The sequence below is a fragment of the Actinomadura sp. NPDC049753 genome (assembly GCF_040674655.1).
GTDB classification, from domain to species: Bacteria; Actinomycetota; Actinomycetes; order Streptosporangiales; family Streptosporangiaceae; genus Spirillospora; species Spirillospora verrucosospora.
Map to the genome: position 1 here is coordinate 1 of NZ_JBFARL010000029.1, position 53,940 is coordinate 53,940.

61 protein-coding genes and 1 tRNA gene (1 of these 62 only partly in view) are annotated in these 53,940 nt (G+C 72.3%); 42 read left to right on the forward strand and 20 right to left on the reverse strand.

All coding sequences use genetic code 11. The features are described 5' to 3' along the window. Positions 1-60 precede the first annotated feature (60 nt). From AB0K37_RS10855 to AB0K37_RS10880, 6 genes are all read right to left on the reverse strand, one after another. The gene (locus AB0K37_RS10855; RefSeq protein WP_363978070.1) at positions 61-888 is read right to left on the reverse strand and encodes an S-methyl-5'-thioadenosine phosphorylase; all 828 of its coding nucleotides are present in this window, start codon (positions 886-888) and stop codon (positions 61-63) included. 119 nt (positions 889-1,007) lie between these two features. After that, positions 1,008-3,134, reverse strand: a complete 2,127-nt coding sequence (locus tag AB0K37_RS10860; RefSeq protein ID WP_363978073.1) for an MMPL family transporter — start codon at positions 3,132-3,134, stop codon at positions 1,008-1,010. Between the two features lie 402 nt (positions 3,135-3,536). Further along, a complete protein-coding gene (locus AB0K37_RS10865; protein WP_363978076.1) occupies positions 3,537-3,899 on the reverse strand; it encodes an FmdB family zinc ribbon protein in 363 nt (120 codons plus the stop codon). Between the two features lie 167 nt (positions 3,900-4,066). Further along, positions 4,067-5,551, reverse strand: coding sequence for a potassium/proton antiporter (locus AB0K37_RS10870; RefSeq protein WP_363978079.1), 1,485 nt, complete (start codon positions 5,549-5,551; stop codon positions 4,067-4,069). A 103-nt stretch (positions 5,552-5,654) separates the two neighbouring features. Continuing rightward, complete coding sequence (locus AB0K37_RS10875; RefSeq protein WP_363978081.1) at positions 5,655-6,644, reverse strand: NAD(P)-dependent oxidoreductase; 990 nt, start codon at positions 6,642-6,644, stop codon at positions 5,655-5,657. 92 nt (positions 6,645-6,736) lie between these two features. Beyond that, entirely contained in the window at positions 6,737-7,318 is a 582-nt protein-coding gene (locus tag AB0K37_RS10880) for a 5-formyltetrahydrofolate cyclo-ligase (protein ID WP_363978084.1), read from the reverse strand. A gap of 34 nt (positions 7,319-7,352) precedes the next feature. Here AB0K37_RS10880 and galU point away from each other — a divergent pair, with 34 nt between their 5' ends. Genes galU through AB0K37_RS10900 form a run of 4 tightly spaced genes read left to right on the forward strand, consistent with a single transcriptional unit; the run spans position 7,353 to position 10,472 of the window. Further along, positions 7,353-8,279: a UTP--glucose-1-phosphate uridylyltransferase GalU gene (gene galU / locus AB0K37_RS10885; RefSeq protein ID WP_363978087.1), complete on the forward strand. Its 927-nt coding sequence runs from the start codon at positions 7,353-7,355 to the stop codon at positions 8,277-8,279. A 26-nt stretch (positions 8,280-8,305) separates the two neighbouring features. Continuing rightward, positions 8,306-9,514, forward strand: a complete 1,209-nt coding sequence (gene glp, locus AB0K37_RS10890) for a gephyrin-like molybdotransferase Glp (RefSeq protein WP_363978241.1) — start codon at positions 8,306-8,308, stop codon at positions 9,512-9,514. A 5-nt stretch (positions 9,515-9,519) separates the two neighbouring features. Next, the gene (moaC, locus tag AB0K37_RS10895; protein WP_363978244.1) at positions 9,520-9,990 is read left to right on the forward strand and encodes a cyclic pyranopterin monophosphate synthase MoaC; all 471 of its coding nucleotides are present in this window, start codon (positions 9,520-9,522) and stop codon (positions 9,988-9,990) included. An 8-nt stretch (positions 9,991-9,998) separates the two neighbouring features. Continuing rightward, positions 9,999-10,472 carry a MogA/MoaB family molybdenum cofactor biosynthesis protein gene (locus AB0K37_RS10900; protein WP_363978246.1) on the forward strand — a complete coding sequence of 158 codons (474 nt, stop codon included), beginning with the start codon at positions 9,999-10,001 and terminating at the stop codon, positions 10,470-10,472. Positions 10,473-10,500: 28 nt separating this feature from the next. Here the strand turns inward: AB0K37_RS10900 and AB0K37_RS10905 are convergent, their stop codons facing one another. Then, the gene (locus AB0K37_RS10905; protein WP_363978090.1) at positions 10,501-11,334 is read right to left on the reverse strand and encodes a DeoR/GlpR family DNA-binding transcription regulator; all 834 of its coding nucleotides are present in this window, start codon (positions 11,332-11,334) and stop codon (positions 10,501-10,503) included. Between the two features lie 94 nt (positions 11,335-11,428). On the opposite strand from AB0K37_RS10905, the gene nagA reads away from it, so the two are divergent. The 6 genes from nagA (at position 11,429) to AB0K37_RS10935 (ending at position 15,588) form a co-directional block, all read left to right on the forward strand. Further along, positions 11,429-12,553, forward strand: coding sequence for an N-acetylglucosamine-6-phosphate deacetylase (nagA, locus tag AB0K37_RS10910; protein WP_363978093.1), 1,125 nt, complete (start codon positions 11,429-11,431; stop codon positions 12,551-12,553). A 91-nt stretch (positions 12,554-12,644) separates the two neighbouring features. Further along, positions 12,645-13,265, forward strand: a complete 621-nt coding sequence (locus AB0K37_RS10915; RefSeq protein ID WP_345173614.1) for a GNAT family protein — start codon at positions 12,645-12,647, stop codon at positions 13,263-13,265. Positions 13,266-13,480: 215 nt separating this feature from the next. Then, entirely contained in the window at positions 13,481-14,041 is a 561-nt protein-coding gene (locus AB0K37_RS10920; protein WP_363978096.1) for a hypothetical protein, read from the forward strand. Between the two features lie 47 nt (positions 14,042-14,088). After that, positions 14,089-14,162 (forward strand) — tRNA-Ala (locus AB0K37_RS10925). Between the two features lie 346 nt (positions 14,163-14,508). After that, on the forward strand, positions 14,509-15,072 hold the full coding sequence (locus AB0K37_RS10930; protein ID WP_363978099.1) for a dihydrofolate reductase family protein: 564 nt from the start codon (positions 14,509-14,511) through the stop codon (positions 15,070-15,072). Between the two features lie 129 nt (positions 15,073-15,201). Then, positions 15,202-15,588, forward strand: a complete 387-nt coding sequence (locus AB0K37_RS10935; protein ID WP_363978102.1) for a VOC family protein — start codon at positions 15,202-15,204, stop codon at positions 15,586-15,588. On the opposite strand, the gene AB0K37_RS10940 is transcribed toward AB0K37_RS10935, so the two are convergent. Further along, the gene (locus AB0K37_RS10940) at positions 15,580-16,362 is read right to left on the reverse strand and encodes a glycosyltransferase (protein WP_363978105.1); all 783 of its coding nucleotides are present in this window, start codon (positions 16,360-16,362) and stop codon (positions 15,580-15,582) included. The genes AB0K37_RS10935 and AB0K37_RS10940 overlap by 9 nt on opposite strands. An 89-nt stretch (positions 16,363-16,451) precedes the next feature. Between AB0K37_RS10940 and AB0K37_RS10945 the strand changes: the two genes are divergently transcribed. Next, positions 16,452-17,108, forward strand: a complete 657-nt coding sequence (locus tag AB0K37_RS10945) for a dihydrofolate reductase family protein (protein WP_363978108.1) — start codon at positions 16,452-16,454, stop codon at positions 17,106-17,108. Here the strand turns inward: AB0K37_RS10945 and folP are convergent. Together folP and AB0K37_RS10955 are read right to left on the reverse strand one after the other, a co-directional pair. Then, positions 17,105-17,911, reverse strand: coding sequence for a dihydropteroate synthase (gene folP, locus AB0K37_RS10950; RefSeq protein WP_363978111.1), 807 nt, complete (start codon positions 17,909-17,911; stop codon positions 17,105-17,107). The two genes, AB0K37_RS10945 and folP, sit on opposite strands and share 4 nt — an antisense overlap. 146 nt (positions 17,912-18,057) lie before the next feature. Further along, positions 18,058-19,215 carry a hypothetical protein gene (locus AB0K37_RS10955; RefSeq protein ID WP_363978114.1) on the reverse strand — a complete coding sequence of 386 codons (1,158 nt, stop codon included), beginning with the start codon at positions 19,213-19,215 and terminating at the stop codon, positions 18,058-18,060. Positions 19,216-19,403: 188 nt separating this feature from the next. Here AB0K37_RS10955 and AB0K37_RS10960 point away from each other — a divergent pair, with 188 nt between their 5' ends. From AB0K37_RS10960 to AB0K37_RS10985, 6 genes are all read left to right on the forward strand, one after another. Further along, the gene (locus tag AB0K37_RS10960) at positions 19,404-19,823 is read left to right on the forward strand and encodes a hypothetical protein (RefSeq protein ID WP_363978117.1); all 420 of its coding nucleotides are present in this window, start codon (positions 19,404-19,406) and stop codon (positions 19,821-19,823) included. 182 nt (positions 19,824-20,005) lie between these two features. Beyond that, positions 20,006-20,836: an SAM-dependent chlorinase/fluorinase gene (locus AB0K37_RS10965; protein WP_363978120.1), complete on the forward strand. Its 831-nt coding sequence runs from the start codon at positions 20,006-20,008 to the stop codon at positions 20,834-20,836. Between the two features lie 52 nt (positions 20,837-20,888). Further along, positions 20,889-21,743, forward strand: a complete 855-nt coding sequence (locus tag AB0K37_RS10970; protein ID WP_363978123.1) for an ABC transporter substrate-binding protein — start codon at positions 20,889-20,891, stop codon at positions 21,741-21,743. Next, positions 21,704-22,612 (forward strand): amino acid ABC transporter permease, encoded by a 909-nt coding sequence (locus tag AB0K37_RS10975; protein ID WP_363978126.1) that lies wholly within the window; start codon positions 21,704-21,706, stop codon positions 22,610-22,612. Before AB0K37_RS10970 ends, AB0K37_RS10975 begins: the two co-directional genes overlap by 40 nt. Beyond that, entirely contained in the window at positions 22,609-23,358 is a 750-nt protein-coding gene (locus AB0K37_RS10980) for an amino acid ABC transporter ATP-binding protein (RefSeq protein ID WP_363978129.1), read from the forward strand. The genes AB0K37_RS10975 and AB0K37_RS10980 overlap by 4 nt, the downstream gene beginning before the upstream one ends. A 307-nt stretch (positions 23,359-23,665) precedes the next feature. Continuing rightward, on the forward strand, positions 23,666-24,658 hold the full coding sequence (locus AB0K37_RS10985) for a hypothetical protein (protein ID WP_363978132.1): 993 nt from the start codon (positions 23,666-23,668) through the stop codon (positions 24,656-24,658). Between the two features lie 180 nt (positions 24,659-24,838). On the opposite strand, the gene AB0K37_RS10990 is transcribed toward AB0K37_RS10985, so the two are convergent. Beyond that, positions 24,839-25,684 carry a helix-turn-helix transcriptional regulator gene (locus AB0K37_RS10990; RefSeq protein ID WP_363978135.1) on the reverse strand — a complete coding sequence of 282 codons (846 nt, stop codon included), beginning with the start codon at positions 25,682-25,684 and terminating at the stop codon, positions 24,839-24,841. Between the two features lie 181 nt (positions 25,685-25,865). Between AB0K37_RS10990 and AB0K37_RS10995 the strand changes: the two genes are divergently transcribed. Beyond that, positions 25,866-26,639 (forward strand): SDR family oxidoreductase, encoded by a 774-nt coding sequence (locus AB0K37_RS10995; RefSeq protein WP_363978138.1) that lies wholly within the window; start codon positions 25,866-25,868, stop codon positions 26,637-26,639. A gap of 144 nt (positions 26,640-26,783) precedes the next feature. Then, entirely contained in the window at positions 26,784-27,803 is a 1,020-nt protein-coding gene (locus AB0K37_RS11000) for an aminotransferase class V-fold PLP-dependent enzyme (protein WP_363978141.1), read from the forward strand. 12 nt (positions 27,804-27,815) lie between these two features. On the opposite strand, the gene AB0K37_RS11005 is transcribed toward AB0K37_RS11000, so the two are convergent. The 3 genes from AB0K37_RS11005 to AB0K37_RS11015 are packed head-to-tail and all read right to left on the reverse strand — an operon-like array spanning position 27,816 to position 29,330. Next, positions 27,816-28,295, reverse strand: coding sequence for a hypothetical protein (locus AB0K37_RS11005; RefSeq protein WP_363978144.1), 480 nt, complete (start codon positions 28,293-28,295; stop codon positions 27,816-27,818). Continuing rightward, the gene (locus AB0K37_RS11010) at positions 28,292-28,795 is read right to left on the reverse strand and encodes a hypothetical protein (protein ID WP_363978147.1); all 504 of its coding nucleotides are present in this window, start codon (positions 28,793-28,795) and stop codon (positions 28,292-28,294) included. The genes AB0K37_RS11005 and AB0K37_RS11010 overlap by 4 nt, the downstream gene beginning before the upstream one ends. After that, positions 28,785-29,330: a hypothetical protein gene (locus tag AB0K37_RS11015; RefSeq protein WP_363978150.1), complete on the reverse strand. Its 546-nt coding sequence runs from the start codon at positions 29,328-29,330 to the stop codon at positions 28,785-28,787. The genes AB0K37_RS11010 and AB0K37_RS11015 overlap by 11 nt, the downstream gene beginning before the upstream one ends. Before the next feature lie 877 nt (positions 29,331-30,207). On the opposite strand from AB0K37_RS11015, the gene AB0K37_RS11020 reads away from it, so the two are divergent. Further along, the gene (locus AB0K37_RS11020) at positions 30,208-30,507 is read left to right on the forward strand and encodes a hypothetical protein (protein ID WP_363978153.1); all 300 of its coding nucleotides are present in this window, start codon (positions 30,208-30,210) and stop codon (positions 30,505-30,507) included. Here the strand turns inward: AB0K37_RS11020 and AB0K37_RS11025 are convergent. Beyond that, positions 30,473-32,080 carry a peptide chain release factor 3 gene (locus AB0K37_RS11025; protein WP_363978156.1) on the reverse strand — a complete coding sequence of 536 codons (1,608 nt, stop codon included), beginning with the start codon at positions 32,078-32,080 and terminating at the stop codon, positions 30,473-30,475. The genes AB0K37_RS11020 and AB0K37_RS11025 overlap by 35 nt on opposite strands. A gap of 105 nt (positions 32,081-32,185) precedes the next feature. Next, on the reverse strand, positions 32,186-32,824 hold the full coding sequence (locus tag AB0K37_RS11030) for a TetR family transcriptional regulator (RefSeq protein ID WP_363978159.1): 639 nt from the start codon (positions 32,822-32,824) through the stop codon (positions 32,186-32,188). Positions 32,825-32,933: 109 nt separating this feature from the next. On the opposite strand from AB0K37_RS11030, the gene AB0K37_RS11035 reads away from it, so the two are divergent. The 6 genes from AB0K37_RS11035 to AB0K37_RS11060 all read left to right on the forward strand — a co-directional run bounded on the left by AB0K37_RS11035 (position 32,934) and on the right by AB0K37_RS11060 (position 39,939). After that, entirely contained in the window at positions 32,934-33,938 is a 1,005-nt protein-coding gene (locus AB0K37_RS11035; RefSeq protein WP_363978162.1) for an oxygenase MpaB family protein, read from the forward strand. 156 nt (positions 33,939-34,094) lie between these two features. Beyond that, positions 34,095-34,922, forward strand: a complete 828-nt coding sequence (locus AB0K37_RS11040) for an SAM-dependent methyltransferase (RefSeq protein WP_363978165.1) — start codon at positions 34,095-34,097, stop codon at positions 34,920-34,922. Beyond that, a complete protein-coding gene (locus tag AB0K37_RS11045) occupies positions 34,919-35,827 on the forward strand; it encodes a DUF5753 domain-containing protein (protein WP_363978168.1) in 909 nt (302 codons plus the stop codon). The genes AB0K37_RS11040 and AB0K37_RS11045 overlap by 4 nt, the downstream gene beginning before the upstream one ends. A 62-nt stretch (positions 35,828-35,889) precedes the next feature. Beyond that, on the forward strand, positions 35,890-36,777 hold the full coding sequence (locus AB0K37_RS11050; protein WP_363978171.1) for a hypothetical protein: 888 nt from the start codon (positions 35,890-35,892) through the stop codon (positions 36,775-36,777). 195 nt (positions 36,778-36,972) lie between these two features. Further along, positions 36,973-37,740 carry a hypothetical protein gene (locus AB0K37_RS11055; RefSeq protein WP_363978174.1) on the forward strand — a complete coding sequence of 256 codons (768 nt, stop codon included), beginning with the start codon at positions 36,973-36,975 and terminating at the stop codon, positions 37,738-37,740. Positions 37,741-37,788: 48 nt separating this feature from the next. Next, on the forward strand, positions 37,789-39,939 hold the full coding sequence (locus AB0K37_RS11060) for an acyl-CoA dehydrogenase (RefSeq protein ID WP_363978177.1): 2,151 nt from the start codon (positions 37,789-37,791) through the stop codon (positions 39,937-39,939). A 50-nt stretch (positions 39,940-39,989) separates the two neighbouring features. Here the strand turns inward: AB0K37_RS11060 and AB0K37_RS11065 are convergent, their stop codons facing one another. The 3 genes from AB0K37_RS11065 to AB0K37_RS11075 are packed head-to-tail and all read right to left on the reverse strand — an operon-like array spanning position 39,990 to position 42,221. Continuing rightward, the gene (locus AB0K37_RS11065; RefSeq protein WP_363978180.1) at positions 39,990-41,027 is read right to left on the reverse strand and encodes an aldo/keto reductase; all 1,038 of its coding nucleotides are present in this window, start codon (positions 41,025-41,027) and stop codon (positions 39,990-39,992) included. A 56-nt stretch (positions 41,028-41,083) separates the two neighbouring features. Next, complete coding sequence (hypB, locus tag AB0K37_RS11070) at positions 41,084-41,890, reverse strand: hydrogenase nickel incorporation protein HypB (RefSeq protein WP_363978183.1); 807 nt, start codon at positions 41,888-41,890, stop codon at positions 41,084-41,086. Further along, positions 41,883-42,221 carry a hydrogenase maturation nickel metallochaperone HypA gene (locus AB0K37_RS11075; protein ID WP_363978185.1) on the reverse strand — a complete coding sequence of 113 codons (339 nt, stop codon included), beginning with the start codon at positions 42,219-42,221 and terminating at the stop codon, positions 41,883-41,885. Before AB0K37_RS11075 ends, hypB begins: the two co-directional genes overlap by 8 nt. A 179-nt stretch (positions 42,222-42,400) precedes the next feature. On the opposite strand from AB0K37_RS11075, the gene AB0K37_RS11080 reads away from it, so the two are divergent. The 16 genes from AB0K37_RS11080 to hypE all read left to right on the forward strand — a co-directional run bounded on the left by AB0K37_RS11080 (position 42,401) and on the right by hypE (position 53,878). Continuing rightward, positions 42,401-43,450 carry a hydrogenase expression protein HypE gene (locus tag AB0K37_RS11080; protein ID WP_363978188.1) on the forward strand — a complete coding sequence of 350 codons (1,050 nt, stop codon included), beginning with the start codon at positions 42,401-42,403 and terminating at the stop codon, positions 43,448-43,450. Positions 43,451-43,583: 133 nt separating this feature from the next. Beyond that, on the forward strand, positions 43,584-45,389 hold the full coding sequence (locus AB0K37_RS11085) for a nickel-dependent hydrogenase large subunit (RefSeq protein WP_363978191.1): 1,806 nt from the start codon (positions 43,584-43,586) through the stop codon (positions 45,387-45,389). After that, positions 45,389-45,874: a hypothetical protein gene (locus tag AB0K37_RS11090; RefSeq protein WP_363978194.1), complete on the forward strand. Its 486-nt coding sequence runs from the start codon at positions 45,389-45,391 to the stop codon at positions 45,872-45,874. Before AB0K37_RS11085 ends, AB0K37_RS11090 begins: the two co-directional genes overlap by 1 nt. Then, positions 45,871-46,551: a DUF5947 family protein gene (locus AB0K37_RS11095; RefSeq protein WP_363978197.1), complete on the forward strand. Its 681-nt coding sequence runs from the start codon at positions 45,871-45,873 to the stop codon at positions 46,549-46,551. Before AB0K37_RS11090 ends, AB0K37_RS11095 begins: the two co-directional genes overlap by 4 nt. Next, positions 46,548-46,751: a hypothetical protein gene (locus tag AB0K37_RS11100; protein WP_363978200.1), complete on the forward strand. Its 204-nt coding sequence runs from the start codon at positions 46,548-46,550 to the stop codon at positions 46,749-46,751. The genes AB0K37_RS11095 and AB0K37_RS11100 overlap by 4 nt, the downstream gene beginning before the upstream one ends. 111 nt (positions 46,752-46,862) lie before the next feature. After that, the gene (locus AB0K37_RS11105; RefSeq protein WP_363978203.1) at positions 46,863-47,534 is read left to right on the forward strand and encodes a DUF6084 family protein; all 672 of its coding nucleotides are present in this window, start codon (positions 46,863-46,865) and stop codon (positions 47,532-47,534) included. Further along, entirely contained in the window at positions 47,522-48,514 is a 993-nt protein-coding gene (locus AB0K37_RS11110; protein WP_363978206.1) for a hypothetical protein, read from the forward strand. Before AB0K37_RS11105 ends, AB0K37_RS11110 begins: the two co-directional genes overlap by 13 nt. Continuing rightward, positions 48,511-49,287 (forward strand): hydrogenase maturation protease, encoded by a 777-nt coding sequence (locus tag AB0K37_RS11115; protein WP_363978209.1) that lies wholly within the window; start codon positions 48,511-48,513, stop codon positions 49,285-49,287. Before AB0K37_RS11110 ends, AB0K37_RS11115 begins: the two co-directional genes overlap by 4 nt. Beyond that, the gene (locus tag AB0K37_RS11120; protein ID WP_363978211.1) at positions 49,284-49,415 is read left to right on the forward strand and encodes a hypothetical protein; all 132 of its coding nucleotides are present in this window, start codon (positions 49,284-49,286) and stop codon (positions 49,413-49,415) included. The genes AB0K37_RS11115 and AB0K37_RS11120 overlap by 4 nt, the downstream gene beginning before the upstream one ends. A 23-nt stretch (positions 49,416-49,438) precedes the next feature. Further along, positions 49,439-49,945: a DUF892 family protein gene (locus tag AB0K37_RS11125; protein WP_363978214.1), complete on the forward strand. Its 507-nt coding sequence runs from the start codon at positions 49,439-49,441 to the stop codon at positions 49,943-49,945. Then, entirely contained in the window at positions 49,942-50,538 is a 597-nt protein-coding gene (locus tag AB0K37_RS11130) for an SIS domain-containing protein (protein ID WP_363978216.1), read from the forward strand. Before AB0K37_RS11125 ends, AB0K37_RS11130 begins: the two co-directional genes overlap by 4 nt. Next, positions 50,535-50,741: a HypC/HybG/HupF family hydrogenase formation chaperone gene (locus tag AB0K37_RS11135; protein ID WP_363978219.1), complete on the forward strand. Its 207-nt coding sequence runs from the start codon at positions 50,535-50,537 to the stop codon at positions 50,739-50,741. Before AB0K37_RS11130 ends, AB0K37_RS11135 begins: the two co-directional genes overlap by 4 nt. Before the next feature lie 5 nt (positions 50,742-50,746). Then, positions 50,747-51,385 carry an SIS domain-containing protein gene (locus AB0K37_RS11140; protein ID WP_363978249.1) on the forward strand — a complete coding sequence of 213 codons (639 nt, stop codon included), beginning with the start codon at positions 50,747-50,749 and terminating at the stop codon, positions 51,383-51,385. Next, positions 51,385-51,654: a HypC/HybG/HupF family hydrogenase formation chaperone gene (locus tag AB0K37_RS11145; RefSeq protein ID WP_185032181.1), complete on the forward strand. Its 270-nt coding sequence runs from the start codon at positions 51,385-51,387 to the stop codon at positions 51,652-51,654. Before AB0K37_RS11140 ends, AB0K37_RS11145 begins: the two co-directional genes overlap by 1 nt. After that, positions 51,654-52,814: a hydrogenase formation protein HypD gene (gene hypD / locus AB0K37_RS11150; RefSeq protein WP_363978222.1), complete on the forward strand. Its 1,161-nt coding sequence runs from the start codon at positions 51,654-51,656 to the stop codon at positions 52,812-52,814. Before AB0K37_RS11145 ends, hypD begins: the two co-directional genes overlap by 1 nt. After that, positions 52,811-53,878: a hydrogenase expression/formation protein HypE gene (gene hypE, locus AB0K37_RS11155; RefSeq protein WP_363978224.1), complete on the forward strand. Its 1,068-nt coding sequence runs from the start codon at positions 52,811-52,813 to the stop codon at positions 53,876-53,878. The genes hypD and hypE overlap by 4 nt, the downstream gene beginning before the upstream one ends. Here hypE and AB0K37_RS11160 read toward each other — a convergent pair. Further along, positions 53,861-53,940, reverse strand: partial view of an MFS transporter gene (locus AB0K37_RS11160; protein ID WP_363978227.1) — the 3' portion only. The gene runs 1,162 nt beyond the window's last position; only the last 80 of its 1,242 coding nucleotides appear in the window; its start codon lies beyond the right edge, outside the window; it ends in the stop codon at positions 53,861-53,863. The genes hypE and AB0K37_RS11160 overlap by 18 nt on opposite strands.

The window sequence follows — 53,940 nt, forward strand, 5'->3', positions numbered from 1 at the left end:
CCGCGGCGGCCGCGGCGAACAGCGCCGCCAGCGGCCGCCGCAGGCGGGATAAGCGGGGGGTCACGGCAGTTCCAGGGGGAGCTTGATGCCGTCGAGGGCGGTGGCGCAGGCGCAGGTGCGCTCGGCGGGCAGCGCCTTGACGACGTCGGCGACGACGCCGCGGAGCCGGTCGATGTTCTCGCCGAAGACGCGCAGGACCTCTTCCATCGTGACGCCCTCGCCCTCCTCGATGCCCGCGTCGAGGTCGGTCACCAGGCAGAGGGAGGTGTAGCAGAGCGCCAACTCGCGGGCGAGGACGGCCTCCGGGTGGCCGGTCATCCCGATCAGCGTCCACCCCTGCGAGGCGAACCACTGGGACTCGGCCCGGGTCGAGAAGCGGGGGCCCTCGATGACGACGAGCGTGCCGCGGTCGACCGGGGCCCACCCCGAGGCCCGCGCGGACTCGACGGCGGCGCGGCGGCCGGTCGGGCAGTACGGGTCGGAGAACGAGACGTGGACGGCGGCGCCGTGGTCGTAGTAGGTCTGGTCGCGCCCCGACGTCCGGTCGGCGAGCTGGTCGGGGACGGCCAGGGTGCCGGGCCCGAGGTCGGGGGTGAGGGAGCCGACCGCGCACGGCGCCAGCACCTGGCGGACGCCGAGGGACCGCAGCGCCCACAGGTTGGCCCGGTAGGGGATCTTGTGCGGGGGGAAGCGGTGGTCGCGGCCGTGCCGGGGGACGAAGGCGACGCGGCGGCCCGCCAGCTCGCCGATCGCGATGGGGTCGCTGGGCGGGCCGTAGGGGGTGTCGACCCGCACCTCCTCGATGTCGTCGAGGAACGAGTAGAAGCCGGAGCCGCCGATGACCCCGATCTCGGCGAGGGGCTGGGACGCGGAAGCCTGAGTGGACATGCCGCCGACCCTAGCCACCCGGCCGCCGTCCCCGGCAGGCCGTCCGCCGATTGTGGATAACTCCGCCGCCGCACGACGAAGGGCCCGGCCGGAGCCGGGCCCTTCCGCGTTCCGGGACGTCAGCCGACCGGGTCCAGGACCTTGGGCTCGGAGGCGGGTGCCTCCTTGGCGAGCCGTCCCGGCGTCCAGATCCGCCGCCCGATGTCGTAGGACAGGGCGGGCAGCAGCAGCGACCGGACGACGAGGGTGTCGAGCAGGACGCCGAACGCGACCGCGAAGCCCATCTCGACCATGAACACCAGCGGCAGCGTGACCATGGACGCGAACGTGGCCGCGAGGACGAGCCCGGCCGAGGTGATCACACCGCCGGTGACGGTGAGGCCCCGCTGGATGCCGCGCCGCGTGCCGAGGGCCTGCGACTCCTCCCGGACGCGGTGCATCAGGAAGATGTTGTAGTCGACCCCGAGCGCGACCAGGAAGATGAAGGCCAGCAGCGGGAAGCCGGAGTCGGTCCCCTCGAACCCGAAGACGTGCTCGAAGATGACCGCGCAGGCGCCGAGCGAGGCGAGGAACGACAGCACCACGGTGCCCATCATCAGCAGCGGCGCGACGACGGCGCGCAGCAGCGCGATGAGGATGAGCAGCACCACGGCCAGCACGATCGGGATGATGACCTTGTTGTCGCGGGTGGAGGCGCGCTTGATGTCCAGGTACGTCGCGGTCGTCCCGCCGACCTTGGCGTCCGCGGACGGGACGGCGTGCACCGAGGTCCGCAGCCGGTCGATGGTCGCGCGGGCGGCCGGGCTGTCGGCGGCGTCCTTCAGCGTCGCCTCGTACCTGACCAGGCCGCCCGTGGTGACGGGGGCGCTGACTTCGGCGACGCCCGGCGTCCCGCGCACGGCCTGGGCGATCTGGCCTGACGCCGGGGCCTTGCCGATCACGAGGGCGGGGGAGCCCGACCCGGCGGCGTAGTGCCGCGCGATGACCTCCGAGCCCTTCACCGAGTCGGGCTTGCCGGTGAACTGGCCGGCGTCCGACAGGCCGTCCGCCTTGAGCGAGCCCAGCCCGAGCGTGAGGACGATGAGGCCGAGCATGGTCACGGCCCAGAGCGCGCGCGGGCGCTTGCCCACGATCCCTGCGACGCGGCTCCAGACGCCGTGCTCGGCCTCGTACGCCTCGGGCGTGAGGTACTTGGCGTCGTAGCGGGGGATCAGCGGCCAGAACAGCCAGCGGCCGCAGATGACCAGGAGGGCGGGCAGGAGGGTCGTCATGGCGGCGAGCGCGGTGAGGACGCCCGCGGCGGCCACGGGGCCCATGCCGGCGGTGGAGTTCATGTCGGCGAGCAGCAGGCACAGCAGTCCGACGGCCACGGTGGCGGCGGAGGCGATGACGGCGGGCGCGGCGCGGTGCAGCGCGTAGGCCATGGCCTCGTGCCGGTCCTCGTGCCGGTGCAGTTCTTCCCTGTAGCGGGCGACGAGCAGCAAGGCGTAGTCGGTGGCGACGCCGAAGACGAGGACGGTGAGGATGCCGGCGCTCTGGCCGTTGACGGTGAGGTCGGCGTACTTGGCGAGCAGGTAGACGGTCGACTGGGCGAGCCCCAGGGCGAAGACGGCGCTCAGCACGGGGACGAACCACAGGACGGGGCTGCGGTAGATGAACAGCAGCAGGACGATGACGACGAGACCGGCGGCCATGAGCAGGAAGCCGTCCAGGCTCTGGAAGACCTCGAACTGGTCGGCGCCGCCGCCGGCGGGGCCGGTGACGTGCGAGGTCAGTCCGGGGGGCCCGCGCTCGGCGAGGTCGCGCGCCTGGTCGACGGCGGCGGTGAGGTCCTCGTCCGTCAGGGGAACGAGGGTCTGCAGGGCCTTGCCGTCCTTGGACGGGAACGGCCCCTGCGCCTTCTGCGCTCCGGGCAGTTTCTGGAACGCGGCGACGTCGGACTCGGCCTTGGCCTTGTCGGCCGCGGTGATTCCGCCGGACCGCTCGTAGACGATGACGGCGAGCATCGTCTCGTCCTTGCGGAACCGGTCCTCCAGCTCCACGACCCGGGTGGACTCGGCCCCGGCGGGCAGCCAGGACGCGGCGTCGTTCTTCTCGACGTCGCCGAGCTTGCCGGCGAGGGGGCCGAGAGCGGCGAGCAGGACGACCCACAGGGCCAGGACGGCCCATTTGGTGCGCCTTCCGGCGATCAGTCCGGCCAGGCGGTGGGTCCGCGGCCTCGGGGGAGCCGGGCTAGGTGCGCTCATGGTTCCTCTCCTGTGTGCACCGGGCGAATCAAGATATGTCGCGTTTGCGCAAGAGTCTCTCGTCGGGCGAGAGATGTCAAGTAATAACGCGAGAGTCGGAAGCATGCGGGGTCGCAAGCCTCTCTCTACAAGAGTCTCTCTAAAATAGAGCTAAGTCAAATCGTGTGACGGGGAGACCTCGCCGGGGCGGGACCGCGGGGTCGCGGGGGCGCTCCCTGTCTTCTCCATGGTCGCGAAAGGCGTGCGGACGCGCCTCCGGCGTCGGTACCGACTTCAGCTACGCCGGCCGACGCAAGAGAAAGCCGCCGCCTACCTCTGAAGGTGTAGGCGACGGCTTCCGGACATGGCGAAGACCGGGGGATCCGGACGGATCCCCCGGTGCGAGCGGAGATGCCTAGGAGGTCAGGCGACCTTTTCGGAGGACGACTTGCCGGTCGACGAGGACGACGACGAGTCGGAGGACGACGAGGACGAGCTCGACTTGGCGGAGTCGCCCGAGGAGCCGCCCGAGTCGCCGGAGGAGCCGTTGGACGACCCGCTGGACGAGCCGTTCGACGAGACCCCCGCGGTGGAGGACGACTTGCCGGAGCCGCGGCTGTCGGTGCGGTAGAAGCCCGAGCCCTTGAAGATGATCCCCGCGGCGGAGAAGACCTTGCGGAGCCTGCCGGTGCACGCCGGGCACTCGGTCAGCGCGTCGTCGCTGAACTTCTGCACGACCTCTAGAGGCTCGCCGCACTCGGTGCAAACGTACTGATACGTCGGCACGGTTCCTCCTCGCTGACTCAGACCGGCGCTGGCCGGACTGGCACTCACTCTAGACGACTGCTAATGGTACCCATGCGTGGAACAGGATTCGCCCCCGGGATGTTCCCCGGCGGCGCGTCGCGTGCCAGGGGCGCGCCGTGGGGCCCCGGCCGCCGCGGGTCCCCAGGTCACTGGCCCTTCTCGCCGAACCAGCCCGCCAGCCTGCCCTTGCGGCTGACCGCGCGGAGCCTGCGCTCGGTGGCCTCGCGCACCTCGGCGGTGGTCACGACCAGCAGGGTGTCGCCCGCCTGGAGGGGCGTGGTGGGCTCGGGCACGAAGCTCGCCCCGTCCCGCACGACGAGGGTGATGGACGCGCCGGGCGGCAGCCGCAGCTCGAAGATCTCCACGCCGCTCATCAGCGAGTCGCCGGGGATCCGCACCTCCAGCAGGTCGGCGTGCAGCTCCTCCAGCGGCGCGGCCTCGACGTCCAGCTCGCGGGTCTGCTCGTCGCTCGTGAGGCGGCACAGCCGCGAGGCCAGCGGCAGCGTCGGCCCCTGGAGCAGGGTGAACACGACGACGATGTTGAACACGATCGCGAAGAGCCGGTCGGCGTGCTCCACTTCCGCGACCATCGGAATGGTGGCCAGGACGATCGGGACGGCGCCCCGCAGCCCCGCCCAGGACGCGAACACCTTCTCGCCCCACGACAGCCGGAACCCGATCGTGGAGAGCACGACCGACAGGGGGCGGGCCACCAGCAGCAGGATGAAGCCGATGACGAGCGCCGGCAGGATCTGGCCCGGGAGGTCGCCGGGATCGGCCAGCAGGCCCAGCATCACGAACAGCCCGATCTGGGCGAGCCAGCCGACGCCCTCGGCGAAGCCCCGCGTGGCGGGACGGTGCGGAAGCCGCGCGTTCCCGAGGACGAGGGCGCTGACGTAGACGGCGAGGAACCCGCTGGCGTGCATCAGGGAGGCGGCCCCGTAGGAGCCGACGGACAGCGACAGCACGGCGATGGGGTAGAGGCCGGACGCGGGGAGCGCGACGCGGCGCAGCGCCTGCGCGCCCAGCCAGCCGATGGCGACGCCGACGATGCCGCCCGCGACCAGCTCGTAGACCATGACGCCGAGCAGTTCGGCCATGTTGGGGACGGCGGTGTGGGCGCTCAGCGTGACCACGATGATCACGACCGGGGCGTCGTTGAAGCCGGACTCGGCCTCCAGCAGGCCGGTCAGCCGGGACGGCAGGGGCAGCCGCCGCAGCACCGAGAACACCGCGGCCGCGTCGGTGGGGGCGAGCACGGCGGCCAGCAGGAACGCCGGGCGCCACTCCAGGCCGACGAGCCACATGGCGGCGAGCGCGACGACGACGATGCTGATCAGGGTGCCGAGGGTGGAGACGCTGAGCGCGGCCGGCACCGAGGGCCGCACGCGCCGCCAGTTCGTGGTGACGCCGCCCTCGGCGAGGATGAGCACGAGGGCCGCGAGGCCGAGCGTCTCGGCCAGTTCCGCGTTGTCGAACCGGATGTGGAGGGGGCCGGACTCGCCGATGAGAAGGCCGAGGCCCATGTACGCCAGCAGCGTGGGAAGGCCCGCCTGGTGCGACAGCCGGACCGCGATGATGGCGCTGAGTACGAGCGTGGCCCCGAGGAGTAGCCAGATGTCGAGGTGCACATCCCACCCTTCGGGGTCGTCAAAGTTGATCGTTTAGCAATCCTACAGATTCGCGGACGAATCGCATATTTACGATTGAGGGATGGCGTGTCCGGGATAGCCGCTATCGCCGGGTGACCTGCGGATTGATCCCGTTCACTACGTTCTGTACGTCTCGTCCCTGAACGGCCGCGGTGACGTTGTCGCGCACCATCCCCAGCAGGTTCAGCTGCGACTGGACGGACGCCCCCGCCGCGTGCGGCGAGAGCAGGACGTCCTCGCGTGAACGCAGCGGATGCCCCTGCGGAAGCGGCTCCTGCTCGAACACGTCCAGGGCCGCCCCGGCCAGACGTCCCGAATCCAGCGCGGCGAGGACGGCGTCGTCCGGCGCGATGCCCCCGCGCGCCACGTTCACCAGCAGCGCCCTGTCCGGCAGCAGGGCGAGACGCTCCGGACCGATCAGCCCCTCGGTCTCCTCGGTCAGCGGCAGGGCGATGACGAGGATGTCGGACATCGCCATGAGCTCGTCCAGCTCCCGGTACGTCGCCGCCGCCTGGGGACGCCGCCGCCTCGTCCAGTACGACACCGTGCAGCCCAGGGCCGCGAACAGCCGCGCGGCCTCGGCGCCGATCGCGCCGAACCCGACGATGCCGACCCGCTGCGTGTGGATCTCGCGCGGGCCGAGCGCCGCCATCTCCATCTGCGGCCATCCGCCCGCGCGGACGGCCCGGTCGCCCCGCACGAGGTTGCGGCACAGCGCGAACGCCGCGCCGACCGCCCACTCGGCGACCCCGCGCGCGTTGAAGCCCGCCGCGTTCGCCACCGGCACGCCCGCGGCCGCCCACGCCGCGACGTCGATGCTGTCGATCCCGACCGCGGGCATCTGGACGAACGACACCCGCGGCGCCGCCGCCACGGCCTCCGCGTCCAGTGCCAGCCGGCCGGTGAAGTCGCCGATCACCAGGTCGGCGCCGGCGAGCGCGGCGAGCAGGCCCGCCCGGTCCCTGGTCTGCGGGAACGTGACCTCGGCGGCGTCTCCCAGCGGCGCGAACAGCCCTCGGACGATCTCGTCCGCGATCGGGGGCAGGGAAAGGATCCGCCACGGCGCCGTCATCTCTTACCTCCCGTCAGGCCGTGCTCGACCGCGTCCCCCGTCCGCGATCTCGGCCCTCTCACTCTACGAGCAGGGCGCCGCCCCCGAGCAGGTCAGCCCAGGCGGACCAGTCCCCGCGCCGGGGTCACCACGGCCCGGACGCGCTGGTCGTGCGGCTCGGCGGGCACGCTTTCCACCAGCTCGCCGTCGTACAGCAGCGCGGCGGTGAGGATCGCCGGGCCCACGCGCGCGAGCGCCCGGTCGTAGGAGCCGCCGCCGCGGCCGAGGCGCACGCCCGACCGGTCGACCGCCACCGCGGGCACCAGCACGACGTCCGCGCTGGCCACGGCGCCGGGGCCGCGCGGCGGCTCGGACGACTCCAGGCAACCCCGCGCCCCCGGGACGAGCGAGTCGGGGCCCTCGTAGGACGCCCAGTCGAGGTCGCCGTCCGGGAGCAGCCGGGGGACCAGCACGTACGTCCCGCGCTTCCACAGCGCGAAGAGCAGGCTCCGCGTGTCCGGCTCGTCGCCTATGGAGACATAGGCCGCGACTGTCCCGGCCATCTCCACCTCCGGGAGCGACAGCAGCGCGTCCCGGATCGGGCGCGCCGCGCCGGAGCGCGTCTCGGGCGGCATCGCCGCACGTCGTGCGAGCAGTTCGGCCCGGAGGCCGGTCTTCGTGGCGGTGGGGTGCACGCTGTGGTCCTCGCGGATGGCTAGGGTCGTGTATATGGCCGACATTGCACCAGTGCTCAAAGCGGTCGTCCCGGCGGCCGGCCTCGGTACCCGATTCTTGCCCGCGACCAAGGCGACTCCCAAGGAAATGCTGCCCATCGTCGACAAACCGGCGATCCAGTACGTCGTCGAGGAGGCGGTCGACGCCGGGCTGTCCGACGTCCTCATGATCACCGGGCGCAGCAAACGGTCCATCGAGGACCACTTCGACCGAGCCTACGAGCTGGAGGAGGCGCTGCGCGCCAAGGGCGACGACGAGCGCCTGGAGGCCGTGCACGAGTCCAGCGATCTGGCGATCATGCACTACGTCCGGCAGGGCGAGCCGCGCGGCCTCGGGCACGCGGTGCACTGCGCCCGCCAGCACGTCGGCCGCGAGCCGTTCGCGGTGCTGCTCGGCGACGACATGATCGACGCCCGCGACAAGCTGCTGCAGCGGATGATCGAGGTGCGCGGCCAGCACGGCGGCAGCGTCATCGCGCTGATGGAGGTCGAGCCCGACCAGGTGTCGGCGTACGGGTGCGCGGCCATCGAGGCGACGGACGAGGACGACGTCGTCCGCATCTCCGACCTCGTGGAGAAGCCCGCCGCCGAGGAGGCCCCCAGCAACTGGATCATCATCGGCCGCTACGTCTGCGACCCCGCGGTGTTCGACGTCCTGGAGAAGACCCCGCCCGGCCGCGGCGGCGAGATCCAGCTGACCGACGCGCTGCGCACCCTCGCCGACATGCCCGCCGACCAGGGCGGCGGCGTCTACGGCGTCAAGTTCCGCGGCCGCCGCTACGACACCGGCAACAAGCTGGAGTACCTGCGGACGGTCGTCCAGTTCGCGGCGGACCGGCCGGATCTGGCGCCGGAGTTCCTGCCGTGGCTGCGGGAATTCGTCCGCACGCAGGACGGCGTGGGCGACACAGCGGATTCGTGACGAGGCGTCAGACTGGGACCGTGGCTATGAGAACGGTCGACGAGCACCTGACCGAGATCCTCGGCAGCGTGGCGCCGCTGCCGCCGCTCGACCTGGCACTGCTGGAGGCGCAGGGCACGGTGCTCGCCGAGGCCGTGGCGGCGCCGGCGCCGCTGCCGCCGTTCGACAACTCCGCGATGGACGGCTACGCCGTGGTCGCGGCCGACATCGCGGCGGCCACCGAGGCGAGCCCCGTCGCGCTGCCCGTCGTCGGCGACATCGTTGCGGGCGACTCCGGCCTGTCGGCGATCCGGCCCGGCCTGACCGCCCGGATCATGACGGGCGCCCCGCTGCCGGCCGGCGCCGACGCCGTCATCCCCGTCGAGTGGACGGACGGCGGCAACGCCACCGTCCGCATCTCGCGCGCCGCGCCGCCGGGCAACTACATTCGCCGGGCGGGGGAGGACGTCCTCGCCGGGCAGGTCGTCGCCGAGGCCGGCACCCGGCTCGCCGCCCCGCAGATCGGCATGCTCGCGGCGGTCGGGCGCTCCCGGGTGACCGTCCGGCCGAGACCGCGCATCGTGGTCGTCTCCACGGGCGACGAACTGCGCGAGCCGGGCACCTCGCTGGCGCCCGGCCAGATCTGGGAGTCCAACAGCTTCATGCTCACCGCCGCCGTGGTCGAGGCGGGCGGAACGGGCTTCCGGCAGGCCACGGTGCAGGACGAGCCCGCCAAGGTCTTGGAGATGCTTCACGACCAGCTCGTCCGGGCCGACGCCATCGTCACCACCGGGGGCGTCTCCATGGGCACCAGGGACGTCGTCAAGGAAGTGCTCGCCGGCACCGGAACCGTGAACTTCCACAAGGTGCGGATGCGTCCCGGCAAGCCGCAGGGGTTCGGCCTCCTGGAGGGCACTCCGGTCTTCACGCTTCCTGGCAACCCCGTGAGCGCGTACGTGTCGTTCCAGGTGTTCGTCCGTCCCGCCCTACGCGTCATGCAGGGGCTGCCCCCCGAACCGCTCCCCACAGTGAGCGCCGTCGTCGCCGAGGACATCAAGTCCCCCGCGGGGCTACGCCACTTCCTGCGGGGCAGACTCTCGTTCACTCGGGGCTTCTACACCGTCACAGCGGCGGGCGTGCAGGGCTCGCACCAACTCGGGTCACTGTCGTCCGCGAACGCGCTCATCGAGATTCCGGAGGACGTCGAAGCCATGCCGGCCGGTTCGCACGTCGAGGTCATGAGGTTGCCGTCATGAGCGCCATGGGGTCCGAGTTCACCCATCTGGACGACGAGGGATCGGCCCGCATGGTCGACGTGTCGTCGAAGGACGTCTCGTCCCGGACGGCCACGGCCACGGGGTTCGTCCGCCTGTCGCCCGAATGCGTCGCCCTCCTGCGCGCCGGCGACATCCCCAAGGGCGACGCCCTGGCCGTCGCCCGCATCGCCGGGATCATGGGGGCCAAGCGCGTGCCCGACCTCGTCCCGCTGTGCCACCCGATCGCGCTGCACGGCGTCACCGTCGACCTCGCCATCGCCGACGACGGCGTCGCGATCACGGCCGTCACCCGCACCGCCGACCGCACCGGCGTGGAGATGGAGGCGCTCACCTCCGTCACCGTCGCCGCGCTCGCGCTGGTCGACATGGTGAAGGCCGTCGACCCCGCCGCCGTGATCACCGACGTCCGGGTCGAGGAGAAGACCGGCGGCAAGACCGGGGTGTGGCGCCGGTGATCCGGGCGATGGCGGTCACCGTCTCCAACCGCGCCGCGGCGGGCGTCTACGAGGACAGGTCCGGCCCGGTGCTGGTCGAGCTGCTGGAGGACATCGGCTGCCAGGTGGACGGCCCCGTCGTCGTCCCCGACGGTGAACCGGTCACCGGCGTCCTGCGCGACGCGGTCGCCGCCGGGTACGACGTCGTCGTCACCTCCGGCGGGACCGGCCTCACCCCCACCGACCAGACCCCCGAGATGACCCGGCCGGTCATCGAACGGGAGGTCCCGGGCATCGCCGAGGCCATCCGGCTGGAGGGACGCGAGAAGGTCCCCGCCGCGATCCTGTCGCGCGGCCTCGCCGGCGTCGCGGGCCGCACCCTCATCGTCAACCTGCCCGGCTCGACCGGCGGCGTCCGCGACGGCATGACCGTCCTGGCCCGCGTCCTGCCCCACGCGGTGGACCAGATCAACGGCGGCGACCACCCCCGCCCGCAGGGCTAGAAGCGCTCCCGCCCCGCGTCGCCGGAGGCTACGCCTGGATGACGCGGACGCCGGCCTCGGTGAACGCGGCGAGTTCGGACTCGGGCGCCGTGGCGTCCGTCACCAGGACGTCGATCTCGTCGGTGCCGCAGATGCGGGCGAACGCCCGGTGGCCGATCTTGGAGCCGTCCGCGACCACGACCACCCGGTCGGCGCGCTCGGCCATCAGCCGGTTCACCACGGCCTCGCCCTCGTTGTGGCAGGTCGCGCCGTGCCGCGCGGTCAACCCGTTCACCCCGATGACCGCCACGTCCAGCGTCACGTGGTCGAAGATGCCGGTGGCGAGCGGCCCGGTCAGCTCGTAGGACTGCGGCCGCGGCACCCCGCCCGTCAGGACGATCTTCACATGCGGGCGGACGGCCAGCTCGTTGCCGATGTTCAGCGCGTTCGTCACGATCGTGATCGCCGGGGTGGGCCCCTCGGCGTGCAGGTCGGCGCGGGTGGCGAGCACCCGGGCGACCTCCGAGGTCGTCGTGCCGCCGTTCAACCCGATGATCGACCCGGGCTCCGCCAGCTCCGCGGTCGCCGCCGCGATCCGCTGCTTCTCCGACGCGTGCCGCGCCGCCTTGTACCGCAGCGGCAGGTCGTAGCTGACGCTCTCCGCGACGGCGCCGCCGCGGGTGCGGGTCAGCATCTGCTGCTGCGCGAGCTGGTCGAAGTCGCGGCGGATCGTCGCGGCCGACACCCCCATGCGCAGGGACGCCTCCTCGACGGTCAGCCGCCCGGCGTCCGCGAGCAGTTCGAGCAGCGCGTTCCAGCGCTCGTGCCGGGTCACGCCGGTCGCCTTTCCTGCCGGTGGACGGGAGTCCGGAAAGGTGGTCATCCGCGGATTCTAGCCTTGCGCGCCCCTGGTCTTACCTGAGCGCAGGGGCCATGGAACAATCAACAACGATCATATGCGTGCATTGGGGGATTCCATGGCGAGGCCGGTCGGCGCCGTTTCCTTGACCAACGCGCGGATCGTCCTTCCGGACGGCGTCCGCGACGGCGCCCTCCACATCGCCGGAGGCACGATCGCGGACGGCCCCGTCCCCGGCGAAGTGATCGACCTCGCCGGCCGGCACGTGGTGCCCGGCTTCGTGGACATGCACGTCCACGGCGGCGCGGGAGCCTCCTACCAGCTCGGGAGCCCGGACGAGGCCCACCGGGCCGCTTCCTTCCACCTCGCCCACGGCACCACCACCACGATGGCCAGCCTCGTCACCGGCGACCCGGACGAACTGGCCGCCGCCGTCGAGGGCCTGGCCGGACTCGCCGCCGACGGCGTGATCGCGGGCGTCCACCTGGAGGGCCCCTACCTGGCCCGCTCGCGCTGCGGCGCGCACGACCCCGCGCTCCTGCGCGACCCGGACCCCGCCGAGTTCCGCCGCCTCGTCCGCCTCGGCCGCGGCCACCTCCGCATGATCACTCTCGCGCCCGAGCTGCCGGGCGCACTCGACCTCGTCCGGGAGGCGGTGGACGCGGGCGTGATCGCGGCGGTCGGCCACACCGACGGCACCGGCGAGGCGGCCCGGGCGGCGTTCGACGCGGGAGCGCGCGTGGCGACGCACCTGTTCAACGCGATGCGCCCCCTGCACCACCGCGAGGGCGGGCCGATCGCTGCCGCCCTCAACGACCCGCGGGTCACCGTGGAACTGATCAACGACGGCGTCCACGTGGAGCCCGCCGTGGCACGCCTCGTGTTCGCCGCCACGCCCCGCGTCGCGCTCATCACCGACGCGATGGCCGCCGCCGGGATGGGCGACGGCGACTACCGCCTCGGCGTGATGGACGTCGAGGTCCGCGACGGCCGCGCCACCCTCGCGGGCGGGACGTCCATCGCGGGCAGCACGATCACCATGGCGGACGCGTTCCGCCGCGCCGTCGCCGACGCCGGCCTGCCGATCGAGCGCGCCGCCGAGGCCGCGTCCCTCACCCCGGCGCGCGCCCTCGGCATCGACGCTCGCGTCGGGTCACTGGAGCCCGGCAAGGACGCCGACCTGGTCGTCCTGGACGACGACCTGCGCGTCGACTGGGTCATGAAACGCGGCCGACGGGTGTGACGACGGTGGCCGAACGTCCCGCGTGCCCGATTTCTCGGGGACAATATGGCGTTCAGACATCCGACCAGGGAATCATGGAACCGTGGAACGTTTGCGGGGATGGCCGGTCACCCTGACCGAGGGCCCTGTAGGGCTGCGCCCGCTGCGGCACCGCGACGCCGCCGTCTGGCGCGAGTTGCGGGTCCGCAACGCCGACTGGCTCCGCCCCTGGGAGCCCACCAACCCCGAGACGCCGCTGTTCCGCAGCGGCCTCGGGCCGTACATCAGCATGGTCCACACCATGCGCCGCGAAGCCCGCCACGGCCTCGCCCTCCCCTGGGTCGTCACCCATGAGGACGATTTCGCCGGGCAGCTCACCATCGGCGCGATCGTCTGGGGTTCGGCGCGGTCAGCGCAGATCGGCTACTGGGTCGACCGGCGCGTCGCCGGCCGCGGCGTCATTCCCACCGCCGTCGCCCTCGCCGTCGACCACTGTTTCTTCACCGTCGGCCTGCACCGGCTCGAAGCCAATATCCGGCCGGAGAACACCGCGAGCCGCCGCGTCGTCGAAAAACTCGGTTTCCGCGAAGAGGGAATTCGCCGCCGCCATCTCCACATCGACGGCGCCTGGCGCGACCACATCTGCTACGCCCTCACCGTCGAGGACGTGCCCGGTGGCCTGCGCGCCCGCTGGCTGGCAGACCGGAAACAGGCATTTCCCCGGCGCTCCTGAGCGGCCCATGACTTTCCCACCGTAAGAATCCTGCGATCGAGAAGTCCCGGCAAACGGAGAGTAACGGCGAGATCGATCTCGCGACACACCGCCCCTTATGCTCGTCAACCTCTGACAGCCCCTCGTACCGTGCGGGGCGTGACCCTGCTCCCATTGCACGTTCGCGCGCCGAAAGTCGGCCCGCCTCACGAGCGTGCCCTGGAACGGTGGGGCCGATGAGCAGCGCCGTCCTTTACCTTGCGATCGTCGCCGTCTGGGCCGTCGTCCTGGTACCCATGTGGCTGCGCCGCGACACCGACACCACGGGAATCTCCCGCCTCCTTCACAAGCGTCCCGACGAGCCCGCCGCCGACGACGACGCCGACGACCAGGAGACGCTCCACGAGGAGGAGACGCTCCGCGAGGAGGGGCTCCCCGCGCCGCGCCGCCCGGTAAGCCGCGCCGCCGTCATCGCCCGGCGCCGCCGCCGCACCAGCGGCCTCGCCGCGCTGCTCCTCACCTCGGTGGCGATCTCCGCCGCCGGACTCACGCCCTGGTGGGTCGTCGCGCCCCCGGTCCTGCTGCTGGCCGGCCACCTGGCGCTCCTGCGCGTCGCCGTGGGCATGGACACCGCCCGCCGCCGTGCCGCCGCCCAGGCCCGCGCCGCGGCCCGCGCCCGCGCCCTGCAGGCCCGCCGCGCCGCCGAGGCCGCCGAACCCGCCGAGGTCATCGAGCTCGTCACCCCCGACGAGGTCTTCGACCAGTACGCCGACGACCGCCGCGCCGTCGGCGAATAACCGGTGCGCGAGCAGTCCCCGATGTTTGCTAACCTTACGGAGTCCTCGGGGCTGTGGCGCAGTCCGGTAGCGCACCTCGTTCGCATCGAGGGGGTCAGGGGTTCAAATCCCCTCAGCTCCACCCAGGTCAAAGGCCGGTTCTCCGAAGAGAAACCGGCCTTTTTGGTGTCCGTATAGCAGCGAAGTACGGCTACGACCCCTCACGCGGGGAGCCGAGGCTCTTGCCCAGCCGCTTGAACGCCTCTCAGCCGTACGCCCGCCTTACGGCAAGCCGTGGTGAAGCTTCGGCCGCCCAGCGGAGCCCGAGCATCTCCCCGCGCCGCAGGCCCTTGCCGAGGAAGAGAATCGGTCGGCCCACCGCAGTCCCGCAGGAGAGCGACTGGAAGGCCTGGGCGTGGCCTGACCGATGATTCTTCATTCCCGTGCTGGTCTGTACGCCGAGAACCGAGTCACAGGAGGCTGACGCCTTGCGGAAACTGACCTTCGCCATGAACCTGTCCCTGGACGGCTACATCGCCGCGCCCGGCGACGACCTCGGCTGGAGCGTACCGAGCGACGAGCTGTTCCAGTGGTGGTCCGACCGGGTGGCGGCGACTGGTCTGGCGCTGTACGGGCGCAGGCTGTGGGAGACGATGAGCTCCCACTGGCCGACCGCCGACCAGCAGCCCGGCGTCACACCGGCGCATGCCGAGTTCGCCCGCCGCTGGCGGGACATGCCGAAGGTGGTGTTCTCCTCCACGATCAGCACGGTCGACTGGAACGCCCGCCTGGTCACCGGCGACGCAGTCACCGAGATCACCCGGCTCAAGGCCGAGGACGGCGAAGCCATGGACATCGGCGGCGCCACACTCGCCGCAGCGGCGATGCGGGCCGGGCTGATCGACGAGTACGTGCTGGTCACCGCACCGGTCCTGGTGGGCGGCGGCACGCCGTTCTTCACGGCGCTGGACAACTGGGTGAACCTGACCCTGGTGGAGACCCGGACGTTCCCCGACGGCGTCCACCTGACCAGGTACGAGACCAGGCGCTGAGTACCCGACCTCGGATCGGCCGTGCTTCGGTGCATGTAAGGGATCGGCTCACGGGGCGACTCCTCCCGCTCCTGGCCGGCTGCACTGGTATGTCCCTGAGCTGTTGAGGTGCTGCCTAGACTCGGGTTCATGCTCAGACTCGGCTTCCCCGTGATCGGTGTGACCGACATTCCCCGGGCCGTATCGTTCTGGACGTCCGCGCTGGACCTGGTGCCCGTATCCGAGTGGGAGAGCCCTGGTTGGCGGACGCTGGAACATGCGGACGGGTCGGGCCGGGCGCTCGGTCTGATGTGCAGCAGTTCGCCCGTCGAAGCGCACCCGCGCATCCACCTCGACCTGTTGACGGACACCGCGGACGAGCAAGAGGCCGAGGTCGAGCGTCTGGTCGAGTTGGGAGCCACCAGAGTCGACTGGGACCTGTATCCCCCAGACCCTGACTTCGTTGTCCTCGCCGACCCGGACGGCAACATCTTCTGCGTCGTGGATCTGAGCCGGGCCCCGTCCGGTTCATCCTGACAATCGCTGTGGACCTCGGCGGGACGAGCACCCCGGACCCGTCCCGGATTGTGAGGGCAGCTTTCCGGCGCGGACGGCGTTCAGGCGGTGGCGGATGAAGCGGTCCTGGTGCTTGCCCCATGTGTCGGGCTTTGTGGGGTGGGTGCTCTGGTCGGGGTGCTTTCGGTAGAGCCAGGTCACTGAGGGTTCCTGGTAGCCGTCGAAGACCTCACTGAGGGCGATGAACAGGGCCACGTCCTGCGCGCGGGGGAGGGCGCCCCAGCCGCCGAAGGCGCGAATCAGGTCGGTGGGGGCGACCAGGCCGGCGCAGGCCGCCTGGCACAGGCCCGTCTGTTCGTACAGGCGGCCGATCGTTCCCGCGGGCACCAGGCCGCAGGGGTAGGCCAGGGGGTAGGGGACGCGGCGTCCGTCGATCAGATCGTCGGCCTGGCCGATCGTCCAGCCGATGCCGGGGTGTTCCTCGAAGGCGGGGATGAGCGTCGCGAGGCCGTCGGGAAGAAGGACGTCGTCATAGTCGAGCACCGCGACCAGTTCGCCGCGGGCCCGGCTCAGCGCGAAGTTCCTGGTCGTTCCGGTGCCGAGCTGGGCGCCGTTCGCCTCATAGAGCGCACCCGGGCACAGATCCCGGGCCGCCGGCGTGTCCCCGTCCTCCTGGACGAGCCATTCCAGGTCCCAGCCAGGGGGGAGGCGTTGAGCCGCGACGCCGGCGGCGGCCTGCCGCAGGTAGTCGGGGATCGGCTTCCGTACGGCGGTGATGATCGAGATCAGCGGCATGGCACTCCTCCTCGTCCGGGCGCACGGCCTTGATCATCACACGGTCCGGGGCGGGGGCGGGGCGCGGCGGCAGCCCTTACAGTGCTGAGATGGACGTGAGCGCGATGCTGGAGCAGTACGCCTATCCGGAGACGACGCCGTGGCTGCGGGCGAACATGATCGCGTCGCTCGACGGGGGGATCCAGTACCAGGGGAGCACCAGCGCACTCGGGTACGCGGGGGACTGGGCCCTCATGCAGCGGCTCAGGACGCTGGCCGACGTTGTGATCATGGGGGCCACGACCGTCCGGGAGTACGGGGCGTATCCGAAGGAGGCGCGGAAGCTGGCGATCGTGTCGCGGAGCCTGCGGTTCGAGTTCGACGGGCCGCTGTTCGCGGGGGCGCCCGCGCCGCCGGTCGTCATCACGTGCGGGGCGGCGCCGGCCGAGCGGCTTCGCGAGGCCGAGAAGCACGCCGAGGTCATGGTGTGCGGGACCGACTCCACGGACATGGGCATGGCGTTGCAGCAGTTGGCCGACAAGGGGTACAAGCGCCAGCTGTGTGAGGGAGGCCCGGTCGTGCTCGCCCAGATCGCCGCCGCGGGATGGCTGCACGAGCTGTGCCTGACGTTGAGTCCGGTCGTCACCGCCGGTGACGCCGCCCGCGTCCTCGACGGCCCGGCCATCGACATGCAGCGCATGGAGCTGTGCCACGCGATCCCGGACGAGAACTACCTCTACCTGCGGTACCGCATGGCCCAGGGCTAGACGACGTTGTGGCGGACGTAGGCGGGCGGACGCCAGCCGAGGATGCTCTCGACCATGTTCACCGCCTGCCTCGCCTCTGCGACGTCGTGGACCCGCACGATGCGTGCGCCGCTCAGGATGGAGACGACGAGGGTGGCGATGGTGCCCTCGACGCGGTCGTGCTGGTCTCGTTCCAGGGTCTCGCCGATGAAGTCCTTGTTGGAGACGGCGACGAGCAGCGGCTGGCCGATCTGCGCGATCTCCGGGAGGCGGCGGGTCAGTTCGAGCGAGTGGTAGGTGTTCTTGTTCAGGTCGTGGCCGGGATCGATGATGATCCGGTCCGCGGGCACGCCGTGCTTCTCGGCCAGGGCCACCCGCTGACGCAGGAACTCGGCGACCTCGGTGACCACGTCGTCGTACTGCGGGCGAGGGTAGGGCGTCCGCGGGTCGGCGAGGCTGTGGGTGATGATGAGGGTCGTGCCGGCCTCCGCGACCACGTCGGCGAGGGCGGGGTCGTGCAGGCCGCTCGTGTTGTTCAGGACGTCGGCGCCGGCGGCGAAGGCGGCGCGGGCGACCTCGGGCCGGTACGTCTCGACGGAGATCACCGCGTCCGTGCGGGAGCGGGCGCCCTCGATGACCGGCACCACGCGGTCGATCTCCTCTTCGACGCTCACCGGGGGCCCCGGAGCGAAGGGGACGCCGCCGATGTCCAGCCAGTCGGCCTCGTGGACGAGCGCGTTCTCTACGGCGACCAATGCCTTGTCCAAGGCGAATGTGCGGCCCCGGTCGTGGAATGAATCGGGAGTGCGGTTGATTATCGCCATCACGGCGACCTGCCGCGAGAAATCGAACGTGCGCCGCCCGATCGTCCGTTCAGGGCAAATAAGATCGGGATAGTAGATAGCGTTCTTTTCGCTCACATTAGCCGCCTAAGTTGAACTTGGCGCCAGCATAGCAAGGCGGCCGGAGGTTACCTCTCCGCTCGCACCCGCCGCCGCCCCACGGTGGTGACGAGCCGCAGGAGGGTGAAGAAGACCAAAGCCCCGCCGACCACCAGGAGCATGGAGAGCGCCCGCTCCTGGAGGCCCTGCGATTTGATCACCACTGCTCCGGACCCGGCGATGAAACCGACGAGGGCGACGAAGAGCCCGAGTATCTCCACCATCTTGAGCAGGCCGGACGAGACCATCTCCTGCGCCGCGTCGACACGCTGGGCGAGTCTCAGCGATGCTTCGTCGAGCCGTTGTTCGAGCTCGGCCGAGGCCGCGGCGATTCTCTCGTCCACCTGGGCGGCGATGGAGTCCGCGATGGCCTGGGTGTTGCGTTCCATCTGGTTCTGCAGATCCTGGGCCAGGATGATCGAGCGCCGCTCCTGCGTGAACTGTTCGTGCACCAGAACGTCGCCGGGGCCGAGGGCGTCTATCGCCCGGTCTATCTCGCGGAGCCCGTCATCGAACCGGCCCAGTTTCCGATACGCCGTCGCGCGCCGGTAGTAGACAATGGCGCCTTCCTGGCCACGCGCCATCATCTCGTCGGAGAGATCCAGCATCATCTGCGGCTGTTCCGGCAAATGGTCGGCGAAATTGATGCCCGTCAGGAGCACCTGGTTGCTCTTGTCGTCCGCGTCGGGGGCGTCGACCGCCCGCCGGAACAAGCCGGGCGCGTTCGAAGCGCGGGCGCCGAGCGCCGAGAAGGCCGCGAAGCTCAGGACGAGGGCGTCGTCCTCGAACTCTGCCAGCCAGTCGATGCAGAGCCGGTGGAGCTGCGCGAACTTGAAGTCGAAGCGCAACCGCTGGCCATGGATGTAGACGAGGCAGAGCCGCGCGGTACGCGTGTTGCTCACTGCCAGGATGCGCGCCCGGTCGGTCTCGTCCAGGTAGCCCTGGCCGTTCTTGCGGGCCAGCCAGGCGAGGTCTGTGGCCGCCCGCCGGATCTGCAGCACGGAGAGCCCGAACTCTTCGACCCGAGCGACGAACTCGTCCGCCCACGCCGACGGAGGACCGGCGGTGGCCGCCGCGAAGTGGTCGACGAGGACGGTCGCCTTCTCCGCGTCTGACGCCGCCCCCATGCGCTCCGCGAGCCGGTCGCTCTCCGGACTCTGCCGTTGAGGCGGGACGCCGTTACCCATGAGACCCCTTGCCGTGAAGCGACCTGATTCGGCCCAGCAGTCTAGGCCGCCGCCGCATGCGGAGGGCTCCGGCGCCGGCGGATGAGCGGGGCCGCCGGCGCCGCGGCTCCGCGTCCGGCGGTCCGGCATGGCCGTCGAGCGGGACGGGGGAGCGCATCATCGGAGGTCAGAGGGGAAGGTAAGCCCGCATGATCGCTGGCAGCAGTCCCGAGCCCGACGAGGCGACCGTGAAAGCCGTGGGCAAGCTGAGCGAAGCCCTGGAGAGCGTCGAGCGCGCCCGAGGCCACCTCTACTCGTGGCATCAGCTCACCGGCAAGGCCGACTTCGAGCTGGGCGATGCGGCCGCGCTGCTCGCCAAGGCCGGGCACCAGGAACTCGCCGACGAGCTGTCGCGCGAAATCGTGGGCCGCAACGTCCTCCCGGACCGTTGGAGCTTCCAGGCGGTCGAAGAGTACGAAGACACCTACTACGAACCGCTCCGACGTTACGAGGCGCGCGTGCGGGAGTCGTTGACCGCTGGTAGACGGCACCTCTACGAGGCTCGACTGAAGGAGGAGCGGCGCACCCACGGACACCCGCACCACACGGCCGCGCCAGGCAAACCGTAGCGACCCCCGGGAAGACGACCGAGGGGGACGGTGGCGAGGGATCTGGATCCGCACGGTGCGGGTCCGCAGGGATCGTGTCTGACCCGTCGGCGCAGCGGGAGGCGACGGAGTTGGCTAATCTATCGACTTGGTAGGATTTTCACTCTCGTACCACCCATCCCTTCCGTTTCATGAGGTCGCCCATGCCGCAAAGTCGTCCGTTCGTCAGCCTGGCGACCGACTTCGGTGCGGCGTACACGGCGATCTGCGCCGGGGTGGTGTACGGGATCGCCCCGGACGCGAACGTGCTGGTGCTCAGCGACGAGATCACGCCGTTCGACGTGCGGGAAGGGGCGATGCTGCTGCGGCAGGCGCTGCCGTACCTGCCGGTGGGCGTGCACGTCGGGATCGTGGACCCCGGGGTGGGCACCTCACGCCGGCCGCTGGCGATCGCGACCGGGCGCGGCGATGTGCTGGTCGGGCCGGACAACGGCCTGCTGGTGCCGGCGGCGGAGGCGCTGGGCGGGATCGTCCGGGCGCACGCGCTGGAGAACCCGGCCTACCGGCTGCCCCGGGTCTCGACCTCGTTCCACGGACGTGACGTCTTCGCCCCAGCCGCCGCCCACGTCGCGGCGGGGGTGGACGCGGCGGATCTCGGCGCGGCCGTCGACCCGCTGCCGCTGGACGTCCCGCCCCCGGTGGCCCGGCCCGGGGAACTGACCGTTCCCGTGCTGTACACCGACCGGTTCGGCAGCCTGGTGCTGGGCGCGCAGCCCGGCGACCTGGCGGCGGCGTTCGGCACGCTGGAGCCGGGCACCCCCCTTGACGTGGGATGGAACGGTGCAGACGGATCGTCTCGGACGGTCCGCGTCCCGTTCCAGCTCACCTTCGGCAGCGTCGCGGTCGGGGAGCCGCTGCTGTGGACCGATTCGTCCGGATGGCTCGCCCTGGGCGTCAACCAGGGACGCGCCGCCGACGCCCTCGGCCTGGCCGGCGCGCAGACCCTCACTCTGCGCGCGGTGCCGCGTCCATGACCCTTACCCCCTCTCACCGCCGGAGGAATCTCCTGTGATCCGCCGTCCCCTCGTGGCAACGCTCGCCGGCGCCGCCGCGCTCGCCCTCGCCGTCAGCGCCTGCGCCCCGCAGGACGAGGACTCAGGCGCCTCGGCGAGCAAGAGTCCCGCCTCCTGCGCCAAGGACAAGCTGCCGCTGAAGTCGCCCGGCAAGCTCACCATCGCGACCGACAAGCCGGCGTTCGAGCCCTGGTTCAAGGACGACGACCCGTCCAACGGGCAGGGCTACGAGGGCGCCGTCGCCTACGCGGTCGCCGGCCGGCTCGGCTTCACCAAGGACCAGGTGGTCTGGAAGACCCAGTCGTTCGAGTCGTCGTACGCGCCGGGGCCCAAGGCCTTCGACTTCGACATCAACCAGATCTCGGTCACCCCCGCGCGCGAGAAGGCGGTCGCGTTCAGCGACGGCTACTACGACGTGCAGCAGGGCGTCGTGACGCTCAAGGGCGGCAAGTTCGAGAACGCCAAGACCATCGCGGAGCTGGGCAAGGCGCGCATCGCGGTCCAGGTCGGGACGACGTCGCTGCAGGCGGTGAAGAACCAGCTCAAGCCCGCCGACGAGCCGAAGATCTTCAACACGCAGATCGACGCGGTGAACGCGCTGAAGAACAAGCAGGTGGACGTGCTGGTGGTGGACCTGCCGACCGCCTTCTACGTCACCGCCGCGCAGATCGACGACTCGAAGATCGTCGGTCAGCTGCCGCAGTCGCAGGGCGGCGCCACCGAGCACTTCGGGCTGCTGATGGAGCGGGGCAGCGGGCTCGCCGGCTGCCTCAACCAGGCGATCGGGCAGCTGAAGTCGTCCGGTGAGCTGGCGAAGATCCAGCAGCAGTGGCTGACCGCGTCGGCCGGCGCACCCGTCCTGAAGTGACCGCGCAGGCGGGCGGGCAGACCGCCTGGGTCAAGAGTGAGCGGCAGCTCGACCGGGAGCGCCGGCGCCGCCGCGCCGACGTCCGGTCCGGGTCGGTGGCCGCGGCCTCGACGGTGCTGTGCGCCGCGGTCGTCGTGGTCGTCGTGGTGGGGTCGCCGGGCTGGCCGCGCGTGCACGAGACGTTCTTCAACTGGGGCGAGTTCACCGGCGCGTTCCCCGACGTGCTGCGCGGCTTCTGGCTGAACGTACGGATCTTCCTGATCGCCGAAGTGGCGATCCTGGTGCTGGGGCTGCTGGTCGCGCTCGCGCGGGGGCTGCGGACCCCGCTGCTGTTCCCGGTGCGGGCGCTGGCCGTCGCCTACACCGACGTGTTCCGCGGCATCCCGACGATCCTGCTGGTGTACCTGGTCGGGTTCGGGCTCCCGGCGCTGCGGCTGCAGGGCGTCCCCGAAAGCCCGGCGGTGCTGGGCGGGTTCGCGCTCGTCCTGTCCTACGGGGCGTATGTCGCGGAGGTCTTCCGGGCAGGCATCGACTCCATCCACCCGAGCCAGCGCGCCGCCGCCCGGTCGCTGGGCCTCAGCAAGGCCCAGAGCCTGCGGTACGTGGTCCTGCCGCAGGCGGTGCGCCGGGTCGTCCCGCCGCTGCTCAACGACTTCGCCTCCCTGCAGAAGGACACCGCGCTCGTCGCGGTGCTCGGTCCGCTGGAGGCGCTGCGGCAGGCGCAGATCCACTCGGCCGACACCTTCAACTACACCCCCTACCTGGCCACGGCGGTGCTGTTCATCGCGCTGACGGTGCCGATGGCCCGGTTCACCGACCATCTCGCGGCGCGCGCCGAACGCCGCCGCGCCCCCGGAGGCGGCCGATGAGCACCCCGCTGCTGCGCATCGAGGGCGTCTGGAAGACCTACCACGCCCACCCGGTGCTGCGCGGCGTCGACCTGGACGTCGCGCCGCACGAGGTCGTCTGCCTCATCGGCGCCTCCGGATCGGGCAAGTCGACGCTGCTGCGCTGCGTGAACGTCCTGGAGACCGTCGACGACGGCGCGATCTTCCTGGAGGACGACGACATCACCGATCCCCGCGCGGACCCCGACAAGGTCCGCAAGCGGATCGGGATGGTGTTCCAGTCCTACAACCTGTTCCCGCACATGTCGGTGCTGGACAACATCACCCTCGCCCCTCTCCGCGTCCACAAGCGTCCGAAGGCGGAGGCCGCCGAACAGGCGCACGAGCTGCTCGAACGGTTCGGGCTGGCCGACAAGGCCGGGGAGTACCCCGACCGGCTGTCGGGCGGCCAGCAGCAGCGCGTCGCGATCATCCGGGCGATGGCCACCCGGCCGAGCCTTCTCCTTCTGGACGAGGTGACCTCCGCGCTCGACCCCGAACTCGTCACCGAGGTCATGGGCATCATCCGGGAGCTCAAGGACTCCGGCATGACGATGATCCTGGCGACGCACGAGATGGGGTTCGCCCGCGACATCGCCGACACCGTCTGCTTCCTCCATGACGGCGTCCTGCTGGAGCGCGGCCCGGCCGAGCAGATCTTCGAAGAGCCCACCGAGCCGCGCACCCGCGAGTTCCTGAGCCGCGTCCTGGAGTCCCGCCGCCTCTGAACCCTCCAGGACGGCCGCGGCCGAATGATGTGCGCCTTGGAAGGCGGCATCCTCGTGTGAACGAGGGTGCCGCCTTTTCGCGTTCGTGACGCCTGCGCCGACCGTGTGATCTGCGTCTTTTCTTCGCCGGCCGCGCTGCGCCGGCCGCCCTCCTCCACACGGTCATCACTGTTCCGGCCTCGCGCCGGGACATGTCCGGGTTCTGCGGAACCCCGGCGTGTCCTGGCGCGGTCTGCCAGAGCACGCCGTGGTTCGCGGACCACAGCCACCTCCGTCCTCGGGGCGGAGTCGTCACAAAGGAAAGACTGTGTACGGCATTGTCGTATTCGGCGAACTATTGATCCAACAGATCGGCTGGGCGTTCAACACCCTGGCCGACCCACTGGCGAGCGGGCTGGTCACGGGTGTGATCGGTGGCCTCGTGATCTGGGGATGGACGGTCTGGAGGACCCGAAGGGCCCTTCCGTTCAAGTCGCTCACCCCCTACGACCGCGTGATCGTCGGTCGCCTCGCGGTCGGCCTCGTAGTGATCAACGTGCTCTACCCCTACGGCTCCCAGCTCGTGGGCATGGGGGCGATCATCACGATGTCCGCCCTGGGGCCGCTCTGCTCCGACGGCAGCGTACTGTGGACGATCTTCCGGCATCCTGAGGAGGCGCCGGTCGGCGTCCTTCGTGACGCCGTCCTGAGCGTCGTGTTCCGCGTGGCCGCGTTCGCGGGCGTCGTGGTCGTCAACAAGCCCTGGGACGGGTTCGAGCACTCGCCCTGGGAGACGGGAATCGGGATCGGCTGCGGCCTTTTCGGCGCCTGGAGCTTCTGGAACTACCTCCACTGCCTGTACGACGAGAAGCACTATCCGAAGGCCGTTGACCGGCTGAGGATCCTGGCGGTGGCGGACGTCGTCGCGATTCCCCTCACCGCTCTCGCGGTGTGGGGGGCGAGCCCGCTCCTCGGCGGAGGGTACTCGGAGCTGTCGGGGAGGGTGGTCCTGCTGGGCACCTGCGCCGGCATCCTGTCCTTCGCGGTGCCGACGATCATCGGTGCCTGGGTGAGCGGCAAGGTCTCGCTGAAGGTGTCGAGCCTGCTCTACCTGCTCGACAGTCCGATGGGGTGCCTGATCGGCTTCCTCGGCGCCCTCTGGGGGGCGCTGCCCGCGGTGCAGGCCCCCGGCCCTCTGGTCTGGATCGGGATGGGCATCGTCTTCCTCGCGGCGTTCGCCGCCGCGAGGCGCCCGATCCCGGAGGTGGAGTGGTCGAAGGACGAGCACCGCTTCATCATGCCGAAGGGCAGTTCCGCCTGACGGTCACACCGGCCGGACGGGCCGCGGCACACGTGCCGCGGCCCGACCGGAGCAGTCACCACGAGTGGGGAGGGGCAGCCGCCCCTCCCCATGCTCGTCCGCGCGGGCGCCATGGGGTGGCGGCCGAAAGGGCCTCCGGTCCTGAGGCTCTTGGCCGCGCGGTCGTTCAGGCACGGTCGTTCAGGCGCGGTCGGGGGCGGTCCAGCTCGACAGCAGGCGCAGTGCGTCGGCGGTGGGGGAGGCGGGTTCGACGTTGTAGACGCACAGGGTCTGGTCGGTGTCGCCGGGGACCTGGAAGGACTCGTAGGCGAATTCGAGGTCGCCGGCGACGGGGTGGTGGTAGCGCTTGGTGCCGTGGGTGCGGCGCAGGACGCGGTGGTCGTTCCACCAGGTGGAGAACTCGGGTGATCTGACGGTGAGCTCGCCGATCAGGTCGGCGAGCTGCCTGTCGTGGGGGTGGCGGCCCGCTTCGAGACGGAGGACGGCGACGGTCTCGGCGGCGATCCGCTCCCAGTCGCCGACCTGTTCGCGGGCGGCGGGATCGAGGAGGTAGTAGCGGGCGAGGTTGCACTGTGTGGCGGGCAGGGCGTCGAAGTCGGTGAGGACCTCGCGGGCGAGCCGGTTGGAGGCCAGCACGTCGGTGCGTCGGCCGAGGATGAAGGCGGGCACGTGCTCCAGGGTGTGGAGCATCAGGTGCAGGCCGGGCCGGACCCGCTGCGGGGGCGCGGGGGTGCGGCGGGCGCGTGCGGGCCGGGCCAGCAGGTCCCGCAGGTGCTCGCATTCGGCGGGATCCATGCGCAGGGCCCGGCACAGGGCCTCGACCACCTCGGTGGAGGGGTTGGCGGCGCGGCCCTGCTCCAGGCGGGTGTAGTACTCGGTGCTGACGCCGGCGAGCCGGGCGACCTCGTCGCGGCGCAGCCCGGGCACCCGCCGGATCCGCCCGTCCGAGGGCAGTCCGGCCTCGTCCGGGGTGATCCGGGCGCGGCGGCTGCGCAGGAAGTCCGCGAGCTCGGTGTTGGCGTCCATGCTTCCAGTGTGGCCCGGGCGGGATGGGCGACGGCGGTCGTGGGTGGTCTTGCCGGTACCAGTGTCGCCGGTACCTGCCGCGACAAGGTCATTTTAGGCGCTCTGGAGTGCTCTTCACGCTGATGTCCTGATGGTGCCGGTCGGTGGCCACCGACCGGGACGTCACCTGAAAGGTTCGATCATGACTCAGACCTCCGCCACCCCGCTGTCGGGCCGCGTCGCGGTGATCAGCGGTGCCTCCAGCGGCATCGGCGAGGCCACGGCCGAGCAGCTCTCCGGCCAGGGCGCGACCGTCGTGCTGCTGGCCCGCAGGGAGGACCGGCTCGCCGGTCTCGCCGCCCGGATCGAGAAGGACGGCGGCACCGCCGTGGCGATCGCCGTGGACGTGACCGACGCCGCCGCGGTCCAGGCCGCCGCCGACCGGGTCGCCGCCGAACTGGGCGGCGCCGACCTGCTGTTCAACAACGCCGGGGTGATGCTTCCGGCGCCGATCGAGGAACTGGCCACCGGGCAGTGGCAGCACCAGATCGACCTGAACGTCACCGGCCTGATGAACACCGTCGGCGCGTTCGTCCCGCAGCTGGTCGAGGCCGGGACCGAGCGCGGAGTCGCCGACCTGGTCAACACGTCGTCGATCGCCGCGCAGAACATCTTCCCCAACTTCGCGGTGTACTCGGCCACCAAGGCCTACGTCACCCACCTGTCGCGGCACCTGCGCGCCGAACTCGGCCCCAAGAACGTGCGCGTGTCGGCGATCGAGCCCGGCATCGTCGGCACCGAGCTGCAGAGCCACGTCACCGACCCCGGCGCCCGGGAGTGGCTGGAGGGCTCCAAGGAGACGATGAAGTGGCTCGCCCCGCAGGACGTCGCCGCCACCATCGGCTTCCTGGCCGCGCTGCCGCCGCACGTCAACCTCCAGCAGGTCACCATCATGCCCACCGGACAGTTGTCCTGAGCCTCCTGCTGGAAGGGCCCGGGGAAACGGTCAGGCGGCGCCCACGGTTCGCGGTGAGCGCCGCCTGCCGGGCCGGCCGGGGAAGGCCGTAGGCGCTACCGCCTCTCTGCGGCCTCCTCGCCACCAGGCCCTAGGCTCACCAGGGTGAAGCTGGACGAAGCGGTACGTATGTGGGACCCAGAGCCGGGATGGCTGAACACCGCGAGCTACGGCATACCGCCGGAGCCGGCGTTCGACGCGCTGCAGGGCGCGCTGGCCGAGTGGCGCCGCGGAGCCAACGGCTGGGACAAGTGGGACCGGTCCACCGGTCGGGCGCGCGACGCGTTCGCGCGCCTGGTCGGCGTCGCGGCCGACGACGTGGCCGTGGGCGCCTCCGCCTCGCAGGTGCTGGCCCCGGTCGCCGCCTCGCTGCCGCCCGGCTCGCGCGTCGTCGTCCCCGACATCGAGCAGACGTCGAACCTGTTCCCCTGGCTCGTGCACGACCTCGACGTGCGCACGGTCCCGCCCGCCGACCTGCCGGGCGCGATCGACGAGCGCACGGACGCGGTCGCCTTCAGCCTGGTCCAGTCCGCGACGGGCGAGGTCGCCGCCGTCGACGAGGTCGTCGCGGCGGCGCGGGCGCACGGCGCGCTCGTCGTCGGCGACGCCACCCAGGCGGTCGGCTGGCTCCCGGTCGACGCGACGCCCTTCGACGTCCTCGCCGTCTCGGCGTACAAGTGGCTGATGTGCCCGCGCGGTACCGCCTTCTGCTACGTGAGCCCGGCCGTGCGCGACCGCGTACGGCCGCTCGCCGCCAACTGGTACGCCGGTGACGGCGACGCATCCTACGGCCCCCCGCTGCGGCTGGCGAAGGACGCCCGCCGGTTCGACATCGCGGCCCCCTGGTTCTCCTACGTCGCGGCCGCCCCCACGCTGGAGCTGCTCCTGGAGGTCGGCATCGGCCCGATCCACGAGCACGACGTACGGATGGCCGACCGGTTCCGGGCGGGCCTCGGCATGCCGCCCGGCGACAGCGCGATCGTCAGCGTCACCCGGCCGGGCGCGGCCGAGCGGCTCGCGGCGGCCGGTGTCCGGGCATCCGTCCGCAAGGGCGCGGCGCGCCTGGCCTTCCACCTCTACACGACCGAGGCCGACGTCGACGCCGCCATCGCGGCCCTGGCCTGAGGCCGGCACAGCTCAGCGACGGGGTGGGACGTTGTGGCCGCGCGCGGACGCTCGGCCTCCGCCCGCTCCGGCAGGCAGACGCAGCCTGCGTACTTCGAGTGCCAGAAAGGCCGAGAGGACGACGATGACGCCGGACTCCAGGCCGAGCGCGAGCATGACGGTGGTCCGGTAGCCGTATTCGTGGAACCCGAACAGCGCGCCCTGTTCACTGATCAGAAGACCGATGATGGTTCCCAGCGAGAAGACGATCGCTCCGAGCGCCACGAGCGCGTGGGGGGCGCGCCCGAAGACCGGCACGGCGGAAAGGCCGGGCAGGGACCTCAGCGGACTGGCCAGGGTGAGAGCCAGCACCACCGCGCCGGCGAAATTGAGCACGAACAGCACGCCGATGACCGGGATGACGCGGTAGTAGTCCGCGAAGTACTCGTAGAGATGGACCGCGCCTATGCCGAACAGCAGCAGGACGCCCAGATAGCGCAGCGCATAGCTCATGGCGATCCCGCGCTCGTTCCGCTCTCGACCTGCTGGCCCTGGGGCGAGACGGCGTACCATTCGGCGCCGAACTGGGTGAGGGCCTCGCCGTGAGTGTCACCGCGTCCGGTGTCGGCTTGGTAGTAGTACAGCGGGTGGCCCCCGTAGACGATCTGCGGGGGCCCGTCGGAGCGGTTGATCGTGGCGATCTGGGACCGCTGGGCGCTTCCGGCCGTGGTCGGGGCGCCCTCGGTGGTCACCGGTGGCCAGATGCTCGCGCATGCCCCCGAGCAGGTCGACTGGTTCGGCGGGTCGGCGACGAACAGGTACAGCGTCCGTCCCTCCTCGTTCACCAGGATCTGCCCGAGGCGCGGCGCCTGGGCCGTGCTGATCTGCGTCCGGCCGGGATTCTGCGAGTTGGTCGCGGTCGCGCAACCGGCGAGCGCCGACGCCGCGAGCGAAGCGGCGGCGAGCCTCCCGCCGAACCGGGCCGTCCCCGGACGGCCTCTCTCAGTAGCCACCGCCGCCACCCGACGGCTGCTTCGTCACCGGCGCACCGGACGGGGACAGCACGTACCACTTGGCGCCGAACTGGTTGAGCCCCTGTCCCTTGGTGCTGCCGCTCGTGGTGCCGTCAGGCGCGTAGTAGTAAAGAGGGTGCCCGCTGTAGGTGACCTCGGTCGTGCCGTCGCTCCGCTTGGTGGTGCCCAGCTTCGCCGCGTCCGCTCCCGAACCGGCCTGAGGCATCCCGTTGGTCGTGACGGGCGGCCACACCGCGGCGCATGACCCTGAGCAGGACGATGTGGTCCCCGTGTCCTTCTGGAACAGGTACACCGTCCGGGCCTGGCCGTCGACCACGATCTGTCCCAGCTGCCCCACGCTCGCCGTCTTGATCGTGCCGCCGGGCGCGCTGCCGGTGGGAGGGGCCGAGGAGGGGGGCGACGTCGCCGGGGAGGACGGGGGCGATGTCGTCGGCTTGGACGAGGTGCTCGACCCGCCGCCGCATCCGGTGACGGCGGCCGCGACCACGGCGGCCGCGCCGACGGTCAGCGGCACCGCGATCCGTGCTCGACGGCGTCGCCGAACGACGGCCGGACCTGATGAACGGACGCCGGCCGGATGCTGATCGAACATGCGTGCCCTCCCGTCGGAGCGCGGTACCGGACGGCCGGTACCTCCCTTGGCGCCGCATACCCGCGCGGTGTGGGCGGCGAACTGCCCCTGCCCGGCCCATGAACTGGTCTTTTCCGCTGCTGAACGACCATTGACATGCCCATGGCAGCGGAGGAACCGGTGGCCGAGGCGGTTGGCGCCCAACTGCCCGGGGCATTGAGGACGCGGATCGGCGGCTCACTCGCCGGGTCCGGCAGCGTCGCGCCTTGCGCGGGAGGGCCAGGGAGGCGCCGGCGACGGCCAGCAGCCTGGTCGGCTTCGTCGCCGCCGTCTTTGGCCCGCTTGGCGCGGAGCAGGCCCCCGGGCCCCTGGTCTGGTTCGGGATGGGTGTGGTCTTCTTCGCGGCGCTCGCCGCCGCCAGGAGATCTCGGGAATGCCCTCCGATCGGGCTCGCGTCAACCCGCATCGAACTAATGTGACAGCATCGTATTGTTTGGGCAGCAGGCCGACGCAGAAGATTCGCCATTCCTGCTCCATTGTTGCCTTGCGGTTCCGTTCCCTCCGGTACGGTAGGAGAAGTCCCGGGTTCCTCCCGGGACAGCCCCGGGGTTCGGAACCGGGGTAGACGCAAAGAATCTGGGAGATGATTAATATGCGCAAGATCCGACGGCAGGTCCGGCGGCTGCTCCGCGGCTGCATCCACAACTGGGACTCCGGCTGCCCGATGGGCTGCAACTGACGTCTACGGGGCTCCGGCTGAGCCGGGGCTCTGACAGGTGAACCCAGTGCCCTCCGAACCCTGTTCGGAGGGCACTGCTCGTTGTTGACACTCGCCCTCCCTCATCAAACCTTCCACGGGCAGGTCGCCGAGCTTCTGCGCAGAGACCTGGACACCGGACTCCTCGTGGAGAGTGTGGAGCCGCTGACCGCCGGCGTCGAGCTGGTCGCGCTCGCCGGGGGCCTGGCGTACTACCCCCTGATCGGAATCAGGACGCCGGAGACAGCACGCGACCGCGTCGGCTTCGCGGTCGCCGGTCTCTACGGGGACGGAGAGCGCGCACCGTGCACGGGCGCGGGGGTGCGGGTCAGTCCGGGACGCCCGCGGCGAGCATGGGGGTGAGGGTGAGGTCGGGGTGTTCGCGTTCGATCGCGCGCACCCGCCACTTGTCGACGAAGACCGCGATGTACGAGCCGTCGAGGGTGCGGGTGAGCACCTCGACGCCGCGCCGCCCGGCGAGCGTCTCGGCGGACTCCTTGTCGGTGATGCGGGCGGTCGTGTAGTCGAGGCGGGACAGCTCGACCGGGGCGCCGAACTCGTCGGCCATCCGCGCGGTGAACACGTCGAACTGGAGAGGGCCGACCGCGGCCAGGACGGGGGCCTGGTCGCCGCGCAGGTCGCTGCGCAGCACCTGCACGACGCCCTCGCTGTCGAGCTGGTCGATGCCGCGGCGGAACTGCTTGGCCCGGCTGTTGTCCTTGACCCGCGCCACCATGAAGTGCTCGGGCGCGAACGCCGGGATCGGCGGGAACGTCACGGGGGTCCGGGTGTACAGGGTGTCGCCGACGGTCAGGCCGGAGGCGTTGGGCAGCCCGATGACGTCTCCCGGGTAGGCGGCGTCCAGGGTGGAGCGGTCGCGGCCGAAGACCGTCTGGGCGTACTTGGTCGCCAGCGGGCGCCCGGTCGGGGCGTGGGTGAGGGTCGCGCCGCGCTCGAAGCGGCCCGAGCAGACGCGGATGAAGGCCAGCCGGTCGCGGTGCGCCCGGTCCATACCCGCCTGCACCTTGAACACCTGCCCGGAGAACGGCGCCGTCACCGGTCGCGGGTGGCCCGCGGCGTCGGTGCGCGCGGACGGCGCGGGCGCCAGCCGGCGCACGGTGTCGAGCAGCGCGCTGACGCCGAAGTTGGGCAGCGCGGCGCCGAACAGGACGGGGGTGCTGGAGCCCGCCGCGAAGGCGTCCATGTCGAGGACGGCGCCGATCTCCTCCAGCAGGGCCAGCTCCTCGTTGGCGGTCACCCAGGCCTGGCCCTCCTCGGCGGCGGCCCGGTCGGCCGGGACGCGTTCGGCGGCCGCGCGGGTGGCGCCGCCGGGGGTGCGGCGGAACCGGGTGTAGGAGCCGTCGGCGCGGTCGATCAGGCCGCGGAAGTCCCCGGCGATGCCGACCGGCCAGTTCAGCGGCGCCGGGTGCAGGCCGATGCGCTGCTCGACCTCGTCCAGCAGTTCCAGCGGCTCGCGGCCCGGCCGGTCCCACTTGTTGACGAACGTGATGACGGGGATGCCGCGGTGCCGGCACACGTCGAACAGCTTGAGCGTCTGCGCCTCCAGGCCCTTGGCCGAGTCCAGCAGCATGATCGCCCCGTCGACGGCGGCGAGCACGCGGTAGGTGTCCTCGGAGAAGTCCGCGTGGCCGGGGGTGTCGAGGAGGTTCAGCAGGGCGTCGCCGAACTCGAACCGCAGCACCGAGGAGGTGATGGAGATGCCGCGGGAGCGCTCCATGTCCATCCAGTCCGAGCGGACGCCGCGGCGCCCGGCCTTGCCGTGCACCGCGCCGGCCTGCTCGATCGCCTGCGCGTGCAGGGCGAGCGCCTCGGTCAGCGTGGACTTGCCGGCGTCGGGGTGACTGATCACCGCGAACGTCCGGCGCCGCGCCGCCTCCGCCGCAACGTCCTCCGCAGTGCCGATTCCGGCGCTCACCGCGCTCCCCTCTCCGCCGACCGTCCCCCTACTCTAGGGTCGATTTCCCCCTCGAAGAGATGCGCGAGCCGCCGACCGTCCTGGACCGGCTCCGCCCCGGTACCGCTACCCGGCGGGGAGGTGGGGGGCGGTCGAGGCGTGCAGGGCCAGGGAGAGCTCGACGGCGCTGTCGACCACGGCGTCGAGGTCGTCGCCCAGGCGGCCGTCGGCCCACTGCCGGGCCAGCTCGGTCATCGCGCCGGTGAACATCGTCGCGGCGACGACGACGGGGAGCGGCGGGCTCTCGGCGCGGCTCATCGCGAGGACGCCCTCCAGCAGGGCGGTCTGCGCGGCGCGGCGGCGCTCGGCCAGGACCTCGTTGCCGCGCGCCTCGGCGAACAGGACGCGGCCCCGGCGGGGGTCGTCGCTGATGAAGCTGAGCACGCCGCGGATGCCGGCGCGGGTGCGGACGTCGGGACGGGGGCCCGCCTCGTCCAGGGCGCGGGCCAGGACCTCGCCGAGGGCGGCGGCCTCCCGGTCGTAGACGGCGGCGAGCAGCTCGCCGGTGTCGGCGAAGTTCTCGTAGAAGTACCGCGTGTGGAGCTCGGCCTCGCGGCACACGGCGCGGACGGTGAGGGCGGCCTCGCCCTCCTCGCCGAACAGCCGGAACGCGGCCCGCAGGAGCATGGCGCGCCGCTCGTCGCGGCGCCGGCCCGCGGGGACGCCGGCCCACCGCGTGGACGCGGCCGTGCGCGTGCTCGCCATGCCGGTCACCCTACCCCGCGGGGCCGGGGCGCCCTCGAAGTCTGGACACGCATGTACCCAGACACTTACTCTGGATACACCTGTCACCAGAACTGGCCGGGAGTGCGGCATGCCATCGAGGAACACCATCATCGCGGCGCGGTTCGAGCGGGCCTTCGACGCCGAGATCCGCTCCAGGTTCTTCCGCGGGCTGGAGTTCGCCGGACCGGAGGGCGACCCCGGCTGGTTCGGGCCCGGCAGCGCGGTCTGGTACGTCCACTCGCACCTGCCGACCCTGCTGCTCGGGCTGGTCGGGGCCGCCTACATCGAGGGCCTGGACCCGAGCATCAGCTGGATGGCCTACGACCACTCCCGCATCCCCGAGCGCGTCGACGGCGTCCCGACCGGCGGCATCGACCCCGAGGGCGCGGCCGCGCGGCTCGGGCACTCCCTCTCGTTCTTCATCGGGACGGCCTACGGCTCCACCGCGACGGCCGAGCGCCTCGCCCGGACCGTCCGCGCCATGCACCACACGGTGAAGGGCACCCGCCCGGACGGGCTGGCCTACGACGCCGACGACCCCGACTGGCTCCGCTGGAACTACGCGACCGTGGTGTGGGGGCTGGCGACCGCGCACGAGCGCTACCACCGCCGCCCGCTCAAGGGAGACGACCTGGAGCGCTACTACCGCGAGTTCGTCCGCGTCGGCGAGGCCCTCGGCGGGACGGACCTGCCCGCCACCAAGGCGGACGTCGCCGAGTGCCTGGAGTCCTACCTGCCGCGCCTCGCGATCACTCCGATCAAGGCGTTCGGAACCGGGCCCAACCTGCGCGGCAGCAAGACCAGGCCGTGGGAGCCCGGCAGCCCGTTCATGGACTGGGCGGCCCGCGACATGCTGCCGGAGTGGGCGCGCAAGCTCGCCCTCTACCAGCCGCCCAACCCGGTGACGCTGCGGCTGCGCCGGACGGCGCTGTGGGTCGTCCTCAACGCGCTGCACGACGCCACCGGCCCGCTGCCGGAGTTCCGGCAGGCGCGGGCCCGGGTCGCGGCGGGCGCTTCGGCGCCGGTCGCCTCCACCGCGCCGGACGCGCCCGACCCGGTGCTGTCGCGCGCGGAGGTGGAGGCCACCGCCTGACCCGCGAACGGCGTTTCGGCCATTAATGCCGCCGCGTTCGTCGATCTCGCCCAAAGACGCGGTTCGATTTCGTGATGGCCTCAATGGGCCAGGGGAAAGGCCGGGCCGAGACCTAGGGTGGAAGGCGCTGTGTCCATCGGGGAGGAGGGGCAGGTCTTGGACGATCCGCGAGCGCCGCATCCGCCCCCCGTCCCAGAGATCGACACCACGGTGTCGCATTCGGCGCGGATCTGGGATTACTGGCTGGGCGGCAAAGAGAACTACGAAGTCGATCGCGAGCTCGGCGACCGGATAGCGGCGGTGCTGCCCGACATCGTGGAGCAGGCCCGCGCCGACCGGCTCTTCCTCGGCAGGGCGGTGCGCTTCCTGGCGGGCGAGGCGGGCGTCCGGCAGTTCCTCGACATCGGGACGGGGCTGCCGACCGCCGACAACACCCACGAGGTCGCCCAGCGCGTGGCGCCCGACTCGAAAGTCGTCTACGTCGACAACGACCCGCTGGTGCTGGCGCACGCGAGGGCCCTGCTGGCCGGCACCTCCGAGGGCGCCACCGACTACCTGGACGCCGACCTGCGCGACACCGAGGCCGTCCTGCGCGGGGCCGGGGCCACGCTCGACCTCACCGAGCCGGTCGCGATCACGATGCTCGGGGTGCTGTGGCACATCACCGACGACGCCGAGGCGCTCGACATCGTCCGAGGGCTGATGGCCGGAACGGCGCCCGGCAGTCACCTCGCCATCGCGCACCCGACGATCGAGATCACCGGAGAGAGGATGGCGTCGGCGATCCGGGAATGGAACAGGTTCGGCAGGCCACCCGGAATCCACCGCACTCCCCGGCAGATCGAGAATCTTTTCCAGGGGCTGGAGCTCGTCGAACCCGGCGTCGTTTCCTGCACCCGATGGCGGCCGGAGGCGACGCCGTTCGGGGAGCCCGAGGAGATCGACCAGTTCTGCGGCGTCGCGCGCAAGCCCGCCGGGCCATGAGCCCCGTCCCCGCCGGACGGATCGGCGCCGCGCTCGCGGCCGGACTGGGCGCCGACGAGTCCGCGGGGCCGACGATGCCGAGGCTGGTGCTGGCGGCCCACCTGCGGAGGCTGCGCGCACGGCGCGGGCTGAGCGCGCGGGCCGCGGCGCGGGCCCTCGGCTCCGACGCCAGGCTCGCCGCCCTGGAGTCCGGCGTCACGCGCTGCGGCATCGACGACGTGCTGGCGCTGTGCGAGCTGTACGGGGTGGGGGAGCACGCCACCCGGGTCACGCTGCTGGAGCTGGCGCGGCAGTCCCACCGTCCCGGCTGGTGGCAGCCGTACCGCAGGATCATCCCCGACTGGTTCCTGCCCTACGTCGGGGCGGAGCAGATCGCCGCCGTCATCCGCTGCTACGCCGTCCGGTACGTCCCCGACCTGCTCCAGACCGCCGAGTACGCCCGGGCCCGGCTCGCGTCCGCCTGGGGTGCGGGCCCCGCCGAGGAGGTCGACGCGCGGGTGCGGTTGCGGCTGCGGCGGCAGGACGTCCTGTACCGGGCCTCGCCCGCGCGCGTGTGGACGATCCTCGACGAGGCGGCGCTGCGCCGCCCGGTCGGGGGGCGGGCGACGATGTTCCGGCAGGTCGAGCATCTGCTGGAGCTGTGCGAACTGCCGAACGTGACGCTGCAGATCCTGCCGTTCGCGAGCGCCGGACACGCCGCGCCGGCCGGCGCCATGACGCTGCTCCGGCTTCCCCACGATGATCTGGCCGACGTCGTCTACCTCGAACAGCTGGACAACGCCATCTATCCGGACCTGCCGTGGGAACGGGACCACCACCGGCACGCCATGAACGTGCTGGCCACCCGGGCCTCGCCGCCGGCCCGGACGCCGCTGATCCTGAAGGAGATGATCAGCGCGTTGTGACGGGGCCGTGTCGTATGACGCAGACGCCCGCCGCCGCGCTGTGACATCGTGTCCCGCGATCGATGGCGAGCACCACGCGCGCCGTCCCGTCCCGGCGGTCCACTCCTGTCACCGCGGCCGGGGCCCTCCGGGCGGGCGGCGGAGAGAACGAGGACGCGATGCCCGACGAGCAGCCCGAAGCCTCCGCTCTCCAGGTGTTCAGGCACCGGATCAAGGAGCTCTACGCACTGGCCGGGGCGCCCGCGCCGACGGTCGTGAACCGGATCGTCGCGGACCTGGAGGAGTTCTATCCGCTCATCGGGGGGCGCGGCACGCTGCCGAAGAGCGTCGCGCGCTCCACGCTGAACCAGGTCGTCAACGGCGCCCGGCTCCCGTCCGCGGGGATGCTGGCGGTGATCGTCCTCGCCCTGCAGCGGTGCGGCCGGGAGAACGGCGGCCTGACCGAGGATCCGGGCACGGCATGCCTGGAGGAATGGCACCGGCTGCTCAGGGAGGCCAAGGCGGAGCAGAGCGCGCGCGACCGTGCCGCCTCCGGCCGGGGGCCCGGCGCGCAGCCGGCCGGCGCGGCCGATCCGGTGCGGCTCGAACCGGGCGAGCGCGCGGTGCTCGACGCGCACGGCCCTTACGCCTCGGCGCTGGCGGCGCGGGCCGAGCGCGGGGACCGGGACGCCGTCTACGAGATCGCGGTGCTCCTCGCGTGCGGAACGGGCCACGGCCCCAAGGCGGCGGCCTACCTGGTGAACGCCACGGCGGCGGGTCAGAGCGCCGCGTCGGACCTGCTGCCCGCCGACGACGGGGAGGTCGACCGGCGGCTGGCGCGGGCGCACGCACGCGCGCTGGCGTACGCGGCCGGGCGGTACGGCGACGAGGAGGCGGCGCGCGCGTTCCGGTCCTGCGGGGCCGCGCCGGGCGCCGTCCCGCCGCGCCCGGCGAGCGCACCGGACAATTAGCCGAATGCCGGACGAATATCCCTAAAGGGATGTGGTTCCCTGCGTTCCCCCGCGTTCCGTATCGTTCGCCGACGTATTGCAGGCGCCACTGCCGGTTCTTTTTTGGATGAAGTGCCACGGACCTGACTAAGCACACGAAAGAGTCAGGTGATCGCTGACTGAAGCGGTCGATCTTCGTGGAGGAGAAGTACGGCAATGGCGCCCAGCTTCCGGAGCGACGATCTCACCGTCGAAGCTCTCTTTCCTGACATGTTCCGGCGGCGCGAAGCGGGGTGGTGCGTCGCGCGCCGGCTGTACCGCCGCCTCGCCTCCCGGCGCGGCGGCGGCGCGCGGCCCCGCTGCCGGGTCGTCCTCGCCCTGGACATCGCCCGGTTCACCGGCCACGACGAGGCGACGCAGATCCACCTGCGCGAGGTGATGTACCGGATCGTCGGCGACGCGCTCGCGGCGGCGCGCATCGGGCGGCGCGGAAGCCGGATGGAGGACAGGGGCGACGGGCTCCTGATGGTGCTGCGCGCGCAGGCCAGCCTCGACACCGTCCTCCCGCTCCTCTTCGGGAACATCCGCGAACGGGTCCAGGCCTACAACGCGACCGCCGTGCCTTCGGAGCGGCTGCGCCTGCGGGCCGCTCTGCACGCGGGGTTCCTGCACCGCGACAGGCACGGGGTGACCGGCGACACGGTCAACCTGCTGTTCCGGATGCTGGACGCGCCCGCCATGAAGCGGCGCCTCGACGACGAGGACGCCGACTTCGCGCTCGCCGTCTCCCCCAACGTCTACGAGGCGGCCACCGGATACCGGCTGATCGACGGCAAGGACTTCGAGTTGATCGACGTCGACGTCAAGCAGACCCGCACCAGCGCGTGGCTGTACCTGGCGCCGCCGCCCAGGCCCGCGCGGCGCCGCCCGCACCCGACCCGCGTCGGCGGCCGATCGGGTCTCCCCCCTCGCCCCGGAGGGTGACCGAATGCCATTCTGGTGTTCTGGCCGGGACGGAAGCCTGGAGGGGCCATGGCGATCGCCATCAGCGACGAACACCGCGAGCTGGCACGGACGGCGCGCTCGTTCCTGCGCGACCAGGGGGCGCGGGCGGCGAACCGCGCGCTGCTGGACGCCGAGAAGGAGACCCTGCCCGCCTTCTGGGGGGAGTTCGCCGCGCTGGGGCTGCTCGGCCTGCACCTTCCCGAGGAGCACGGCGGCGGGGGAGCGGGCCTGCCGGAGCTGGTCGTGGTCGCCGAGGAGCTCGGCCGCGCCGCCGCGCCCGGCCCTATGCTGCCGACGATGATCGCGTCCGCCGTGCTCGACGCGTCGGGGGACGGGGAGCGGCGGGCCCGGCTCCTGCCCGGCCTCGCGTCGGGTGCGACCCCGGCGGCCCTCGGGCTGGACGGCGCGCTCACCGTGACCGGCGGCGCCGCCACCGGGGACGCGGGCGTCGTGCTGGGCGGCGGCCTCGCGGAACTGCTCGTCCTGCCCGCCGGCGACGACATGGTCGTCGTGCGGGCCGGCGCACCGGGCGTCGCGGTCGAGGTGCCCGGCAACCTGGACCCGTCCCGCCGCTCCGCCCGCGTGCGGCTGGACGGCGCCGCCGTGGAGGTCCTCGCCGGGGCCCGCGCGCACGCGACCGCCGTCGCCCGGACGCTGATGTCCGCGGAGGCGGTCGGCGGCGCGCTGGAATGCGTCGACACCGCCACCGCGTACGCCAAGGTGCGGCAGCAGTTCGGGCGGCCGATCGCGACGTTCCAGGCCGTCAAGCACCACTGCGCGAACATGCTCGTCGCCGCGGAGCTCGCCACGGCCGCGGTGTGGGACGCGGCGCGGGCGGCGTCCGGCCCGTCCGACCAGTTCGAGCTGGCCGCGGCCGTGGCGGCGGCGCTCGCCCTGCCCGCCTTCACCTCCGACGCGGGCCTGAACATCCAGGTGCACGGCGGCATCGGCTTCACCTGGGAGCACGACGCGCACCTGCTGCTGCGCCGCGCCGCGACGCTGGAGGCCGTCGCCGGCCCGCACGCCGCGGAGCGGGACGTGACCCGGCTGCGGGCGGCCGGGGTCGTCCGGGAGGCGAGCCTCGACCTGCCGCCCGAGGCCGAGGCGCGCCGCGCGGAGATCCGCGGGCTGGCCCGGGAGATCGCCGCGCTGCCCCCGGCCGAGCAGCGCGAGAGGCTCATCGAGACCGGCTACGTCCAGCCGCACTGGCCGCGCCCCTGGGGAGTGGAGGCGAGCGCCGGGCTGCAACTGGTCATCGAGGACGAGTTCCGCGCCGCGGGCGTGAAGCGCCCCCAGCTCGGCATCACCGGCTGGGTGATCCTCACGCTCGTCCAGCACGGCACCCAGGACCAGGTCGACCGGTGGGTGCGCCCTGCGCTCACGGGCGAGGAGGTCTGGTGCCAGCTGTTCAGCGAGCCCGACGCCGGGTCGGACGCGGCGGCGGTCAGGACCCGCGCCGTCAAGGTGGAGGGCGGCTGGCTCGTCAACGGCCAGAAGGTGTGGACGAGCGGCGCCCAGCACTGCCGCTGGGGCTTCGCCACCGTCCGCACCGACCCCGACGCGCCGAAGCACTCCGGCGTCACGATGGTCGTCGTCGACATGCGCCACCCCGGCGTGGAGGTCCGGCCGCTGCGCCAGACGACCGGCACCTCCGACTTCAACGAGGTGTTCTTCTCCGACGTCTTCGTCCCCGACGCCGACGTCGTCGGGGAACCGAACAAGGGCTGGACCGTCGCCCGCGCCACCCTCGGCAACGAGCGGGTCAGCATCGGCGGCGGCGTCGGCGGCCCGCCGGGACCCGACGTGTTCCGGCTCTACGCCGAGCGCGGCGACCGCGTCCCGGCGGCGGCCGAGCGCGTCGGCGCGTACGCCGCCGAGGAGCAGGCCCTGCGCCTGCTCAACCTGCGGTCCGCCGAGCGCGCGGTCGCGGGCGCGGAGCCGGGTCCCGAGGGCAACATCACCAAGCTCGTCCTCGCCGAGCACGGCCACGCCACCGCCGCCCTCCTCGCCGAGTTCGCCGGGCCCGAGACCGCGTTCACCGAGGGCCTCGGCCAGTTCGCGGGCCTGATGCGCCTCGGGTCCCGGGGCATGTCCATCGCGGGCGGCACCTCCGAGATCACCCGCAACCAGATCGCCGAGCGCATCCTCGGCCTGCCCCGCGACCCGCTGATCCGGTAGGACGGCCGGGCCCCGGCGCGGCGGCGCCGGGGCCCGGACCGGGGCCTTCGTCAGGACCGGCGGCGGTTCCCCGCGTCCAGGGACGGGTTGCCGGTCATGTGCTTGATGCCGGCCATGTCGGTGCCGGGCGGGACGACCTCGTCGATGGCGTCGAGGGTGGCGGCGTCGAGCCGGACGTCGGCGGCGGCGAGCAGGTCCTCCAGCTGCGCCATCGTCTTCGGCCCGATGATGGTCGAGGTGATGGCCGGGTGCTCGGCGACGAAGCCCAGCGCCAGGTGGGTCAGCGAGAGGCCCGCCTGTTCGGCGATCTTGGTGAGGCGCTCCACGGCGTCGTAGCGGGCCGACGCGCTGGGGTCGGTGTCGACGGTGCGGCCCCGCCACGCCGGGTTGTCCGACGGCGCGAAGCGGGCGCCCTCGGGGGCCTGCTCGCCGCGCCGGTACTTGCCGGTGAGCCAGCCGCCGGCGAGCGGGCTCCACGGGATCACGCCCATGCCGTGGCGCCGCGCCGCGGGCAGCATGGACTCCTCGATCGACCGGGCGAAGATCGAGTACTGGGGCTGCTCGCAGACGAACCGGACGCCGCCCCGGCGCTCGGCGGCCCACTGCGCCTCGACGATCCAGTCGGCGGGGAAGGACGACGACCCGACGTAGAGGACCTTGCCCTGGCGGACGAGGTCGGTCAGCGCGTCGAGGGTCTCCTCGAGGTCGGTCTCCCAGTCGCGGCGGTGCATCTGGTACAGGTCGATGCGGTCGGTGCCGAGGCGGCGGAGGCTGTCCTCCACGGCGCGGACGATGTGGCGCCGCGACCCGCCCCGCGCGTTGCGCTCCTCGCCGAGCGGGAAGAAGAACTTGGACGCGAGGACGACGTCGTCCCGGCGGCCCTTGAGGGCCTTCCCGACGATCTCCTCGCTCTCCCCGGCCGAGTACATGTCGGCGGTGTCGATGAAGTTGATCCCGGCGTCCAGGGCCCGGTGGACGATGCGCTCGGACTCGCCGTGGTCGGGGTTGCCGACCGCGCCGAACATCATCGCGCCGAGGGTCTGGGTGCTGACCTCGACGCCGGTACGGCCGAGCTTGCGGTACTGCATGCGTGCTCCTCGTCAGTCGCTCGCGCAGAACGCTAGGTGCTGGAGCGCACTCCAGGTCAAGGCCCGGCCGTCGCCTCGGCGAGCCAGTCGTACCAGGCGTCCAGGCCGTCGCCGCGGGTCGCCGAGACGGGCAGCACGCGCAGCCCGGGGCACAGCCGGCGGGCCGCGGCCCGGCAGGCGTCCACGTCGAAGTCGACGTGCGGCAGCAGGTCGGTCTTGTTGAGGAGCAGGACGTCCGCGCCGCGGAACATGTGCGGGTACTTCAGCGGCTTGTCGTCGCCCTCGGTGACGGACATGAGCACGACGCGGGCCCGCTCGCCGAGGTCGAACAGCGCCGGGCAGACGAGGTTGCCGACGTTCTCCACGAACACCGTGGAGCCGTCCGGCGGTGACAGCGCGGCCAGGGCGCCGGCCACCATCGCGGCGTCCAGGTGGCAGCCGGCGCCCGTGTTGACCTGGACGGTCCGGGCCCCGGCCGCGGCGAGCCGCCGGGCGTCCAGCAGCGTCTCCTGGTCGCCCTCGATCACCGAGATCGGCCGGTCCGGGCTCAGGTCGGCGACGGTGCGCTCCAGCAGCGTCGTCTTCCCCGAACCGGGGGAGCTCATCACGTTGAGCGCCGCGATGCCGCGTTCGGCCAGCCACGCGCGGTTCCGGCCGGCCAGGTCGTCGTTGCGGGCCAGCACCTTCTGGCCCAGCGTCACGACGTGCCCGTCCTCATGCCCGTGCCCGTGCCCGTGCCCGGGGACGGGGACGGGGTCGTGGACGTGGATGTGCCCGGCGGCGTGGCCGGAGCCGTCCCCGGGGGCCGTCAGGGTCGTCAGGCGCGCGGCGTCCCCGCCGTCGCAGCCGCAGGTCTCACACATCGTCGGCGACCTCCACCGCTTTGATCGTCAGGTCGGCGCCGCCGCTGATCACCACGTCGGCGCTGCCGCACGGGCACAGCGCGAGCGGGTCGCGCGCGGGGAACGAGGCCCCGCAGGCGGCGCAGTCGCCGACGCCCTCCGGCTCGGTGATGTCGAGCCGCGCGCCCTCGACGCACGTCCCCTCGCCGGCCAGTTCGAAGCAGAAGCGCACCGCGTCCGGCATGACTCCGGAAAGTCTCCCTATTTCGAGGTGCACCACCACCACCCGCGAATCGGGCAATTGGGTAGAAATTGCCGCGATGACGCTCTCCGTCACGGCCAATTCGTGCACGCGCCCTCCCGGCCCGCTTCCATTGTCCCAGCGCCGTTCTGCTGCCCGGATCTTCCCAGCTCAAACGGTGTGTTTACCGAATCGGGGAAATGGCTTGGGGGGCTTTTCGGGCGGTGTTTCGCGCTGTTCCCGCAGGGCAACCGCATGGTGATGGCCGCAGCCGGTCGAAGGGGGAAGCGATGACGAGCACCGCTCCGGCGCAACCACTGACGGACGAGATCCACATTCTGTGGACGTCAGAGGGAATGAGCTGCGACGGGGACACGATCTCGGTGACCGCGGCCTCGCTGCCGAGCATCGAGGACGTCGTCCTCGGCGCGATACCGGGCCTGCCCAAGGTCCACCTGCACAACAAGGTGCTCGCCTACGAGAACGGCGACGAGTTCATGGAGGCCTTCCGGCAGGCCGCGCGCGGCGAGCTGGCGCCCTTCGTCCTCGTCGTCGAGGGGTCAATCCCCAACGAGAACATCAACGGGGACGGCTACTGGACGTCGATGGGCAACGATCCCGAGACCGGCGAGCCGATCACGGTGAACGAGTGGATCGACCGGCTCGCGCCGAAGGCGTGGGCGGTCGTGGCGATCGGCACGTGCGCGACCTACGGCGGCATCCACGCCATGGCGGGCAACCCGACGGGCTGCATGGGCCTCGCCGACTACCTCGGCTGGGACTTCCGCTCCGCGGGCGGGCTGCCGATCGTGAACGTGCCGGGCTGCCCCGTGCAGCCGGACAACTTCATGGAGACGCTGCTCTGGGTGCTGCACCAGGCCGCCGGGCAGGCGCCGGTCATCCCGTTGGACGACAAGCTGCGCCCGACGTGGCTGTTCGGCAAGACCGTCCACGAGGGATGCGACCGCGCCGCCTACTACGAGCAGGCCGACTTCGCGCGCGACTACAACTCGCCGAAGTGCCAGGTGAAGATCGGGTGCTGGGGCCCGGTCGTGAACTGCAACGTCACCAAGCGCGGCTGGATGGACGGCGTCGGCGGCTGCCCCAACGTGGGCGGCATCTGCATCGGCTGCACGATGCCCGGCTTCCCGGACAAGTTCATGCCGTTCATGGACGAGCCGCCGGGGGCGAGCCTCTCGACGACGCTGCTGCGGTCCTACGGGCCGTTCATCCGGAAGATGCGGTCGATCACCAACAAGGGCGCCAACCGGGAGCCGAAGTGGCGCCACAACCGGGAGAGGCTGACCAGCGGCTACCAGCCCCGCTGGCCGCACCAGTGAGCGGCGGCCGCGCCGGTGGGGGGCCCACCGGCGCGGCACGGCCCGACCGGCGAGGACACGAACGCAGGACGGCCGCGCCGACGGACGGCGGCGGGCGAGGGAACAGGGGCGAGTTCATGGAGCGGGGCGAGTCATGAAGCAGGGGACGCAGACGCGAGGCGAACGGGCGGCCACGCAGGCGGGGCTCGTCGAGGTGGCGTTCGACCCGATCACCCGGATCGTCGGCAACCTCGGCATCTACACCAAGATCGACTTTGCGAACGGGCAGGTGGCCGAGTGCCGGAGCACCTCGTCCATCTTCCGCGGCTACAGCGTGTTCATGAAGGGCAAGGACCCGCGCGACGCGCACTTCATCACCAGCCGGATCTGCGGCATCTGCGGCGACAACCACGCGACCTGCTCGGTCTACGCCCAGAACATGGCGTACGGGATCAAACCGCCGCCGCTCGCCGACTGGATCATCAACCTCGGCGAGGCCGCCGAGTTCATGTTCGACCACACGCTCTTCCAGGACAACCTGGTCTTCGTCGACTTCTGCGAGCGGATGGTCGCGGAGACGAACCCGAGCCTGCTGGCCACGGCGAAGAACACCGAGGCGCCGCGCGGCTCCGTCCACGGGTTCCGCACGATCGCCGACATCATGACGGCGTTCAACCCGTTCGAGGGCTCGGTCTACAAGGAGGCCCTCCAGCTCAGCCGCATCACCCGCGAGATGATCTGCCTGATGGAGGGGCGCCACGTCCACCCGTCGACCCTGTACCCGGGCGGAGTGGGGACGGTCGCGACGCCGCAGGTGTTCACCGACTACCTCGTCCGGCTGACGCGCTGCCTCGACTTCATCAAGCGGGCCGTCGCGATGAACGACGACATCTTCGACTTCTTCCTGGAGGCGCTGCCCGGCTACGACCAGGTGGGCCGGCGGCGGACGCTGCTCGGCTGCTGGGGCGCCTTCCAGAACCCGGACGTCGTCGACTACGACTACCGGCACATGTCCGAGTGGGGGCGGGCCGCCTTCGTCACCCCGGGCGTCGTGGTGGACGGGCAGCTCGTCACGACGGACCTGGTCGAGATCAACCTCGGCATGCGGATCCTGCTCGGCAGCTCCTACTACGACGACTGGGCCAACGAGGAGACCTTCGTCAAGGAGGACCCGCTCGGCAACCCGGTCGACCAGCGGCACCCGTGGAACCAGACGACGCTGCCGAACCCGCAGAAGCGCGACCTCGACGGCGGCAAGTACAGCTGGGTGATGAGCCCGCGCTGGCGCCACCCGGAGACCGGCGACCACCTCGCGCTCGACACCGGCGGCGGGCCGCTCGCCCGCCTGTGGTCGACCGCGCTGGCGGGGGAGGTGGACACCCCGTACGTCCGCTCCACGGGGCACAGCGTCCAGATCGACCTGCCGAAGACCCCCGGCATGCCGGAGGTCAACCTGGAGTGGAGGCCGCCGCAGTACGCCAACACCATCGAGCGCGACCGGGCCCGCGTGTACTTCATCGCGTACGCGGCGGGGATGGCGCTGTACTTCGCCGAGAAGGCCCTCGACGAGGTCCGCTCCGGGCGCACGAAGGTGTTCACCGACTTCGACGTCCCGGACGAGGCGATCGGCTGCGGCTTCCACGAGGCGGTCCGCGGCGTGCTCTCGCACCACCTCGTCATCCGCGACGGCAAGATCGCCAACTACCACCCGTACCCGCCGACGCCATGGAACGCCAGCCCGCGCGACTCCTACGGCACGCCCGGCCCGTACGAGGACGCGGTCCAGGGGCAGCCGATCTTCGAGGAGAACGGCCCGGACGACTTCAAGGGCATCGACATCATGCGGACCGTCCGCAGCTTCGACCCGTGCCTGCCCTGCGGCGTGCACATGTACGTCGGCAACGGCCGGACGATCGAGAAGCGGCACTCCCCGATGTTCGGCGCCCAGGAGGGCCACTGATGGGCTGGGACGACGAGCGCGTCCGCGAGCACGTCCAGCGCCTCGAAGGGCTGCTCGACGGGCTCGACCCCGGGGCGCACCAGGCCGTCCAGGCGCTGGTGGAGCTGTACGGGGAGGCCCTCGACCGGATCGTGCGGCGCTGCGCGGACGCCTCGGAGCTGGCCGGCGACGAGCTGGTCTGCCACCTGCTGGCCATGCACGGCCTGCACCCGGAGACGCCGGAGGCGCGGGTCCGGCGGGCCCTCGCCGCGCTGGAGGCGTTCCTGGCCAAGCACCGCACGTCCGTGGAGCTGACCGGGGTGGACGGGGACACCGTGCGGCTGAGGGCCGCGACCGAGGGGCGCGCCGCCGCGCCGCGCCCGGTGCTGGACGCCGTGGAGCGGGCGGCCCTCGCCGCGGCGCCGGAACTGGAGCGGGTCGAGATCGAGGCGCCCGCGCCGGAGAAGGTGCTGATCACTCTGGACCAGGTGCGGAGCCGCGCATGACACGGCGGCTCTCCGCACCGAGGCTGGCCGCGCTGGCCTCGGCTCCGCCGCGCCCGGCGCCGCCGCCGGGCGAGGCGGTGGAGCGGTGCGAGCTGTGCGCCGAACCCGTGCACGGCGCGCACCGGCACCTGCTCGACCTGGAGAAGGGCGAGCTGCTGTGCGCGTGCGGGGCGTGCACCGTCCTGTTCGACGGGCAGGCGGCGGGCGGGCGGCACTACCGGCTCGTCCCGGACCGGCGGCGCGAGCTGACCGGCTTCCGCCTGGACGGCCCGCTGTGGGCGGGGCTCGGCGTCCCGGTCGACCTGGCCTTCTTCTCCGTCTCCGGGACGGGCGAGGTCACCGCCCGCTATCCGAGCCCGGCGGGGGCGCTGCACGCGGCCGTCCACGCCGCGAGCTGGCGGCGCCTGGTCGACGTCAACCCCGTCCTGGCGGAGCTGCGCCCGGACGTGGAGGCGCTCGTCGTGCACCGCGCGCGGGACGCGGCCGTGCACCGGGCGCGGGACGCGGCGGAGCACTGGATCCTCCCGATCGACGACTGCTACCGGCTCACCGCCCTGCTGCGCGAGCACTGGACGGGCTTCACCGGCGGCGGGGCGGTCTGGCGGCACATCGGCGCGTTCTTCGCCGAGTTGAAGGCGGCCCGGGGGGCCGCCGAGGAGAAGAGGGGAACACGATGATCAGAGTGGGGAAGCCCGACGTCACTCCCGACAAGCCCTCGCACACGCGGGGCGTCCGCGAGGGCAACCACACCGGCAACTACGACAAGCAGGTCGGGCACCTGCCCGACGGGACGTCCACCGCGGCCCGCTCGACGGGGATCAACCCGGAGACGCACGGTCCGATCCTCGACTCCATGCCGAATCTGTCACCAGCATGAGGACGGCGAACTGGGGGGCGTGGGGGGTCGCCCCCCCACGAGGAGACACAGCATGAGCGAAGCGAACCGGGGGGCGTGGGGGGTCGCCCCCCCACGAGGAGACACAGCATGATGAGCGGGACACCGGAGCTCGGGCTCGACCTGCTCGGGATCGAGCCGGAGACCTTCGCGGCGACGCCGACGCTGAGCCTGCGGATCGGGCTGCGGCGGCTGGACGGCGGGCCCGTCCAGTGCGTCCTGCTCACCACGACGGTGACGATCGCGGCGGCGCGCCGCGGCTACGACGACGCCGAGCGCGACCGGCTCGCCGGGGTGTTCGGTCCGCCGGAGATGTGGGACCGGTCGCTGCGCGGCCTGACCTGGGCGCGCGTCGGCGCCACCGTGCCGACGTTCCGGGGCGGGACGGAGGCGGCGCTCTCCCTGCCGTGCGGGCACGACATGCAGGTCGCGGCCGACCGGTACCTGCACGCGCTCGGCGGCGGCGACGTCCCGCTCGACCTGGCCTTCAACGGCACGGTCTTCTACCCGGGCGAGGACGGCGCGCTGCGCACCGGGCAGATCCCGTGGCATCACGAGGCCGCCGGCGACCTGCCCCTCCAGGTGTGGCGGGACCTGATGGGCCGCTACTACGGCACCGCCCGCTGGCTGCGGCTGGACGACGACTGCTTCGGACGCCTGTCGGCGTACCGGGCCCGGCGCGCGCACTCCTCGTTCGACGACACGGTCGACGAGCTGCTGCGCCACGCCGAGAAGCGACGCGGGGAGGAAGAGTGGACCGCCTGAGGGCGATCGCGGACACCGTCCTCTACGAGGGGTACCTCCTCTGGCCGTACCGCCGGTCCGCGTTGAAGAACCGGCAGCGCTGGACGATCGGGGGCGTCTATCCGCGCGGCCACGCCGAGCGGAACAGCGACCGCTGGAGGGTTCACGCCGAGTTCCTCCTCGAAGCCGGCCCCGACGCCGAAGTAGAGGTCGCGCTGCGGTTCCTGCACGCGGTGCACCGCCAGGTGATGCACGGCGACACCCCCGTGGACGAGATCCGCGCCGGGGACGAGATCCACACCACCTGGCAGGAGGCCCGCGAGCGCGAGCTCACCAGCGGCCCGGTCGCGGTCGAGCGCCTCGTGCGCGCTCCCGTCCGGGTCCCGGTCGAGGTGGCCGCGGGCGCCGAGGAGGAGCCCGTGGACGGCAAGGCGCCGTGCGGCGGCGGCGGGGTGCGGTTCGTCCGCTCGTGGGAGCGGGTGGACGGACGGGTCGAGGTCTCGGCCGTGCCCGCCGGGGACGGCGTGGTGCGGCTGCGCGTCGAGGTCGTCAACACGGGCGCCGCCGAGGAGCGCGAGGACGCCGTCCGCGCCGGGATGCTGTGCGCGCATGTCGTGGCGCGCACCGGCGGGGGCGCGTTCGCGTCGCTCACGGATCCGCCGGAGCGGCTCGCGGAGGCGGCCGCCGAGTGCGGCAGGGACGGGCTGTGGCCGGTCCTCGCGGGGGAGCCGGGAAGCCACGACACCGTCCTCGCGGCGCCGATCGTCCTCTACGACTGGCCGCAGGTGGCGCCGGAGAGCCCCGGCGACCTGTTCGACGGGACGGAGATCGACCAGCTGCTGATCCTCAGCGTGCTGACCCTCACCGAGGAGGAGCGGCGGGAGATGGCGGCGACCGACCCGAAGGCGCGACGGATCCTGGAGCGGTGCGGTGCGCTGTCGTCCGGTGAGCTGCTCGCGTTGCACGGCACGCTGCGGGATCCGCGGAAGGACGTCTGGTGAGCGCGGAGAACGGCGACGCGGGCGGGCGGGAGGCGGCTCCGGGGAGCCGGGTCCGGCTGCGTCCCCGCGGGGGCGCCGACATCTTCGACCTGGCGCTCGTCGGCCGCACCGCCGTCGTCGAGCGCGTCGAGGAGGACATGGAGGGCGGGGTGCACCTGGTCGTCGCGCTGGACGACGACCCGGGCCGCGACCTCGGCCCCTACAACCAGCTCGGGCACCGCTTCTTCGTCCGGCCGGACGAGGTCGAGCCGCTGCCCGGGGAGGCGCCGTCCCGCACGGTCCTCGTCGCGGGGATCGGGAACGTCTTCCACGGCGACGACGGGTTCGGCGTGGAGGTCGTCCGGCGGCTGGCGACCCGCTCGCTGCCGCCCGGCGTGGACGTGGTCGACTTCGGCATCCGCGGCATCGACCTGATGTACGCGCTCGGCGACGGCTACCGGGCCGCGGTCCTGGTCGACGCGGCCGAGCGCGGCCACGCGCCCGGCACCGTGTCGCTCGTCGAGCCCGGCCCGGACGACTTCGGCGGCGTCGCCGTCGACGCGCACGGCCTCGACCCCGCGCAGGTGCTGCGGCTGGCCCGGGACAACGGCCCGGTCCCGCCGCGCATCCTGCTCGTCGCGTGCGAGCCGTCGGCGCGGACCACGGACGCCACCTGGGAGATGAGGCTCAGCGCGCCGGTCGGCGCGGCGGTCGAGGAGGCCGCCGCGCTGGTCGAGCGGCTGCTGGCGGAGGAATTCACAGGGGAACTCGCACAGGAGGGAGCGGGGGGATGAGGAAGGGAACGCGCACCGGCGCGGTCGCCGTCCGGGTGATGCTCGGACTGGTCGCGGTCGGTGTGGTCGCGGTGCTCGTCAAGGAGATGCCGGCGATGCGCCGGTACCTCAAAGCCGAGTCGATGTGATCGGGGACGCGGAGCGGACGCTCATGAGGACGATCGAGCGGCGGCTCGTCGGCCATCTGAAGGACGCGCACGCGCTCCAGGAGCACGCCGAGGCCGCGCTCAGCGAGATGCTGACCGCGGCGGCGGACGAGCCGGAGCTGTGCCGGCCGCTCGGCCACTACGCCGAGCGTTCGCGGGCGTACACCAGGGCGATCGAGGCCCGGCTGCACGCGCACCGGTCGTCGCCGAGCGTCGCGCGCGACGCCGGGACGCTTCTCGCGTCGGTGCTGGAGGGCGGCATCGGCCACGCCCACCGCGACCCCGTCAAGCACATGCGGGACGCCTACGTCGCCGTCCACCTGCAGATCGCTGCGGGCGAGACGCTGCGGCGGCTCGCCGACCGCGCGGGGGACCGCGAGACGGCGGGGGTCGCGGCGGCGATGTGCGAGGACGCCCACGCGATCTCTCACGAGCTGTCGGACCGCTGGGACCTCGCGGTGGACATGTCGCTGCGCGCCCGGCAGGCCCCGCCCGCGGGGGAGGGCCGGTGACCGCCGCCGTGGCGGAGGTGTTCCGCCGCCGCGCGGAGCCGGGCGCGGCGCTCGCCGAGGAGGCGGCCGCCATCGCCGCCGCCTGCCACGCGATGGCGGCCCGCTTCCACCGCGGGGGGCGCCTGCTCACCTTCGGGACCGGCGCCGCCGCCACCGACGCGCAGCACGTGGCGGTCGAGTTCGTGCACCCGGTGATCGTCGGCAAGCGGGCGCTGCCCGCGCTGTCGCTCACCGGGGACGTCGCGACCCTCACCGGCGTCTGCGCCGGGGCGGGGTTCGACGACGCGTTCGCCCACCAGGTCCGCTGCTTCGGCGGCCCGGACGACATCGCGTTCGGGATCTCGCCGGACGGCCGCTGCGGCAGCGTGCTGCGCGCCATGGAGTGCGCGCGGGACCGCGGCATGCTGACGGTCGCGCTGGCGGGCGGGGACGGGGGAGCGCTCGCCGGGGCGGTCGACCACCTGGTCACCGTGCCGTCCGGCGACCCGCGCGTCGTGAAGGAGGTGCACGTCACCGCCTACCACGTGCTGTGGGAGCTGGTGCACGTGTTCCTGGAGCAGCCGGGCGTGCTCGGCCAGGAGGTGACGACGTGACCGGATGCACGGGCGACCACTGCGTGACCTGCGCTGACGAGGCCGTCCCGGTCGTCGTCGCGCGGCTCCTCGCCGACGGCCTCGCGGACGTGGACGTCGGCGGCGGGCGGCTCGAACGGGTCAGCGTGGCGCTGGTGGACGCCGCTGTGGGCGACACCGTGCTCGTCCACGCCAAGGAGGCGATCGGGGTCGTGACGACGTGACCGAGATGCTCTATCCCTTCCTGTACGCGGGCGGCTCGGGGCTGGACACCCTGCTGGAGGACGTGCGCCGCTCGACGCGGGAGAAGGTCGAGGACATCGTCCTGCTGCGCGAGGCCGTCCTGGAGCAGTACGCCGAGGATCTCGCGGCCTGCGCCACGCGGATGGCGGGCGCGTTCCGCTCCGGCGGCCGGCTCTTCACGTTCGGCAACGGAGGCAGCTCGACGGACGCGCAGGACGTCGCCGCGCTGTTCCTCAATCCGGGCGGGTCCGCGCGGCCGCTGCCCGCCCTGGCGCTGACGACCGACGTCGCCGTGGTCACCGCGCTGTCCAACGACGTCGGGTTCGAGGTGGTGTTCGCGCGGCAGCTCGCCGCGTTCGGGCGTCCGGGCGACATCGCGCTGGCGCTGTCCACCAGCGGGAACTCCGACAACCTGATCGCCGCGCTGCGGGAGGCGGCGCGGCGCGGGATGACGGTGGTCGGGCTCGCCGGATACACCGGGGGGCAGATGGCGGAGACGCCCGGCCTGCACCACCTGTTCACCGTTCCGTCGTCGTCGGTGCACCGCGTCCAGGAGGCGCAGACGACGATCTACCACGCGCTCTGGGAACTGACGCAGCTCGAACTGGCGGGGGAGGCCTTCTGATGTGCCTGGCGATACCGGGCGAGATCGTGGAGATCATGCCGGACCGCCCGGTGGCGACGGTGGACGTGACCGGCGTCCGGCGGGCGGTGAACACCGCCCTGCTCGACGGGGAGCGGCTCGCCGCCGGCGACTGGGTGCTCATCCATGTCGGGTTCGCCATGTCCAAGATCGACGAGGACGAGGCGAGGGCGACGCTGGCGCTGCTGGAGGGCCTCGGCGAGGCCTACGACGACGAGATCGACGCGCTGCGGGAATCGAGGATCGACTGATGCGCTTCGTCGACGAGTACCGGGACGCGGAGCGGGCGCGGGTCCTCGCGGCCTCGATCGCCTCGCTGTGCGAGCCCGGGAGGCACTACAAGTTCATGGAGGTGTGCGGCGGCCACACGCACACCATCTACAAGCACGGCCTGGAGGACTACCTGCCGGAGAGCGTCTCGCTGGTGCACGGGCCGGGCTGCCCTGTGTGCGTGATCCCGATGGGGCGGGTGGACGACGCGATCCACATCGCGTCGCAGCCGGACGTCATCATGACGTCGTTCGGGGACATGATGCGGGTGCCGGGCGGCCGGGGGTCGTTCCTGGACGCCAAGGCCGCCGGCGCGGACATCCGCATGGTGTACTCGCCGCTGGACGCTTTGAGGATCGCCGAGCGGAACCCGTCGCGGCGCGTGGTGTTCATGGGGATCGGCTTCGAGACGACCGCGCCGTCCACCGCCATGACGGTGCTGCGGGCGGCCGCGGCGGGGGTCGGGAACTTCTCGGTGTTCTGCAACCACGTGACGATCCTGCCGGCGATCAAGGCCATCCTCGACTCGCCGGACCTGCGCCTGGACGGCTTCCTCGGCCCGGGGCACGTGTCGACCGTGATCGGCTGCGGGCCCTACTCGTTCATCACCGGCGACTACGGGAAACCGCTGGTCGTCGCCGGGTTCGAGCCGCTGGACATCCTGCAGTCGGTGCACATGCTGCTGGCCCAGCTCACCGAGGGCCGCTCGGAGGTCGAGAACCAGTACGGGCGGGTCGTCCCGTGGGACGGCAACCCCCGGGCGCTGGAGGCGATCGCCGAGGTCATGGAGCCGCGGCCCTACTTCGAGTGGCGCGGCCTCGGCTTCATCTCGCACTCCGCGCTCCGGATGAAGGAGGAGTACGCCGCCTTCGACGCCGAGCGCGTCTTCGAGATCCCCGGCGGGCGGGTCGCCGATCCGAAGGCGTGCCAGTGCGGCGAGGTGCTCAAGGGCGTCCTGAAACCGTGGGAGTGCAAGGTCTTCGGGACGGCCTGCACCCCGGAGACGCCGATCGGGACGTGCATGGTCTCGTCCGAGGGCGCCTGCGCCGCGTACTACAACTTCGGCCGCTTCACCCGCGAGCGGATCGGCGGGGCGGGCCGGGCGGGGGAGCCCGGCGGGGTCAGGGAGGCCGTGCGATGACCGTCCGCGAGGAGCAGGTCCTGGAACGCATCGAGCGCGCGCGGGGCCGCAAGGCGCGGCTGCGCGAGGACAAGATCACGCTCGCGCACGGCTCCGGCGGGAAGGCCACCCACACGCTGGTCGAGGCGGTGTTCCGGGAGGCGTTCGCCAACCCGCGCCTGGACCGCATGGACGACTCGGCGCTCTTCAGGGTGAACGGCGCCGACCTCGCCTTCACCACGGACTGCCACGTCGTGTCGCCGCTGTTCTTCCCCGGCGGCGACATCGGCGACCTGGCCGTCAACGGAACCGTGAACGACCTCGCCGTCTGCGGCGCGAGGCCGCTGCACCTGTCGGCGGGGTTCATCCTCGAAGAGGGGTTCCCCGTCGCCGACCTGCGGCGCGTCACCGAGTCGATGCGGCGCGCGGCGGACGCGGCGGGCGTAGACATCGTCACCGGCGACACCAAGGTCGTGGAGCGCGGCAAGGCCGACGGCTGCTTCGTCACCACGGCGGGCGTGGGGGTCGTGCGGTCCCGGCTCGCGGGGGAGATCCGCCCCGGGGACGCCGTGCTGGTGACGGGGCCGATCGGCGAGCACGGTGTCACGATCATGCTGGCGCGCGGCGAGCTGGAGCTGGAGGCCGACGTCGTCTCGGACACCGCGCCGCTGACCTGCCTGCTCGCGGACCTGGCCGACGCCTGCCCGGGGGGCCTGCGCCGGATGCGGGACGCGACCCGGGGCGGGGTGGCGACCGTCCTCAACGAGCTGGCGTCGGACGCCGGGACGGCCGTGGTGGTGGAGGAGGACGCGATCCCCGTCCGCCCCGCCGTCCGGGGCGCCTGCGAGCTGCTCGGGATCGATCCGATGTACGTCGCGTGCGAGGGCCGCGCCGTGGTCGTGGTCGCCCCCGAGTGCGAGCGGGACGCGCTGGCGGCGCTGCGGGCCCACCCGCTGGGCGAGGAGGCCGCCGTCATCGGCCGCGTGACCGACGACCCGTCCGGCCTCGTGCTGCTGAGGACGGCCTTCGGCGGCACCCGCATCGTCGACCTCCTGGTCGGGGACCCGCTACCGCGCATCTGCTGACCGGCGCCGCTCCCGGCCGGCGCCGGCGAGCGCGGCGAGCAGCGACGCCGCCGTGAGCGCCG

Excerpts from the sequence above, each read along its gene's own strand:
- AB0K37_RS10980 (WP_363978129.1), top strand. The coding sequence starts at position 22,609 with ATGAGCACCCCGCTGCTGCGCATCGAGGGCGTCTGGAAGACCTACCAC.
- AB0K37_RS11055 (WP_363978174.1), top strand. The coding sequence starts at position 36,973 with ATGGCGCCCAGCTTCCGGAGCGACGATCTCACCGTCGAAGCTCTCTTT.
- AB0K37_RS10990 (WP_363978135.1), bottom strand. The coding sequence starts at position 25,684 with ATGGACGCCAACACCGAGCTCGCGGACTTCCTGCGCAGCCGCCGCGCC.
- AB0K37_RS11030 (WP_363978159.1), bottom strand. The coding sequence starts at position 32,824 with ATGGCGAGCACGCGCACGGCCGCGTCCACGCGGTGGGCCGGCGTCCCC.
- AB0K37_RS11050 (WP_363978171.1), top strand. The coding sequence starts at position 35,890 with ATGGCGAGCACCACGCGCGCCGTCCCGTCCCGGCGGTCCACTCCTGTC.
- AB0K37_RS11125 (WP_363978214.1), top strand. The coding sequence starts at position 49,439 with ATGAGGACGATCGAGCGGCGGCTCGTCGGCCATCTGAAGGACGCGCAC.
- AB0K37_RS10935 (WP_363978102.1), top strand. The coding sequence starts at position 15,202 with ATGCTCAGACTCGGCTTCCCCGTGATCGGTGTGACCGACATTCCCCGG.
- AB0K37_RS11095 (WP_363978197.1), top strand. The coding sequence starts at position 45,871 with ATGACACGGCGGCTCTCCGCACCGAGGCTGGCCGCGCTGGCCTCGGCT.
- glp (WP_363978241.1), top strand. The coding sequence starts at position 8,306 with ATGAGAACGGTCGACGAGCACCTGACCGAGATCCTCGGCAGCGTGGCG.
- AB0K37_RS11060 (WP_363978177.1), top strand. The coding sequence starts at position 37,789 with ATGGCGATCGCCATCAGCGACGAACACCGCGAGCTGGCACGGACGGCG.
- AB0K37_RS10945 (WP_363978108.1), top strand. The coding sequence starts at position 16,452 with ATGGACGTGAGCGCGATGCTGGAGCAGTACGCCTATCCGGAGACGACG.
- AB0K37_RS11140 (WP_363978249.1), top strand. The coding sequence starts at position 50,747 with ATGCTCTATCCCTTCCTGTACGCGGGCGGCTCGGGGCTGGACACCCTG.
- AB0K37_RS10960 (WP_363978117.1), top strand. The coding sequence starts at position 19,404 with ATGATCGCTGGCAGCAGTCCCGAGCCCGACGAGGCGACCGTGAAAGCC.
- AB0K37_RS10905 (WP_363978090.1), bottom strand. The coding sequence starts at position 11,334 with ATGACCACCTTTCCGGACTCCCGTCCACCGGCAGGAAAGGCGACCGGC.
- AB0K37_RS10955 (WP_363978114.1), bottom strand. The coding sequence starts at position 19,215 with ATGGGTAACGGCGTCCCGCCTCAACGGCAGAGTCCGGAGAGCGACCGG.
- AB0K37_RS11145 (WP_185032181.1), top strand. The coding sequence starts at position 51,385 with ATGTGCCTGGCGATACCGGGCGAGATCGTGGAGATCATGCCGGACCGC.
- galU (WP_363978087.1), top strand. The coding sequence starts at position 7,353 with ATGGCCGACATTGCACCAGTGCTCAAAGCGGTCGTCCCGGCGGCCGGC.
- AB0K37_RS11080 (WP_363978188.1), top strand. The coding sequence starts at position 42,401 with ATGACGAGCACCGCTCCGGCGCAACCACTGACGGACGAGATCCACATT.
- moaC (WP_363978244.1), top strand. The coding sequence starts at position 9,520 with ATGGGGTCCGAGTTCACCCATCTGGACGACGAGGGATCGGCCCGCATG.
- hypB (WP_363978183.1), bottom strand. The coding sequence starts at position 41,890 with ATGTGTGAGACCTGCGGCTGCGACGGCGGGGACGCCGCGCGCCTGACG.
- AB0K37_RS11085 (WP_363978191.1), top strand. The coding sequence starts at position 43,584 with ATGAAGCAGGGGACGCAGACGCGAGGCGAACGGGCGGCCACGCAGGCG.
- AB0K37_RS11120 (WP_363978211.1), top strand. The coding sequence starts at position 49,284 with ATGAGGAAGGGAACGCGCACCGGCGCGGTCGCCGTCCGGGTGATGCTC.
- AB0K37_RS10875 (WP_363978081.1), bottom strand. The coding sequence starts at position 6,644 with ATGACGGCGCCGTGGCGGATCCTTTCCCTGCCCCCGATCGCGGACGAG.
- AB0K37_RS11045 (WP_363978168.1), top strand. The coding sequence starts at position 34,919 with ATGAGCCCCGTCCCCGCCGGACGGATCGGCGCCGCGCTCGCGGCCGGA.
- AB0K37_RS11090 (WP_363978194.1), top strand. The coding sequence starts at position 45,389 with ATGGGCTGGGACGACGAGCGCGTCCGCGAGCACGTCCAGCGCCTCGAA.
- AB0K37_RS10995 (WP_363978138.1), top strand. The coding sequence starts at position 25,866 with ATGACTCAGACCTCCGCCACCCCGCTGTCGGGCCGCGTCGCGGTGATC.
- AB0K37_RS10855 (WP_363978070.1), bottom strand. The coding sequence starts at position 888 with ATGTCCACTCAGGCTTCCGCGTCCCAGCCCCTCGCCGAGATCGGGGTC.
- nagA (WP_363978093.1), top strand. The coding sequence starts at position 11,429 with ATGGCGAGGCCGGTCGGCGCCGTTTCCTTGACCAACGCGCGGATCGTC.
- hypD (WP_363978222.1), top strand. The coding sequence starts at position 51,654 with ATGCGCTTCGTCGACGAGTACCGGGACGCGGAGCGGGCGCGGGTCCTC.
- AB0K37_RS11100 (WP_363978200.1), top strand. The coding sequence starts at position 46,548 with ATGATCAGAGTGGGGAAGCCCGACGTCACTCCCGACAAGCCCTCGCAC.
- folP (WP_363978111.1), bottom strand. The coding sequence starts at position 17,911 with ATGGCGATAATCAACCGCACTCCCGATTCATTCCACGACCGGGGCCGC.
- AB0K37_RS11005 (WP_363978144.1), bottom strand. The coding sequence starts at position 28,295 with ATGAGCTATGCGCTGCGCTATCTGGGCGTCCTGCTGCTGTTCGGCATA.
- AB0K37_RS10920 (WP_363978096.1), top strand. The coding sequence starts at position 13,481 with ATGAGCAGCGCCGTCCTTTACCTTGCGATCGTCGCCGTCTGGGCCGTC.
- AB0K37_RS10900 (WP_363978246.1), top strand. The coding sequence starts at position 9,999 with ATGGCGGTCACCGTCTCCAACCGCGCCGCGGCGGGCGTCTACGAGGAC.
- AB0K37_RS11035 (WP_363978162.1), top strand. The coding sequence starts at position 32,934 with ATGCCATCGAGGAACACCATCATCGCGGCGCGGTTCGAGCGGGCCTTC.
- AB0K37_RS11105 (WP_363978203.1), top strand. The coding sequence starts at position 46,863 with ATGAGCGGGACACCGGAGCTCGGGCTCGACCTGCTCGGGATCGAGCCG.
- AB0K37_RS10940 (WP_363978105.1), bottom strand. The coding sequence starts at position 16,362 with ATGCCGCTGATCTCGATCATCACCGCCGTACGGAAGCCGATCCCCGAC.
- AB0K37_RS10860 (WP_363978073.1), bottom strand. The coding sequence starts at position 3,134 with ATGAGCGCACCTAGCCCGGCTCCCCCGAGGCCGCGGACCCACCGCCTG.
- AB0K37_RS10965 (WP_363978120.1), top strand. The coding sequence starts at position 20,006 with ATGCCGCAAAGTCGTCCGTTCGTCAGCCTGGCGACCGACTTCGGTGCG.
- hypE (WP_363978224.1), top strand. The coding sequence starts at position 52,811 with ATGACCGTCCGCGAGGAGCAGGTCCTGGAACGCATCGAGCGCGCGCGG.
- AB0K37_RS11065 (WP_363978180.1), bottom strand. The coding sequence starts at position 41,027 with ATGCAGTACCGCAAGCTCGGCCGTACCGGCGTCGAGGTCAGCACCCAG.